This window comes from Aequorivita soesokkakensis, from assembly GCF_001641085.1.
Classification (GTDB): Bacteria; Bacteroidota; Bacteroidia; order Flavobacteriales; family Flavobacteriaceae; genus Aequorivita; species Aequorivita soesokkakensis.
On record NZ_LXIE01000048.1, the window covers coordinates 1 to 51,344 of the forward strand.

Annotated in this window: 52 protein-coding genes; 28 read left to right on the forward strand and 24 right to left on the reverse strand. The window is 37.9% G+C overall.

What is annotated here, in order from left to right:
• Positions 1 to 250: 250 nt before the first annotated feature.
• Genes A7A78_RS12715 through A7A78_RS12730 form a run of 4 tightly spaced genes read right to left on the reverse strand, consistent with a single transcriptional unit; the run spans position 251 to position 5,453 of the window.
• Complete coding sequence (locus A7A78_RS12715) at positions 251 to 1,204, reverse strand: AAA family ATPase (RefSeq protein WP_068762847.1); 954 nt, start codon at positions 1,202 to 1,204, stop codon at positions 251 to 253.
• Positions 1,205 to 1,217: 13 nt separating this feature from the next.
• Positions 1,218 to 2,687: a peptidylprolyl isomerase gene (locus A7A78_RS12720; protein ID WP_068762848.1), complete on the reverse strand. Its 1,470-nt coding sequence runs from the start codon at positions 2,685 to 2,687 to the stop codon at positions 1,218 to 1,220.
• Positions 2,644 to 3,471, reverse strand: coding sequence for a peptidyl-prolyl cis-trans isomerase (locus A7A78_RS12725; protein ID WP_242649280.1), 828 nt, complete (start codon positions 3,469 to 3,471; stop codon positions 2,644 to 2,646). The genes A7A78_RS12720 and A7A78_RS12725 overlap by 44 nt, the downstream gene beginning before the upstream one ends.
• A 26-nt stretch (positions 3,472 to 3,497) precedes the next feature.
• A complete protein-coding gene (locus A7A78_RS12730; protein WP_068762849.1) occupies positions 3,498 to 5,453 on the reverse strand; it encodes a peptidylprolyl isomerase in 1,956 nt (651 codons plus the stop codon).
• A gap of 241 nt (positions 5,454 to 5,694) precedes the next feature.
• Here A7A78_RS12730 and A7A78_RS12735 point away from each other — a divergent pair, with 241 nt between their 5' ends.
• From A7A78_RS12735 to A7A78_RS12755, 5 genes are all read left to right on the forward strand, one after another.
• Positions 5,695 to 5,937: a hypothetical protein gene (locus A7A78_RS12735; protein WP_068762850.1), complete on the forward strand. Its 243-nt coding sequence runs from the start codon at positions 5,695 to 5,697 to the stop codon at positions 5,935 to 5,937.
• On the forward strand, positions 5,934 to 6,377 hold the full coding sequence (locus A7A78_RS12740; RefSeq protein WP_068762851.1) for a DinB family protein: 444 nt from the start codon (positions 5,934 to 5,936) through the stop codon (positions 6,375 to 6,377). The genes A7A78_RS12735 and A7A78_RS12740 overlap by 4 nt, the downstream gene beginning before the upstream one ends.
• 68 nt (positions 6,378 to 6,445) lie before the next feature.
• The gene (locus A7A78_RS12745; RefSeq protein WP_068762852.1) at positions 6,446 to 6,958 is read left to right on the forward strand and encodes an OmpH/Skp family outer membrane protein; all 513 of its coding nucleotides are present in this window, start codon (positions 6,446 to 6,448) and stop codon (positions 6,956 to 6,958) included.
• Between the two features lie 107 nt (positions 6,959 to 7,065).
• Positions 7,066 to 7,596 carry a hypothetical protein gene (locus A7A78_RS12750; RefSeq protein ID WP_068762853.1) on the forward strand — a complete coding sequence of 177 codons (531 nt, stop codon included), beginning with the start codon at positions 7,066 to 7,068 and terminating at the stop codon, positions 7,594 to 7,596.
• Positions 7,589 to 8,002: a hypothetical protein gene (locus A7A78_RS12755; protein WP_131811150.1), complete on the forward strand. Its 414-nt coding sequence runs from the start codon at positions 7,589 to 7,591 to the stop codon at positions 8,000 to 8,002. The genes A7A78_RS12750 and A7A78_RS12755 overlap by 8 nt, the downstream gene beginning before the upstream one ends.
• Before the next feature lie 81 nt (positions 8,003 to 8,083).
• Here A7A78_RS12755 and guaB read toward each other — a convergent pair whose 3' ends face one another.
• The 5 genes from guaB to A7A78_RS12780 form a co-directional block, all read right to left on the reverse strand.
• A complete protein-coding gene (guaB, locus tag A7A78_RS12760; RefSeq protein WP_068762891.1) occupies positions 8,084 to 9,556 on the reverse strand; it encodes an IMP dehydrogenase in 1,473 nt (490 codons plus the stop codon).
• 74 nt (positions 9,557 to 9,630) lie between these two features.
• A complete protein-coding gene (locus tag A7A78_RS12765) occupies positions 9,631 to 10,077 on the reverse strand; it encodes a hypothetical protein (RefSeq protein ID WP_068762855.1) in 447 nt (148 codons plus the stop codon).
• A 23-nt stretch (positions 10,078 to 10,100) separates the two neighbouring features.
• Entirely contained in the window at positions 10,101 to 10,580 is a 480-nt protein-coding gene (locus A7A78_RS12770; protein WP_068762856.1) for a heme-binding domain-containing protein, read from the reverse strand.
• A complete protein-coding gene (locus A7A78_RS12775) occupies positions 10,580 to 12,121 on the reverse strand; it encodes a bifunctional metallophosphatase/5'-nucleotidase (RefSeq protein ID WP_094746148.1) in 1,542 nt (513 codons plus the stop codon). Before A7A78_RS12775 ends, A7A78_RS12770 begins: the two co-directional genes overlap by 1 nt.
• Positions 12,122 to 12,208: 87 nt before the next feature.
• Entirely contained in the window at positions 12,209 to 13,072 is an 864-nt protein-coding gene (locus tag A7A78_RS12780; RefSeq protein WP_068762857.1) for a hydroxymethylglutaryl-CoA lyase, read from the reverse strand.
• A gap of 264 nt (positions 13,073 to 13,336) precedes the next feature.
• On the opposite strand from A7A78_RS12780, the gene A7A78_RS15165 reads away from it, so the two are divergent.
• The 3 genes from A7A78_RS15165 to A7A78_RS12790 all read left to right on the forward strand — a co-directional run bounded on the left by A7A78_RS15165 (position 13,337) and on the right by A7A78_RS12790 (position 14,622).
• A complete protein-coding gene (locus tag A7A78_RS15165) occupies positions 13,337 to 13,489 on the forward strand; it encodes a hypothetical protein (protein ID WP_165593571.1) in 153 nt (50 codons plus the stop codon).
• 65 nt (positions 13,490 to 13,554) lie between these two features.
• On the forward strand, positions 13,555 to 13,815 hold the full coding sequence (locus A7A78_RS14915) for a hypothetical protein (protein ID WP_094746150.1): 261 nt from the start codon (positions 13,555 to 13,557) through the stop codon (positions 13,813 to 13,815).
• A 462-nt stretch (positions 13,816 to 14,277) separates the two neighbouring features.
• Positions 14,278 to 14,622 carry a hypothetical protein gene (locus A7A78_RS12790; protein WP_068762858.1) on the forward strand — a complete coding sequence of 115 codons (345 nt, stop codon included), beginning with the start codon at positions 14,278 to 14,280 and terminating at the stop codon, positions 14,620 to 14,622.
• 161 nt (positions 14,623 to 14,783) lie between these two features.
• Here A7A78_RS12790 and A7A78_RS12795 read toward each other — a convergent pair whose 3' ends face one another.
• Both A7A78_RS12795 and A7A78_RS12800 read right to left on the reverse strand, forming a co-directional pair.
• Positions 14,784 to 15,398, reverse strand: coding sequence for a LysE family translocator (locus tag A7A78_RS12795; protein WP_068762859.1), 615 nt, complete (start codon positions 15,396 to 15,398; stop codon positions 14,784 to 14,786).
• Positions 15,395 to 16,459 carry a quinone-dependent dihydroorotate dehydrogenase gene (locus A7A78_RS12800; RefSeq protein WP_068762860.1) on the reverse strand — a complete coding sequence of 355 codons (1,065 nt, stop codon included), beginning with the start codon at positions 16,457 to 16,459 and terminating at the stop codon, positions 15,395 to 15,397. Before A7A78_RS12800 ends, A7A78_RS12795 begins: the two co-directional genes overlap by 4 nt.
• A gap of 85 nt (positions 16,460 to 16,544) precedes the next feature.
• Here A7A78_RS12800 and pepT point away from each other — a divergent pair, with 85 nt between their 5' ends.
• The gene (gene pepT / locus A7A78_RS12805) at positions 16,545 to 17,807 is read left to right on the forward strand and encodes a peptidase T (RefSeq protein ID WP_068762861.1); all 1,263 of its coding nucleotides are present in this window, start codon (positions 16,545 to 16,547) and stop codon (positions 17,805 to 17,807) included.
• Positions 17,808 to 17,954: 147 nt separating this feature from the next.
• On the opposite strand, the gene yajC is transcribed toward pepT, so the two are convergent.
• The 4 genes from yajC to A7A78_RS12825 all read right to left on the reverse strand — a co-directional run bounded on the left by yajC (position 17,955) and on the right by A7A78_RS12825 (position 20,935).
• Positions 17,955 to 18,245, reverse strand: a complete 291-nt coding sequence (gene yajC, locus A7A78_RS12810) for a preprotein translocase subunit YajC (protein WP_068762862.1) — start codon at positions 18,243 to 18,245, stop codon at positions 17,955 to 17,957.
• Between the two features lie 22 nt (positions 18,246 to 18,267).
• Complete coding sequence (locus A7A78_RS12815) at positions 18,268 to 18,750, reverse strand: DUF1573 domain-containing protein (protein WP_068762863.1); 483 nt, start codon at positions 18,748 to 18,750, stop codon at positions 18,268 to 18,270.
• A gap of 54 nt (positions 18,751 to 18,804) precedes the next feature.
• Positions 18,805 to 19,749, reverse strand: a complete 945-nt coding sequence (nusB, locus tag A7A78_RS12820; RefSeq protein WP_068762893.1) for a transcription antitermination factor NusB — start codon at positions 19,747 to 19,749, stop codon at positions 18,805 to 18,807.
• 88 nt (positions 19,750 to 19,837) lie between these two features.
• Entirely contained in the window at positions 19,838 to 20,935 is a 1,098-nt protein-coding gene (locus A7A78_RS12825) for a Glu/Leu/Phe/Val family dehydrogenase (RefSeq protein WP_068762864.1), read from the reverse strand.
• Positions 20,936 to 21,051: 116 nt separating this feature from the next.
• Between A7A78_RS12825 and A7A78_RS12830 the strand changes: the two genes are divergently transcribed.
• From A7A78_RS12830 to A7A78_RS12855, 6 genes are all read left to right on the forward strand, one after another.
• Positions 21,052 to 22,806, forward strand: coding sequence for an ABC transporter ATP-binding protein (locus A7A78_RS12830; RefSeq protein WP_068762865.1), 1,755 nt, complete (start codon positions 21,052 to 21,054; stop codon positions 22,804 to 22,806).
• Positions 22,807 to 22,874: 68 nt separating this feature from the next.
• Positions 22,875 to 23,270 (forward strand): PUR family DNA/RNA-binding protein, encoded by a 396-nt coding sequence (locus tag A7A78_RS12835; RefSeq protein ID WP_068762866.1) that lies wholly within the window; start codon positions 22,875 to 22,877, stop codon positions 23,268 to 23,270.
• 128 nt (positions 23,271 to 23,398) lie between these two features.
• On the forward strand, positions 23,399 to 25,012 hold the full coding sequence (locus A7A78_RS12840) for a phytoene desaturase family protein (RefSeq protein ID WP_068762867.1): 1,614 nt from the start codon (positions 23,399 to 23,401) through the stop codon (positions 25,010 to 25,012).
• A gap of 173 nt (positions 25,013 to 25,185) precedes the next feature.
• Positions 25,186 to 26,802: a SulP family inorganic anion transporter gene (locus tag A7A78_RS12845; protein WP_068762868.1), complete on the forward strand. Its 1,617-nt coding sequence runs from the start codon at positions 25,186 to 25,188 to the stop codon at positions 26,800 to 26,802.
• 103 nt (positions 26,803 to 26,905) lie between these two features.
• Complete coding sequence (locus tag A7A78_RS12850) at positions 26,906 to 27,328, forward strand: transporter substrate-binding domain-containing protein (RefSeq protein WP_068762869.1); 423 nt, start codon at positions 26,906 to 26,908, stop codon at positions 27,326 to 27,328.
• Positions 27,325 to 28,287: a cation diffusion facilitator family transporter gene (locus A7A78_RS12855; RefSeq protein WP_068762870.1), complete on the forward strand. Its 963-nt coding sequence runs from the start codon at positions 27,325 to 27,327 to the stop codon at positions 28,285 to 28,287. The genes A7A78_RS12850 and A7A78_RS12855 overlap by 4 nt, the downstream gene beginning before the upstream one ends.
• A 12-nt stretch (positions 28,288 to 28,299) precedes the next feature.
• On the opposite strand, the gene A7A78_RS12860 is transcribed toward A7A78_RS12855, so the two are convergent.
• The 3 genes from A7A78_RS12860 to A7A78_RS12870 are packed head-to-tail and all read right to left on the reverse strand — an operon-like array spanning position 28,300 to position 29,490.
• Positions 28,300 to 28,806: a DUF6265 family protein gene (locus A7A78_RS12860; protein ID WP_068762871.1), complete on the reverse strand. Its 507-nt coding sequence runs from the start codon at positions 28,804 to 28,806 to the stop codon at positions 28,300 to 28,302.
• Positions 28,807 to 28,850: 44 nt separating this feature from the next.
• Entirely contained in the window at positions 28,851 to 29,189 is a 339-nt protein-coding gene (locus A7A78_RS12865) for a tRNA-binding protein (protein WP_068762872.1), read from the reverse strand.
• Positions 29,179 to 29,490, reverse strand: coding sequence for a phosphoribosylpyrophosphate synthetase (locus tag A7A78_RS12870; protein ID WP_068762873.1), 312 nt, complete (start codon positions 29,488 to 29,490; stop codon positions 29,179 to 29,181). Before A7A78_RS12870 ends, A7A78_RS12865 begins: the two co-directional genes overlap by 11 nt.
• A gap of 201 nt (positions 29,491 to 29,691) precedes the next feature.
• Between A7A78_RS12870 and A7A78_RS12875 the strand changes: the two genes are divergently transcribed.
• Complete coding sequence (locus A7A78_RS12875) at positions 29,692 to 30,246, forward strand: thioredoxin family protein (protein WP_068762874.1); 555 nt, start codon at positions 29,692 to 29,694, stop codon at positions 30,244 to 30,246.
• Between the two features lie 75 nt (positions 30,247 to 30,321).
• Here A7A78_RS12875 and A7A78_RS12880 read toward each other — a convergent pair whose 3' ends face one another.
• Together A7A78_RS12880 and A7A78_RS12885 are read right to left on the reverse strand one after the other, a co-directional pair.
• Positions 30,322 to 30,855 carry a YfiT family bacillithiol transferase gene (locus tag A7A78_RS12880; protein WP_068762875.1) on the reverse strand — a complete coding sequence of 178 codons (534 nt, stop codon included), beginning with the start codon at positions 30,853 to 30,855 and terminating at the stop codon, positions 30,322 to 30,324.
• A 106-nt stretch (positions 30,856 to 30,961) separates the two neighbouring features.
• Positions 30,962 to 31,894 (reverse strand): peptidylprolyl isomerase, encoded by a 933-nt coding sequence (locus A7A78_RS12885; RefSeq protein ID WP_068762876.1) that lies wholly within the window; start codon positions 31,892 to 31,894, stop codon positions 30,962 to 30,964.
• A 532-nt stretch (positions 31,895 to 32,426) separates the two neighbouring features.
• Here A7A78_RS12885 and A7A78_RS12890 point away from each other — a divergent pair.
• From A7A78_RS12890 to A7A78_RS12920, 7 genes are all read left to right on the forward strand, one after another.
• Entirely contained in the window at positions 32,427 to 33,227 is an 801-nt protein-coding gene (locus tag A7A78_RS12890) for an alpha/beta hydrolase (protein WP_068762877.1), read from the forward strand.
• A 245-nt stretch (positions 33,228 to 33,472) separates the two neighbouring features.
• Positions 33,473 to 35,050: a T9SS type A sorting domain-containing protein gene (locus A7A78_RS12895; RefSeq protein WP_068762878.1), complete on the forward strand. Its 1,578-nt coding sequence runs from the start codon at positions 33,473 to 33,475 to the stop codon at positions 35,048 to 35,050.
• Between the two features lie 168 nt (positions 35,051 to 35,218).
• The gene (locus tag A7A78_RS12900) at positions 35,219 to 35,710 is read left to right on the forward strand and encodes a hypothetical protein (protein WP_068762879.1); all 492 of its coding nucleotides are present in this window, start codon (positions 35,219 to 35,221) and stop codon (positions 35,708 to 35,710) included.
• Between the two features lie 211 nt (positions 35,711 to 35,921).
• Positions 35,922 to 36,818, forward strand: a complete 897-nt coding sequence (locus A7A78_RS12905; protein WP_068762880.1) for an ABC transporter ATP-binding protein — start codon at positions 35,922 to 35,924, stop codon at positions 36,816 to 36,818.
• 6 nt (positions 36,819 to 36,824) lie between these two features.
• Positions 36,825 to 37,661 carry an ABC transporter permease gene (locus tag A7A78_RS12910; protein WP_068762881.1) on the forward strand — a complete coding sequence of 279 codons (837 nt, stop codon included), beginning with the start codon at positions 36,825 to 36,827 and terminating at the stop codon, positions 37,659 to 37,661.
• Between the two features lie 60 nt (positions 37,662 to 37,721).
• A complete protein-coding gene (locus A7A78_RS12915) occupies positions 37,722 to 40,148 on the forward strand; it encodes a T9SS type B sorting domain-containing protein (protein WP_068762882.1) in 2,427 nt (808 codons plus the stop codon).
• A 25-nt stretch (positions 40,149 to 40,173) separates the two neighbouring features.
• Complete coding sequence (locus tag A7A78_RS12920; RefSeq protein WP_068762883.1) at positions 40,174 to 40,983, forward strand: hypothetical protein; 810 nt, start codon at positions 40,174 to 40,176, stop codon at positions 40,981 to 40,983.
• On the opposite strand, the gene A7A78_RS12925 is transcribed toward A7A78_RS12920, so the two are convergent.
• The 3 genes from A7A78_RS12925 to A7A78_RS12935 form a co-directional block, all read right to left on the reverse strand.
• The gene (locus A7A78_RS12925; protein WP_068762884.1) at positions 40,980 to 42,332 is read right to left on the reverse strand and encodes a flavin monoamine oxidase family protein; all 1,353 of its coding nucleotides are present in this window, start codon (positions 42,330 to 42,332) and stop codon (positions 40,980 to 40,982) included. The genes A7A78_RS12920 and A7A78_RS12925 overlap by 4 nt on opposite strands.
• Positions 42,333 to 42,437: 105 nt before the next feature.
• The gene (locus A7A78_RS12930; RefSeq protein ID WP_068762885.1) at positions 42,438 to 44,144 is read right to left on the reverse strand and encodes a DUF2207 domain-containing protein; all 1,707 of its coding nucleotides are present in this window, start codon (positions 44,142 to 44,144) and stop codon (positions 42,438 to 42,440) included.
• Positions 44,145 to 44,173: 29 nt separating this feature from the next.
• Positions 44,174 to 44,734: a LemA family protein gene (locus tag A7A78_RS12935; protein WP_094746151.1), complete on the reverse strand. Its 561-nt coding sequence runs from the start codon at positions 44,732 to 44,734 to the stop codon at positions 44,174 to 44,176.
• 209 nt (positions 44,735 to 44,943) lie between these two features.
• On the opposite strand from A7A78_RS12935, the gene A7A78_RS12940 reads away from it, so the two are divergent.
• The 4 genes from A7A78_RS12940 (at position 44,944) to A7A78_RS12955 (ending at position 47,993) form a co-directional block, all read left to right on the forward strand.
• On the forward strand, positions 44,944 to 46,071 hold the full coding sequence (locus A7A78_RS12940; RefSeq protein WP_165593572.1) for a putative porin: 1,128 nt from the start codon (positions 44,944 to 44,946) through the stop codon (positions 46,069 to 46,071).
• Between the two features lie 128 nt (positions 46,072 to 46,199).
• Complete coding sequence (locus A7A78_RS12945) at positions 46,200 to 46,820, forward strand: alpha-ketoglutarate-dependent dioxygenase AlkB family protein (RefSeq protein ID WP_423190705.1); 621 nt, start codon at positions 46,200 to 46,202, stop codon at positions 46,818 to 46,820.
• 39 nt (positions 46,821 to 46,859) lie between these two features.
• Positions 46,860 to 47,432: a dihydrofolate reductase family protein gene (locus A7A78_RS12950; RefSeq protein WP_068762887.1), complete on the forward strand. Its 573-nt coding sequence runs from the start codon at positions 46,860 to 46,862 to the stop codon at positions 47,430 to 47,432.
• Between the two features lie 9 nt (positions 47,433 to 47,441).
• Positions 47,442 to 47,993 (forward strand): dihydrofolate reductase family protein, encoded by a 552-nt coding sequence (locus tag A7A78_RS12955; RefSeq protein WP_068762888.1) that lies wholly within the window; start codon positions 47,442 to 47,444, stop codon positions 47,991 to 47,993.
• Between the two features lie 102 nt (positions 47,994 to 48,095).
• Here A7A78_RS12955 and A7A78_RS12960 read toward each other — a convergent pair whose 3' ends face one another.
• Complete coding sequence (locus A7A78_RS12960; RefSeq protein WP_068762889.1) at positions 48,096 to 49,967, reverse strand: B12-binding domain-containing radical SAM protein; 1,872 nt, start codon at positions 49,965 to 49,967, stop codon at positions 48,096 to 48,098.
• A 268-nt stretch (positions 49,968 to 50,235) separates the two neighbouring features.
• Between A7A78_RS12960 and A7A78_RS12965 the strand changes: the two genes are divergently transcribed.
• On the forward strand, positions 50,236 to 51,344 hold a 1,109-nt coding region (locus A7A78_RS12965; protein ID WP_165593573.1), incomplete at its 3' end, for an AAA family ATPase.

Sequence of the window (51,344 nt, forward strand, 5' to 3'; positions counted from 1 at the left end):
GAATATAATATTTTTTCAGAAAGAGTTAGTGGTTTTCCAGTGATTTCACGTGCTTTATCAACACGTTCGGCCATTTGGGAATAAACCTTTTTTATCATATCAATATCAAAAGCCATAGTTGTATTAATTCACTAAATAGTAATTTTTATTGATTATAATTGTCGAATCAATAAAATTAGATATGAAAATTTAAGAATTTCAGAATATTATAAAACAATATTTTTATAATATCTAAAGGGAAGAATCTGAATTAATACAGGCTTTTGATAATTTCTTCAATGCTCAAGCCTTCCGCTTCGGCTTTGTAGTTTTTTATCAATCGGTGTCTTAAAATTCCTATCGCAGCTTTTTGGACATCCTCAATATCTGGAGAGAATTTTCCGTGAAGGGCAGCATGCGATTTTGCGGCCAAAATTAAATTCTGAGAAGCTCGTGGTCCAGCGCCCCAATCAATATAGGTTTTTACGGTTTCGGTCGCAGTTGAACTATTTGGACGGGTCTTTCCAACCAAAGTAACGGCATATTCCACAACGTTGTCAGCTACAGGAATTCTTCGGATTAATTGTTGGAAATCGATAATTTCTTGCGCTGTAAAAAGCGCATTTACCTTTTGGATTTCGCCCGCAGTGGTCTGCTTCACCACTTCAACCTCTTCAGAAAAAGAAGGGTATTCAAGGTTGATGGCAAACATAAAACGGTCCAACTGTGCTTCGGGCAACGGATAGGTTCCCTCCTGTTCTATTGGGTTTTGGGTGGCCAATACGAAATAAGGCAAATCCAATTTATAGTGATGCCCCGCAACAGTTACGGCACGTTCCTGCATGGCTTCCAAAAGCGCGGCTTGGGTTTTTGGAGGCGTTCTGTTAATCTCGTCGGCAAGAATAATATTCGCGAATATAGGCCCCTTTATAAATTTAAATTCTCGATTTTGGTCAAGAATTTCAGAACCCAAAATATCGCTCGGCATCAAATCTGGAGTGAACTGGATTCTTTTGAATTTTAAGCCCAATGCTTCCGCAACGGTATTTACCAACAAGGTTTTCGCAAGTCCTGGAACACCAATTAACAAAGCATGGCCGCCCGAAAAAATGGCCAGCAACACCTGCTCCACCACTTCATCTTGACCTACAATAACTTTTTTAATTTCCTGCCGAAGGGCATTATATTTTGAAACCAGTTGCGTTACCGCTGCTACGTCTGACATATTTTTTTCGATATTATTTTTTCATCCAATTCCCTGCAAAATCGCAATCTTGGTAGTCTTGGTTGATGCTAATATACGTATCTTTTATTTTCTCATTTTGCCACTTGTTGATTACTTTAATTTGCTTTTCGCGAAGTGCCAACTGTTTAATGCGCTCGTAATCCTTAGAGTAATCGGCTTTATGCTCTGGGTATTTTTTGGTGACAGTAAGTATTTTAAGACTGCTTTTTCCGGTACGGTCTCTGTCTGTAAACACTTTTGAAACCTCGCCTTCTTCCAAATTATAAACCTGTGCGCTTAAGGCAGGATCCATTTTTGTAAGATCAAATTTGGTGTCAAAATTAACTGGGTTTATCAATTGACCGCCATTATTACGGGTTTCTTTATCATCAGAAAATTCACGGGCTGCCTCTGCAAAAGTTATTTCACCGGCATCTATCTTGGTTTTTAAATCGTCTATTTCCTTTTGTGCGGCATCAATAGATTGTTGTGAAACTTCTGGAAACATAAGAATATGCCGAACATCTACTTCTTGTCCGCGTATTTTTTCAACGTATAAAATATGGTATCCAAACTCGGTTTCGAATGGCTCGCTTATTTCACCTTCCAAAAGAGAAAAAGCTTGATCCTTAAATTCTTTTGCCCAAGGGGAATCTCTTTTAACACTGGTATAAAGCCCTCCTTTGGAATTTGAACCGGGATCTTTTGAATATAATACCGCCTTTGTGGCAAAACTTGCTCCGTTATCAATAATGTCTGCGCGAATTGCATTCAGTTTTGCTATAACTTCATCTCTTGCTTGTTGCGTAATTTCAGGGTCAATAACTATTTGTGCTACTTCAATTTCAGCACCAAAAACCGGTCTCTCCTCTTCTGGAATTGAAAAGAAAAAAGTACGCACTTCTTCAGGGGTAACTTCCACTTTTTCAATTACTTTTTGCTGCATTAAACTGGCGAGCTTAATGCTTTTGTTTGCTTCAAAAAGATCTTTTTTCAATTCTGCAATATTGTCTTTTCTGTAATAGGCAGCCACTTTTTCTGGAGTACCCAATTCGCTAATCATATACTCCAACTGTTGTTCTATAACTCCATTTATTTCTGAATCGGGAACAAAAAGGCTATCCTGCTTGGCCTGATGCGCATAAAGTTTGTCTTCCATCAACTTGCCCATTAGTTGGCAACGGGTAATTTCTTCAATAGACATTCCTTGCGACTGCATTTCAACATAAGCTTTGTCAATATCGCTATCCAAAATAACATATTCACCAACCACAGCACTTACGCCTTCAGCTTTATATCTTTTAAAAGGAACTGTATCCCGTTGCACTATTTGTTGCACAACAAGAGAATCATTACTTTTAACTACTCCAATACTGTCCGGCTCCAAAACAACCTGCGCTTGCAGAATGGCAGTAGAAAATAACAATACCAATAAAAATTTATTCATTTTTATAGATTTCAAAATTATTTGTTTCAATAGCATCTTTTGTAATATCTGTTTCTAGTTTTTTTATAAGCTCGAGCTTTCTTTTGTTCAGAATAATCTGTTTCAAAGTGGGCTTGACATAGGAAAGGGGCGCTGTATCATTGGGATTGAGCACATTTTCAATTTTCACCAAATATACTCCTAATGAATCTTGCAACTGTGAAAAATTAGATTTTTTTAACACTTGCTCGCTATTCTCCCTTAATACTGGTAACGTATGAAGCAAAACTTCTTTTTTAACCCAAACCGAATCGTTAAAATTTGAAGAAATGAACTGATAGTTTTGGCTGTTTAGTGATGTTCTGTCCTTTTCATTATAACGGTTCAATTTTTCCTTTACGGAAGCAAGACCATCATAGTTAACAGGAAGTTGAACGTATCTCAATTTAACCAACAGGTCTTTAAGCTTAAAGTTTTCCTTATTGGTTTCATAATAATTTTGATATTCTTGTTCGGTGATAACGCTATCCAGCTGTTTGCTTACAATTACATTTTTGTATGCCTCAGTTAAAAGATCATTTTGATATTCCTGAACCAGTTTATTGTATTGATCCAGTTTATCTGCGGTAAGGTTGATTTTTGCTTGGTCAATAAGCAATTGTTGGGTTGCCCAACGATTTATATAATTATTTACAATTAATGTACTGTCTTCGGGGGAAGTGTTTTCAGCTATTAATTTTTGAATGTCGTCTTTATATAAATAACTGTTGTTAACCCGCGCCACAGCTTCCTTTTTAGCTTCCGGTTTAAAATAATTACAGGAAACAAAAAAAATACTCAATAATAATATTTTAAAAATATTCAGAATCACTTAAGCTCTTTTTTCAAATGTTTCAACGCTTTTTTGTCAACCTCAACTTTATATTTTGAATGCAATTCCTGCATCCATTTTGCTTCAATATCGTTTTGGTAGTTGCTCAACACTTTTCCTTTAACTTCATCCAATGACTTTTCTCCTGGAGCCAATATCGCCTTAATGTTAACGACCTCAAAGGAATCATTGTTTGGATAAACCTTTGAAACACCTTCTTTTATTTCCAAACCTTCCGGAAGTTCACGTTGGTCAACTTCAAAAAGACCGGGCGTAATCAATACGTTTACTTTATCATCCGTATTTAGCGCCGTTTTAATTTCTTCTGCAGTTTTGCCTTCAGCAAGCATTTTTTGAATTTGTTGTGCCAGCATTTCTGAAGTAGCTGAATAAATTATAGCCTCAACGCGTTGTTTCCATTGATAGTCTTGTTTTGTTTTATTGTAATATTCCTGAAGCCCAATAGAATCGTTCTTTGCTTTTTGCCAAATATTTTTGTTCATCACATCAAATATTAAAAGGCCATCGCGATATTCAGTAAGTATGGCGGCATAATCTTCGTTTTCGTCCTCAAGGTGTTCCTTAAAGTAATCTTTCAGGTTTTCGGTTTCAAACTCGTCATATAGATCTACTAAAAGCGCTTCTTTCTGCTTGTAAGGTCTAGTTGTTTTTTGACGGCCGGCAATAAATTTTGCAAAATCTGTATAGCCCAACTTTTTGTCGCCAATGGTGAAAAGGGTTTTTTCCATATCATTAGGAATTGGATTCATTATCCATTTTCTTTTCAAAACATCATCAGTTACGTACGTATCAAAATAAGGCAAAAAGCTTTCCCCTTTTTTGAAGCCGTATTTTTCCTTTATTTTATTGTTAATTGCATTGGTAACAATTTTGGAGCGATCGCCTTCGGTCACTCTTTTCTCCAATGATTCCTTTTGTTGTTCAAAAGATTCCTCAGGCAGTTTTTCATCCAAACGAATGATGTGCCAGCCAAAATCGGTTTTTACTGGCTTGCTTATATCGCCAATGTTTTTTAGTTCATAAGCAGCATTCTCAAACTCAGGAGCGCGAAGATCGCCTTTGGTGAAAGCGTTCAGTTTCCCGCCTTTTACTGCTGAATTTTTATCGTCTGAAAATTGTTTCGCAAGGCTTTCAAAAGATTCGCCTTGTTTTAACATTGTGTAAAGTTCATTGATGCGTTCTTCAGGATTGAAAGTACGTGCGCCTTTTTTATCTGAAATCATAATGTGTGAAACAGCAATTTTTGGCATTTTGCTTCTTCGGTCATTCACTTTTAGAATATGATAGCCAAAAGTGGTGCGCACAATTTTTGAAATTTCGCCAACCTTAGTATTATAGGCAGCATTTTCAAAAGGATAAACCATATTGAACACTGTAAAATAACCTAGATTTCCGCCAGTTTCCTTAGCTCCCGGCTCTTCAGAATATGTTTTTGCCAATTGGGCAAAGTCTTCGCCCTTAACAGCCCTATCGCGAATAGATTTAATTTTGTTGTAAGCCGCCAAGGTATCCTGTGGCACTGATTCATAATCTACACGAATCAAAATATGTGAGGCGTTAATATCTTCCTTTCCACGCTCATAGGCTTCTTTTGCTAGCTCTTCTGTAACCTTATCTTCAAAAAGATAGTTTCGAGAAAGCTGGTCCCTATATTTTGAATATTCACTTTTATATGTACTTTCCTTATCCAAGCCCTGTGTTTCGGCTTCGGCTATTTTCAGTTTGTAATCAATAAAAAGTTGCAAATAGCCATCAATATCCTTTTGCGATTCATCTTGAACCAAATCTAGGTTCTTCAAATAGACGCGCTTAAATTCATTGGCATACACCGGTTTGCCATCAATGGTCATCAATACTTCTTTTTTGTTTTGGGAAAAAACAGTAGTGGCACTTAAAAATGCCAAAATAATTACGGAAAGAAAATTTTTCATTTTTAAAATATTTATTTTTTATAGAAGTAATACGCTAGCCCTAAAGCTTTGGCGAACAAAGGTGCAAAAATAACAAAAAGGTATGGTAACATACATCAGAAAAGCAAACGAATTTAATATAATTATAGTGTTTTCAGCTTTTTAAAATATTATCAAAATCCCGTACCTTGCGGTATGTTGCAAACAGAAGCAAATCAATTGTTTTTTTGCAGCTTTAAAATTTCCACACAACAAAATGTAAATGACTGAACGCGTAAAACTTATATGGGATTTCCGGGGGCCAAACGCCCAACCAATCGCTATTCACCACGCAAAACACCTCGCTGAATTTGCCGAATCTGAAAAGCTACAAAATACGCTTACCGGCAATGAAGAAATAACCCCAATGCACCACATTGCATTTTTGGTGGTAGAAAAAACTTTGATGCATTCCTTACGGGAAACGCTTAAACCTACACGCGGCCAAATTTTTGACGAACAATGAAAGCGTTCTTTATTGATAAATTTGAATACACAAAACATTGCAACCAATTGTTGATAGATGTGCTTTTAAAAAATCCTGAAAATTATAAAGAAAAAATCAGTCTTTTGGCGAGCCATACCTTGAACGCACACCATGTATGGAATCATAGAATTTTTGGAATAGCGCCGGCACTTTCAGTATGGCAACTCTTGGAACTTCAAGATTTAAAAAAAATAGACACCGAAAATTTTGAGCAAACCAAAGAATTACTTCAAACAAAGAACTTAAAAGAGTCTATAAAATACACAAACAGTAAAGGCCAAAATTTCACAAATACTACTGAAGAAATTTTTTTTCACATAATAAACCACAGTACCTATCATCGTGGCCAGCTCGTGAGCCAGTTAAAGATAGAAGGCGTGGAACCTATAGTGACAGATTATATTTTTTACAAACGGTAAAGCCATCGCCTGTTTATTTGCAATATTTATAGTAATATTGCGCTCTAAATACTTTAAAAACAAACACAATGAAATTTTTAAAAATTGCAATCTTTTTTATTGGAATTGCGACTTTTGCACAAAGCAAAGTTGGAGCTGTTGACGTTGAATATATCCTTTCCAAGATGCCGGAAATGACAACTGTTAAAACACAATTGGAAGCTTACGGAGGTCAGTTGGATGTAGATCTAAACAAAAAAATAGACGAATATAAAAAGCTGGCCGAAGAGTATAAAAAAGGCGAAGCTACCTTTACCGCCGAACAAAAAAAAGAAAAGCAAACGGCGCTTATAGATTTGGACAAAGACATTCAAAAGTTTCAACAAAATGGGGCGAAGCTTATGGAAATTAAACAAAATGAATACCTTCAGCCACTTTACAAAAAAATTGGTGAAGCATTGGATAAAGTGGCAAAGGCGCAGAACTACACACAAGTGATGCAGACAACTACAGATTTGGTTTATCTTGATCCAAATTATGACCTTACTGTTCCAATTCTAACTGAATTGGGTATTACCATCACAGCGGAAGAAGGTAAATAACTTAACTTTTTTATTATTAAAATTAAACGTGAAGTCTTTAAGCTTCACGTTTTTTATTTAGGTTAAATGAAAATAATTATATTTGAGTCACTTCAGAATTGTCTTTGATGAATCTTCTTAAAAATTTTGCAGAAAAAAATAATGGCACTTATAGGGAAGATAGCATTAAAGAAGCCTATTCGCCAATCGGCAAAATGATTTACCAGCCTAAAGGCGCATTTTTTATGATTGGCGAATCCAAAATTTCAGTCAATCTTAATGAAGTTGGCGGGGCAATTCCAACATCGGAACCTTTTAAAATAACCCTTCATTTACAAAACAAGAACACAAACATTTTAGAAATATACCCGGTTTCTTTTTGGGAAATATTATTTCAAAATGTTTTTCCTTCAAAGCGTGTAACAATAAAAGATTTCTACATTTTTAAAGGAAATGGAAAGCTGATTGATGAATTAAGTACTGCAATTCCTATTATTAGTAAACTCAATAAACAAAGAGTTTATATTCGTATTCCTAAAGAAAATACTTCAAAAATTATACTTACGCCCGTCAGGGGAATTGAAAATGAAACAGAATTTGAATTCTTTATATCAATTCTAAAAACTCTTGAAGAAAAAATATATTCCCATAATGACTGAAAACCTAATTGAATCAATTCACCAAAACCCTTCAGGCATTAAATCTGTGAAAATTAATATCCAAGATCGGGATTATGAAGTTACTTATCAATTGGAGCGGCGAATTCATATAAAAATTAGTCCCGCACAACATTTGATTGAAAAGCCAGACTTTTTCGAAATAACAAAACTGCCCTTTGCGAGTATCATTTTCCGTTCGCCACAATACAGTTTACGCGGAAAAAAAACAGCGCTAAGTGAAAATTTACTTTCCAACCAATATACACGAGCCTTACTTTATTTTCCAAATTCAAAGATTGTTTGTTGCAACAACCAAATTTCATATTCCGCAGAAATCAAGAAAAAAAACAGTGATCAACTGGAAATAATAATTAAATATTTCAGCTCTTTACTGGCAACCCTTTAATCAAAATCTGTATTACTTTCCACAAAAAAAAAGCACCAGATAAATCCAGTGCTTCTAAAAATATTTTTTTGCTTTAATTTTTTATCTACTATAATTCGGCGCTTCCTTTGTAATGGTGACATCATGCGGATGGCTCTCAGCAATACCGGAAAAAGTAATTTTCACAAACTTGCCGTTCTCTTTCAAAGTTGCAATATCTTTTGCGCCGCAATAACCCATTCCTGCTCTCAAGCCGCCAATAAATTGTGTCATGCTCTCTACCAAATCTCCTTTATATGGCACTCGGCCAACAATTCCTTCGGGAACCAGCTTTTTAATATCATCCTCTACATCCTGAAAATAGCGGTCCTTACTGCCTTGCTTCATAGCCTCCACAGAACCCATACCGCGATAGGATTTAAATTTTCTACCTTCATAAATAATGGTTTCTCCTGGTGATTCCTTCGTTCCCGCCAACAACGAACCGAGCATTACACAATCTGCTCCTGCTGCAATGGCTTTCGGAATATCACCTGTATAACGAATTCCTCCATCTGCAATCACCGGAACACCACTGCCTTTTATAGCCGCTGCAACTTCCAGCACGGCCGAAAACTGTGGAAAACCTACTCCTGCAACCACTCTTGTAGTACAAATTGAACCTGGTCCAATTCCAACTTTTACGGCATCTGCTCCAGCTTCAACCAAATATTTTGCGGCATCTGCAGTGGCTATATTCCCAACAATAACATCCAATTCTGGAAATTTATGTTTTACTTGCTTTAAAACCTCAACCACTCCTTTTGTATGTCCGTGGGCGGTGTCGATAATTACCGCATCAATCTGTGCATTCACCAAAGCTTCTGCCCTTTCCACAGCATCAGCAGTTACGCCAAGTGCGGCAGCAACGCGAAGTCTTCCGTATTTGTCCTTATTGGCAATGGGTTTTTGGGTGAGTTTAGTAATATCCCTAAACGTAATAAGGCCAAGAAGTTTTCCATCATCGCTAACTACGGGGAGTTTTTCAATTTTGTTCTGCTGAAGAATTATCTCCGCTTGTTTTAAGGAAGTTCCCTGAGCAACGGTCACTAAATTTTCTGAAGTCATAACTTCCTTTAGCGGACGTTTCAAATCTTTCTCAAAACGAAGGTCTCGATTGGTAACTATTCCAACCAATTTTCCTGCATCATCAGTTATCGGTATTCCACCAATACTGTATTCGCGCATTGTTTTTTGGGCATCGCCAACCGTGTTTTCCCGTTTTAAAGTTACCGGGTCAATGATCATCCCGCTTTCGGCGCGTTTCACTTTCCGTACCTCAGCAGCTTGGTCTTCAATGCTCATATTTTTATGAAGCACCCCGATGCCACCCTCGCGGGCAATGGCAATGGCCATAGCACTTTCAGTAACGGTATCCATTGCTGCGGAAACAATAGGTACATTCAATGTAATGTTTCGGGAAAATTTGGTAGCGATGGAAACTTCGCGCGGTAAAACCTCAGAATAAGCGGGTACTAAAAGTACATCGTCATAAGTAAGGCCTTCTCCAAGAATTTTGTTATCGTGTGCGGTCATTGCAATTAAATTAACTTTCAAGAGCGAAAGTGGTTATGGATTAATTGCGTGCAAATGTAAGTTAAATTAAGTAATTAATTTAAATTTCTTTTTGTAAATCCGTAAGGAATATACAAAGGCCCATCATCATAAAAACTTATGTACAGTAAGATTGGTTCTTTCAAGCCTTCATAAGTAACTTCATAAATATCCACCAAAGCACTTCCCATCATACCGTTTTCACTTTTGTAAGGACAGCAACTTCCACGACGATGGAAAGTAAGTTCTTCCCCATTGGGTCCTGCTAAAGATGCAATATATCTTCTTTGATTCTGAACACTTTTCTCACCTACCATAACGGGATTCTCTCCGGTAAGTGCATATTTTTTATTGGGCGCGGGTTTAGTTATATCCAAAAACGGCTCATGGCTGGAGGAGCTTTCAGTAGGGTTTGTGGAAGAACTTAAAACCACGGGTTGTTTGGCACCGCAAGAAGTTAAAAAACTAATAGAAATTAATGCAATAAAGAAATATTTCATCATAAACAGATTTTTAGAGGTTACACTTATTTTGAAGAAACCTCCAATTGGTGTTTATACTGAAGTCTGGCCAAACCAGCCCATTGAAGCAATAGTTTTTTATCGTTTTCCGAAAGATTGCCGTGAATAATTGTATATGATTGTAAGGGCATTTCGTCTTTCTCTACCATTTCAACCAATTCTTCCAGTTTGTGTTCTTTCTTTTTAATGGAATAGCTGCTCCAATCTGATACATTGAAATGTTTTTTTCCGTGCTCAATATGATCTGCCAACCAAAGTGAGAAAGGCGCTACTTCAGAATACCATGAATATTGGGTTTGATTGCTGTGGCAATCGTAGCAATTTTGTTTTAAAATTGTGGCTACTTCAGCAGAGGGTTTAGTTTCAGCCTCAAAAGTGGCCACACTTTTATACCCTTCACTATTTTTTTCAGGACGAATAAATTGAATTGCTATTAAAGCAATCAGCGCCAGAACAAGAACGATTTTTATAATTTTTTTCACCATTATTTTTTTAACGAATTTAAATAAAAAATGATTGCTTTTCGAATATCTGCGGCAGTTTCGGTTTCTTTTGGTGTGTAAATTTCCACAATGTCTTTATTTTCAGGAGTTAAAAAAGGGATATCCAATCCTTTAAGCAGAAAGTCACTTATGGCGATCGTGTATGTTTTCTTTTCAGAAATTGGTTTTCCTTGGATTAACCAGTCCCCATTTGACGCTTCAGAAATATTATCGCGCTGCAAATAAGCGCCCGTGCCCTTTTTTTCTTGTCCGTAATCTAATATCTCCTTTAAAAGATTCCCTTTCAAATCTACCTTTAGCACACTTCCGCCAAAAGGCAAAACACGAAAAACATCTTTAGGCGTAATGGGGCCCGAAAGCATATCGTCCACTCTGATGGATCCGCCGTTTACTATTGCGGCATCCACTTTATTCTGATAGGAAAAAGCCATGGATTTGGTAATAATTTCACCAAGATTGGTCTGTATACTTCGGCTAGCGCTGTCCGTTCCGTCCAAAGGGATGGATGGATTGTAAATCACCTCATTCGGATTATCCACAACTTCCTTCAACTTCTCATCCAGCATATCGTTCCATTTTGAAACGATTCTTTCCACCTTGGCGTTTGAGGGTGTTTTTTCATCCACAAAAACAAGTTGTGAGTGAAGGTTATAATATTTCGTTTTTGGATTGAAAAGAATGGTATGCACATACACACTCTTGGCATTGGCGTCTGCTTTTGCAATCGTGGTTTTACCAACGTTAACTAACATTGCATTGTGTTCGTGACCGCCCATAATTAAAGGAATGGACTGCATAAGGCGCGCCAATTCCCTATCTTCTTCAATACTTACATGGGTAAGGCCGAACACCAAATCAGTCTTTTCGGTAGCTAATTTATAAGCTCTAAATGCTTCTTTATAAATATCGCCATAATAAACATACTCTTTAGGGTTCGAAGGCAGGGTCACGCTAACTACGCCAAATTTCATTTCGTTGCCGTTTGGATCAATGGCTTTGAAAGTTGCGAAATCTGAAATCGGCACTTTTGTAAATTCAAGCTTGGTTGAAAAAGGTTCTATTCCGTCTTCGGTTACATGGCGCACGTTTGCCGACGTCCATTTAAAAGTTGATTCGTCCAGTCTTTTTTGCAAATCTTCTTCGCTTAAATCCAACTCATGGTTTCCGAAAGTCACCAAATCAAAATCCATAGCGTTCATAACATCCACCATTTGTTTTCCGTTCAATCGTTCGCCATCAACTTTTAAAGTGCCCAGCAGCGAAGGATTCAAAAAATCTCCGGCCATAAACAGATAGGTATTCGGAAACTGCTTTTTAATAGAATCCCGAATATGGGCTACTCGCGCCATTCCACCGTATTCACCGCCGTTTAGCGGAGCAATTTCATATACATCGTTTACCTGTACAAATTTTAAAGTAACGAGTCCATTGCCTTTAATTACACCTTCAGTGTTTGGTTCTAAAATTGAACAGCTACTAACAAATAAACCCAGCCCAATAAGAAATAGTAAAATTCTTTTCATCTTTATTTAATATTTTAATAAAAAGGAAAATGGAATGCCCAAAATATTTATTTTCCTAATTTAAAAATTATTACAAGGCATTTCATCTTAATGATATTTAGTGAAAATCTTTGTTGCTTCGTTGTGCGCGCTTTCAAAAGACATTGGGTTAATGTTGCTCGAAACCTTTTCAGCCGTAAAATAGCTGAGCATTTTTTCGGTGGGCATATTCCCCGTCAATTCGTCTTTTGCCATCGGGCAACCTCCAAAACCTTGAATGGCTCCATCAAATCTTCGGCAACCGGCTTTAAAGGCGGCATCCACTTTTTCGTGCCAAGCATTTGGAGTGGTGTGCAAATGCGCACCAAATTCTATGTGGGGATATTTGGGTATTAAATTACTAAATAAATATGAAATAATATCTGGCGTTGAAGAGCCTACGGTATCACTCAACGAAAGAATCCGTACGCCCATAGCCGAAAGTTTCTCTGTCCACTCGCCCACGATCTCAACATTCCACGGGTCGCCATAAGGATTTCCGAAGCCCATAGAGAGATAGGCAACCACTTCTTTATTGTTTTTATGGGCAAGATTTAATATATCTTCAAGTATAACCAACGATTCAGCAATGGTCTTGTGCGTGTTCCGCATTTGGAAGTTTTCCGAAATGGAAAAAGGATATCCCAAATAATCAATTTCTGCATGTTTCACGGCATCTTCCGCGCCGCGAAGGTTTGCTATTATAGCGAGCAACTTACTTTGTGTAGCTGAAAGGTCCAATTTTGAAAGCACTTCTGCCGTGTCCTGCATTTGGGGGATTGCCTTTGGTGAAACAAAACTTCCAAAATCAATGGTATCAAAACCACAGCGCAAAAGTGATTGAATATACTTCACTTTTTGCTCTGTGGGAATCCAGGCTTTGATGCCTTGCATGGCATCGCGCGGACATTCTATAATTTTTACTTGCTGCATTGCTTCAAAGATAGCAATTCCTGCGAAGGCAGGAATCTTTCGATTTTAAAAAACGCTAAATTAGAAATACAAAAATATTTGAAGGGGGTTTTCTTTTTAGCACTCGCCCCAAAACCCCAAAAACAACAATCCAATTTTTTCAAGAGTAAGAGATGTGTGCAAAAAAAAGGGGGAAATCCCCCAGCAAAAACAGGGTTTTTCCTCTTGACTTGTATTTGAAAAGTTCTGAAATTAGTGATAGTATTAATTTTAAATTTTTTAATTATGCCATTTACAAATTTAAACAACACGCACTTAACAGGAGAGGAACAGGCAACCATAACAGAAGCCATTAACACCTTGAGGACCCTAACCCAGCCCATTGCAGTAAACCTGACCCCAGAAGAGCGCCAACGTTACGGCAGCTTAACGAGCTAAACAAAGGCATCGTTAACAAAGCAAAAAGCTTTAACAACGCCCAGCCCGCACTTAGCAGCCCAGACGTGGACTGGACAGAGTTTAATGATGACTATACCATGCGCGCTTTTATAGAAAACAGCCTGCAGTCCCTCTACGGTATTATTAAAGACCTAGAAAGCAGCAAGATTCTTTTTGATTTTGACAATTATACCGCTGCCAATGCAGATTATGCCTACACTATGTATAAATTGAAAAGTGGCGAAACTGGTTACCAAACAAAATATGACGAAATGAAACAGTTTTATTCCCGAACCACTGGGCCAGAAACCCCATCAGAAACATAAACAAACACTTATTTATTTGCTTGCTAAGAGCCTTGCCGCCTATTTTTTTTGGTTGCAAGGCTTTTTTAGTGTGCAGAAACCATCCCGTTAGGGTTCAAGATATATACGTTAGGGTTGGTAAACCTATATTTTAGGGTCTAGGACCCGAACGTTGGGGTTGGCGGACGTATATTTTAGGGTTCAGGACCCTAACGTTGGGGTTGGTGAACGTATATTTTAGGGTTCAGGACCCTAACGTTGGGGTGGTGGACGTATATTTTAGGGTTCAGGACCAGAACGTTGGGGTTGGTGGACGTATATTTTAGGGTTCAGGATCCTAACGTTGGGGTGGTGGACGTATATTTTAGGGTTCAGGACCCTAACGTTGGGGTGGTGGACGTATATGGAAGGGTAATTTTGTATATTAGCAGGGACATGTGAAATAAACTGCATGTTGATATATACTAGTTGTACTGCATTTGAATGAAACAAATTCTAATTATAATTTTTATCTTTTTTATAATTACATCTTGCAAAAGAGATTTAATTAAGGACGGAATTCTGATGGCGGAAAGAGAAGCTCCAATCGGATTTAACCACTTACGTGTTTTCCGAGATAGCACTTTCGAATTTGAATATAAAAGTTTTCCAAATAGCAAATTGCATACTGGAAAAATCAGAATAAAAAATGATACAATTATTTTCAAATATGATGATTCAATCCCAGCTTTCGGTGATAAAGCAATTATTGACGGAAAAAAATTAATTTACACAAATGGAAATTATAACGAAATACTCGAAATTTGGCTTGACAGTATATCGGACTAAAAAAACGCTTTACAACAATGTATAACCGCAATTACGGCGGATTCGACTACGTCCGAATCCACTCGGAATTGCTAACGTCAGTTATAAACCGAAAATTAATTAACTTTAAAACCGTAACTGACGGTTATACGAGACCGTTCTTCAAAAAAAAGAGCATCTTTTTAAGGAACCAAAATAAAAATAGCTATCCCCACAAAAACAACTATCTGCAACCACTTTAAAACAGTTCCCATACTTTTCCATTTCAAAAGCAAAGTTGAAATTTGACCCGCTGCCAAAGCGATACTGCTAAAAGTTAGAAAGGAAATTACCATAAAAGTTATTCCCAAAATATAAAACTGGGCAACTGTATTCCCTTCTTTATCCCAAAGAAAACCAGGGAAAAACGCCAAAAAGAAAATCATCACTTTTGGGTTTACCAAATTCATGATAACGCCAGTTTTAAAAAGTTGTGCGTATGATTTTTTTGGCGCATTTTCAGCCAACGCAATATGCTCGTCACTGTTATAAACTTTATAAGCCAAATAAAGCAAATAGCAAGCTCCCAAAACTTTTATACCGTAGAAAATTTCTTCCGAGGCGGTAATAATTGCAGAAACGCCAAAAGCTAAAAGCGTGGTGTGAACAATGCAACCGCTAATCAATCCAGCAGTTGTGGCGATGCCGCTTTTGGTACCATTTACCAAAGATTGAGTAAGCACATAAATATTGTCCGGTCCCGGAGAAATGGCTAAAGCAAGAGTTGCAATTGAAAATGAAATTAGGGTTTCAATCATTTTCGCTTTAAAATCGCTTTGTTTATTTGCTTAATCAAAATTGGACCTTCATAAATAAAACCTGTGTAAAGCTGCACCAAACTTGCGCCAGCATCAAGTTTTTCCAAAGCATCTTCTGCGGAATGGATTCCGCCAACGCCAATTATTGGAAACGCCTTATTGCTTTTTTCAGAAAGAAATCGAATAACTTCCGTAGCTCTTTTGTTTAAAGGTTTTCCGCTTAAACCGCCCATTTCCTTTTTGTTTTCGGAAGAAATCCCTTCACGGGAAATGGTCGTGTTTGTTGCAATAACGCCGTCTATTTTTGTGGTGGCAACAATTTCTATAATATCTATAAGTTGTTCATCTGTTAAATCGGGTGCAATTTTTAGAAGTATCGGTTTGCGTTTTTCTTTTGAGTTATTTCTGTCTTGCAGCGTTTGTAACAAATCGGTCAACGGCTTCTTTTCCTGCAATGCGCGTAGATTTGGCGTGTTTGGTGAACTTACGTTTACCACAAAATAATCCACATACTCAAAAAGCGCTTCAAAACAGATTAAGTAATCATTTACTGCTTCTTCGTTGGGCGTGACTTTGTTTTTGCCAATATTTCCGCCTATTAAAACGTGTGTTGTCTCCCCGAGCCTTTCGACTTCGCTCAAGACAGGCTTCGTCGAGGGGTTTTTCTTCAACCTTTCAACAGCCTCTTCTACTCCCCCATTATTAAACCCCATTCGGTTTATAATTGCGGAATCTTCCTTTAAACGAAATAAACGCGGTTTGTCGTTTCCGGGTTGGGGTTTTGGGGTTACGGTTCCTATTTCAATAAAACCGAAGCCGAAGTTTGAAAGCTCTTTGTAAAGTTTTGCATCTTTATCAAAACCAGCGGCAAGTCCCACGGGATTTGGAAACTTCAATCCAAAAAGCTCGCGTTCCAGTTTAGGGTTTTCAACTTTATAAATGCTTCTGAAAATACTTCCAAAGCCAATTTTATGGAAAAACCGAATCAATGAAAATGTGAAATAATGTATTTTCTCAGGGTCGAAACTGAAAAATAGTGGACGAATGATGGTTTTGTACATAGTTGAAAAATGTGGTACAAAAATACACTAATCTATGTATTTGTTATTTTGAATATGCTTTATTTTGCAGTGTAAAAGAAAAGCTATGATTGAAAAACAACACATTATTGAACGCTTTAAAAGCTATGTAACAATTGACACTGAAAGTGATCCAAACAGTGACAGTACGCCAAGCACCAAAAAACAATGGGATCTCGCCAATAAACTGGCCGAGGAACTGAAACAGATAGGAATGGAAGACGTGAGCATTGATGAGAATGCTTACATTATGGCAACTTTGCCTTCTAACGTTTCGCATCCCGTTCCGGTTATCGGGTTTGTTTCCCACTTTGATACTTCGCCAGATTTTACTGGCGCAAATGTGAAACCACAAATTATTGAAAATTATAACGGAAAAGATATAGTGCTGAATAAAGAACAGGATATCGTTCTTTCTCCAGATTATTTTGAGGATTTATTGCTTTACAAAGGCCAGACGTTAATTACAACAGACGGAACAACGCTTTTGGGTGCAGATGATAAAGCGGGAATTACAGAAATTGTTTCGGCTATGGAATACTTAATCAACCATCCAGAAATTAAACACGGAAAAATTCGTGTAGGTTTTACGCCCGATGAAGAAATTGGCCGTGGCGCACATAAATTTGATGTGGAAAAATTCGGTGCTGATTGGGCTTACACTATGGACGGTAGCCAAGTTGGCGAACTGGAATATGAAAACTTTAACGCAGCTGGTGCGGTGGTTACCGTAAAAGGGAAAATTGTTCATCCAGGGTATGCAAAGGGAAAAATGGTGAACAGTATGTATATCGCTACAGACTATATTAACTCGCTTCCAAGACTTGAAACCCCAGAACATACTGAAGGCCGCGAGGGATTTTTTCACCTTCACGGCATCAAAGGAACTGTTGATGAAACCAAAATTCAATACATTATCCGTGATCACGATAGAAAGCATTTTGAAGCACGAAAGGAGATGATCCAAAAATTAGCAGACGAGCTAAATGAGCAATTTGAAATGGAGGTCGTTACAGTTGAAATAAAAGACCAGTATTTCAATATGCGTGAAAAGATTGAACCTGTAATGCATATTGTGAAAATTGCAAAACAAGCAATGGAGCAAGCAGGTATTGAGCCTTTAATAAAACCTATTCGCGGTGGTACAGATGGCTCACAGTTAAGTTTTATGGGTCTTCCCTGCCCAAACATCTTTGCAGGAGGGCACAATTTTCACGGAAGGTATGAGTACGTTCCTGTGGAAAGTATGATAAAGGCTGTTGAAGTTATTGTAAATATTGCACAAATTACAGCGCAAGATCTTTCAAAATTTAAAAAAGAAGAGGAATAAAGAAAATCAAATTTCAAATCACAAATCACAAATTACAAAACCGATAACTGATAACTGATAACTGATAACTGATAACTGATAAAAAAGAAACTCCCTCAACTATATAAAAATAGTGAGGGAGTTTTTATTTAAAAAAGGAACAATTTACTATTTTTTCTCTATTAGAGGAGCATTCAACTTTGCAGTTTTTTCCATAGAAATAGCCGATCTTTCAAACTTTATTTTTCCGGCACCACATTCAATAATACAGGTTCCGTCATCATTAAGTTCAAGTAACCTACCATGGATGCCTCCCATAGTTATCACTTTGTCGCCTTTTTTAAGTTGGCTGGCAAACTGTTTTTCCTGTTTGGCTTTTTTCATTTGTGGACGTATCAAGAAAAGATACATTACCAAAAACAAAAGGATAATAGGTAAAAAATCGGTTATATTTTGCATAGCAATTTATTAATCAAAAATATTATGTAGTTGGAACTTTCACTGGAGAACCAGCAGCACCAGCTTTAGGAGTTACGAAAGCTTTAATAGTTAAAGTTTCGGTTCCTGCTTTAGTGTTTGTTGTAAGTGTTACTGTTTTGCTTACTTGGTTTTGGCCACTTCCGTTGAATTTTACCAATAATTGACCGTCAGCACCTGGTGCAACTGGTTCTTTGGTATATTCTGGAATAGTACAACCACAGCTACTTTTTGCGTTTACGATCATCAAAGGAGCCTCACCTGTATTTTTGAATTTAAAAATGTGTTCAACTGGAGTACCTTGATCGATAGTTCCGAAATCAAACTGGTTTTCTTCAAAAGTAATTACAGGAAATTTACCCGATTCCGCATCACGAGCTTCAGCAGTGGCAACGTTTTCTTCATTAACTTTTTCTGCAGCATTGTCTTTACAAGAAGAAAAGGCAAAAACAGATAGTACAGCTACTATTAAAATTGATTTTTTCATGATAATTAAAATTTTTAAGTTTTTAGCACGCCAAAAGTAGGTATTTTTTTGCTTTTATTGAAGCCCACGCCCAATTTTATTCAATTTGCCTTCTTCTGTAAATTCCTTCACTATTTTGTCTAAAATACCGTTGACGAAGATGCTACTTTTTGGGGTTGAATATTCTTTAGAAACTTCCAAATATTCATTGATGGTAGCCCTAACGGGAATTGATGGAAAATACAAAAACTCCGCAATGCCCATTTTCAGAATTATCATATCCACATCGGCAATTCGGTCTTGGTCCCAGTTTGGGGTTTTGCCTTCTATCTGTGCATTTAGCTTGTCTTCATTCAAAATTACTTTTCTGAAAAGTTGCAGCGCATATTCACGATCTTCTTCATTCTTATAAAGATTAGGAACCAAAAGTGTAGAAGCATTTTTCTCTGAAAGCTTGCCAAGCATTTTTACTATTGCAGTGTTCACAATTGGAAAATCATCAACCCAAGTCAATCGCTTATCTTCCAAATAGTCATATAGTTTTTCATTGGGCGCGATCACTTCCTTAAAAACCTTGGCCACAAAATCTTGGTCTTCTTTAAATGTGGTTTCTTTTTTAGATAGGTAGGTTTCGTACCATTCCAATTGGCGCAATTCTTTTAAAATTATATTTACATACTCGCCGTCCAGTGACCAGTAATTGAGTTTTTTCTTTTCAATTACGTCTGTAAAAGCAGTGTTGTTGGCAATAAGCCGTATTAATTTGTTATCAACAAATATCCGACTCGGGTTTTTTTCTGAAACGGTGGCAAGATGCTTTTTTTGGGAAATTAAAAGATAATTATCAGCTTGTTCCTGAAGGGAAACCAATAATTGCAAAAGCAACAAATAAAGATCCAGCATTTGGTCTATGCTGTGTAGCAAAAATTTTTCTTGCGAATCTATATTCGGGTTTTCACTTTGATTGTAAGCGTAAACGGATTGCAAAACTTTTACTCGGATATGTCTTCTTGTAAGCATATATTTTTTTGAAAGAACTGGTTTAAAGAAACAACGCACAAGAATTTTCCTGTGCGTTGCAAAGATAGTGTTTTAAGAAAAAGGAAATCTATTTTTCGTTTTTTCTTGCATCAATTCTAGCCTGGGCAATGTTAAAGGCTGCTTGATGGGTTGTAATATTATTTATTTCAGCGTTCTTTAAAATCTCAAGGGTTGTATTGTATATGTTTTCTGTTTTACGCATTATTTCCTTTCGATCATAATTTTCAAGTTCTGCATAAACATTGATAATTCCACCTGCATTTATCAAGAAATCCGGTGCATACACAATGCCCTTTTCACGAAGCATTTTTCCATGCTTTTGCTCTTCGGCCAACTGATTGTTTGCTGCACCTGCAATAATTTTTGTGTTCAACTGATTTATGGTGAAATCATTTACGGTTGCACCCAAAGCACACGGGGCATAAATGTCCATTTTCTCTGCATAAAGGTTGTTTCCGCCGTAAATTTCAACGCTGTATTTGTCGCGTACTTCTTCCAAACGTTCTTGGTTGATGTCTGAAATATATACCTTGGCTCCTTCATTGCTCAAGTTTTCAACCAAAGCTTCGCCCACGTTTCCAATTCCCTGCACATAAACCACTTTATCTTCAAGTACATCGCTTCCAAAAGTGTATTTTGCCGCAGCTTTCATTCCCATAAAAACGCCATAAGCGGTAACTGGCGAAGGATTTCCAGCACCTCCTTTAGATTCTGAAATTCCAGTTACATACGGAGTTACGGTTCTCACCAAATCCATATCAGAAGTTGCCATTCCCACATCTTCGGCTGTAATATATTTTCCACCTAAGGAATTTACAAACTCACCAAACTTCAACATCAATTCTGGTGTTTTTTGTGTTTTTGCATCACCGATCAAAACTGCTTTTCCACCACCAAGATTTAAACCGGTGATAGCGCTTTTATAGGTCATTCCTCGCGAAAGACGCAGCACGTCGTTCAATGCTTCCCATTCGCTGGTGTAATTCCACATTCTGGTGCCGCCCAAAGCTGGTCCCAAAACCGTATTGTGAATACCAATTATTGCTTTTAAACCAGTATCTTTGTCGTTACAAAAAACAATCTGTTCGTGATTGTCAAAAGAAAGTTGCCCAAAAACTGGGTCCATTTTATGAAGTTCGTTTGTTTTAATTACCTCAGTCACCATAATATTTTATTTTTGTGTATCTTCTAAAAAGGCGGTGCAAAAGTAATTGTTTGTTGTTGATTTCACAAAACATCGGCTGTTAAATTAAGAATATAAAAAATTGCCCTTTTTATAAAATGAAAGAATTAAAATATCTCAATAAATATTTAATTAAATATAGAGGACGACTGCTACTGGGTGTTGTCATAACCATTATTGCAACGGCTTTTAAATTAGCGGTGCCAATGAAAGTGGGCGATTCCATCACGATTGTGGATCAATACATTCAAGGTGAAGTTAATGACCTGGCTTCTGTAAAGCATCAACTTCTTATAAACGTTCTTTTATTACTTGGTGCAACTTTGCTTTCGGCTATTTTCACCTTTATAATGCGGCAGACCTTTATTGTGGTTTCCCGTTATGTGGAATACGACCTTAAAAACGAAATTTTTCAGCATTACGAAAAGCTTTCATTAGGCTTCTACAAACAAAACAGAACAGGCGATTTGATGAACCGCATAAGTGAAGATGTCTCTAAAGTACGCATGTATATTGGCCCGGCATTAATGTACAGCACTACCACAATCACGCTTTTTATTGTAGCAATTTCATATATGTTCTACAAAGCTCCAATACTAACTTTATACGCTATTGCACCTTTACCTCTACTTTCCTTTATAATTTATAAAGTAAGTATCATTATTAATCACCGAAGTACGATTGTGCAGCAATATCTTTCAAAACTCACCACTTTTACCCAGGAAAGTTTCAGCGGAATTGCAGTGATAAAAGCCTATGGAATTGAGCCGCGGACCAATGCAAACTTTGAGGAACTCGCCGAAGGAAGCAAGGTGAAAAATATAGATTTGGCAAAAGTTCAAGCGCTGTTTTTTCCATTGATGATGCTTTTAATTGGCATCAGTAATATTCTCGTGATATATGTTGGTGGAACAAAATACATCAGCGGCCAAATTGAATTTGGAACCATCGTTGAATTTTTGATTTATGTGAATATGCTAACCTGGCCGGTAGCTGTTGTGGGTTGGGTTACCTCAATGGTGCAACAGGCCGAAGCTTCGCAAAAACGTATAAACGAATTTTTGGAAACCGAGCCTACCATCCAAAATTTGGTGGAAGAAAGTACGCCGGTGGAAGGAAATATTGAATTCAACAAGCTCACATTTACCTATCCTGATACAGGAATCACAGCACTGAAAGATGTTTCTTTCACTATAAAACCTGGCGAAACATTGGCGATTGTCGGCAATACAGGTTCGGGAAAATCCACTATTCTGGAATTGATAGGAAGGCTGTATGATGTTGAAGAAGGAATGCTAAAAATTGACAGCACACCAATTAGAAAAGTAAACCTTACCGATTTGCGGGATAGTATTGGCTATGTGCCGCAAGATGCTTTTTTGTTTAGTGACTCGCTTAGAAATAACATTCGCTTTGGAAAGGAAAACGCTACCGAAGAAGAAGTAATTGAAGCCGCCAAAAACGCAGCCGTTCACCAAAACATTATTGGTTTCACTAAAGGGTACGATACTATTTTGGGGGAACGTGGAATCACTTTGAGCGGCGGACAGAAACAGCGCGTTTCTATTGCCCGTGCAATTATTAAAGATCCTCAAATTTTATTGTTTGACGATTGTCTTTCAGCCGTGGATACAGAAACTGAAGAAGAAATACTTCAAAACCTGCATAAAATTTCGGCAAACAAAACCACGATTATTGTGAGTCACCGCATTTCTTCAGCTAAAAATGCCAACAAAATCATTGTCTTGGAAGAAGGAAAAATAATCCAACAAGGAACACACAACGAGCTGGTAAATTCTGATGGCTACTATAAGGAATTATACGCAAAACAGCTTTTGGAAAAAGAAATGTAAATTTTACTTTGGCTGATTTGGTTTTTTTTTGGATTTTTGGCTAAACATAAGCAAAAAACCAAAAAATTATGAGCGACCAATATACGATGGAGCAAGAGGAAATTTTTTCAAAAGTAATGCGCGCCGGAAGACGTACTTATTTTTTTGATGTAAGGTCCACAAAAGCAGGGGATTTTTATCTAACCATTACCGAAAGCAAAAAATTTACAAACGATGATGGTTCCTACCATTATAAAAAACACAAAATCTACCTTTACAAAGAAGATTTCAGTGAGTTTAAGGATACCTTGGATGAAATGATAAACTACGTAATTGATGAAAAAGGCGAAGAAGTAATAAGCGAACGCCACCAAAAAGATTACAAAAAAGAAACTGATGACGTTTCCACAACTGCTGAAAAGATTTCAGAAAATGGGCAGCCAGACACCAGCAGCTTTACTGATATTGAATTTGACGATATTTAAATTTCATAAGTTATAAAACAAAACCGGCACGGTAAAAATCGCTGCCGGTTTTTTTATTTTCTGAATTAACGGAAGCTGAAATACTTTACTTATTTTTCAGAACCGAAAAAAACTTCTGAAAACACTTTATGGTTAACAAATACTACCAACCCTATAATCCCAATCTGGATTTTTCAGGATTGGACCATATTGTTGTTGGCAGCGGAATAGGCGGATTGACCGTCGCCACTTGGCTCGCAAAGAGTGGGAAAAAAGTTGCAATCTTTGAACGTCATTATGTTCCCGGTGGCTTTACGCATAGCTTTAAAAGAAAAGATGGTTTTCAATGGGACGTTGGCGTTCATTATGTGGGGAATATGGCAGAAGACTCTTCGCTTCGAGGTTTTTTCGATTTTTTGACAGATGGAAAACTGAAATGGGAATCCATGGGCGAAGTATACGATGTTGCACATATTGACGGCACAGAATATAAATTTAAAGCTGGAAAAGAAAACTTCAGAAAACAACTCATAAATTATTTTCCCGACGAAGAAAAAGCGATTGATGCCTATTTGGAACTCATTGCCAAAACTAACAAACGCGCAAGTATTTTCTTTTTTGAAAAGATTTTTGAACCTTGGTTCAGCAAGTCAGTTGGTTGGATTTTTAGAAAACGATATTCCAAGTTTTCACAAAGAACCACTTGGGAGGTTTTAAGTGAACTCACAAAAAACCAACGGTTGATTGCCGTGTTATGTGCCCAATGCGGCAATTACGGCCTTTCCCCAAAAAATAGCAGTTTTGGAGCGCACGCAATGGTTATCGGGCATTTTTTGGAAGGCGGCTACTACCCTATTGGCGGTGCAGACCAGATCTGCGAAAAAACCCTTGCGGTATTTACGGCACACGGCGGTAAAATTTTTATTAATGCAGATGTTACCGAAATCGTTACCAAAAACAATCGTGTTCAAGGAATTAACCTTGGCGAAAAATTCATTCCGTGCAAAAGTGTGATAAGCAACATTGGAGTGAACAATACCTTTAATTATCTCCTTTCGGAAGAAGACAGGAAAGTATGCAATTTCAGTCTAAAAAATGTGCAGCCCGCCAGTGCCCATATTTGTCTATATCTCGGATTAAATAAATCCAGCGAAGCTCTAAATCTTCCGAAGCACAATCTATGGTATTACAAACACGAAGGCATTGATAAAATATTTGACGAAGCCACTCTGGAAAATGCTCCCGAAAATTTTGCATATATCTCCTTCCCTTCCGCAAAAGATCCAAACTGGGAAACCAAAAACCCAGGCACGGCAACAATACAAGCCATTTCCGTGGGAAATATGGATTGGTTTGAAGAATTTAAAGATTCCTATTGGATGAAGCGTGGCGATGAATATTTAAAACTCAAAAAGAATTTTGAAGCCGAAATGCTAAAAATTCTATACAAATTTTTTCCGCAGATTGAGGGAACCATTGTGGCTTCCGAGGTTTCAACCCCGCTCTCTACAGAAAATTTCACAAATTATAAAAACGGCGAAATCTACGGTTTGGCACATTCCGCGGAACGATTCACGCTTCCTTTTTTACGCCCGAAAACAAAAATAAAAGGGCTTTTTTTAACTGGGCAGGATATAACATTGGTCGGTGTGGCAGGCGCCATGCTTTCAGGTTTGCTTTGTGCCACGGCCATTTTGAAATTCAATTCGTGGAAAATTTTTAAGGAAGTGAAGAGATCAAAAAATTCAGAATTTGGGTTTTGAGATTTGGAATTTGGAATTTGGGATTTGGAATTTGGGATTTGGGATTTGGGATTTGGGATTTGGGATTTGGGATTTTAAATAATTCCATTTTAATCTTAAGTCTTGTATCTTTCAGCGAAGCGGTCTTTAGTCTATTTTCAAAACCTTATATTTGCCGCCTTTAAAAAATAAAAATGCTCGCAAAATATTTATTATCCTTTACCCAAAACCCAAAAAACGATATTCTTTCAGGACTTACCGTAGCCTTGGCTTTGGTGCCTGAAGCCGTTGCCTTCGCTTTTGTTGCAGGAATTGACCCTTTGGTTGGTTTGTACGGAGCCTTTATAATGGGGGTTGTTACCGCCCTTTTCGGTGGACGTCCTGGAATGATTTCTGGCGCAACGGGCGCAATGGCCGTGGTGATGGTACATTTAATTCAAAAAGGGAATGAGGTTGGATTGACTATGGTTGATCCAGTTCAAAATCTCGGGCTGCAATGGCTTTTTATTACACTTTTATTTGTGGGTGCTATTCAGATTCTTGCAGGTGTTTTCAAATTGGGAAAATTTGTTAGACTTATTCCACACCCAGTAATGATGGGCTTTGTGAACGGTTTGGCAATCGTGATTTTCCTTTCGCAATTAGGCCTTTTTAAAGAAAGTCGCGGCACAGTTCCGCAATGGTTAACCGGCCCAGATTTATGGGTTATGTTGGCGTTGGTTGGATTGACAATGGGAATTATGTTCGGCTTGCCAAAGCTTACCAAAAAACTTCCCGCAGCATTGATAGCAATTATTGTTGTGGCTTGCATAACAATTTTCGGAGGTATTGATGTGAGCACCGTTGGCTCCTTTATTCGTGACGGTGGCGGTAGTGGTTTAAAAGGTTCACTTCCACATTTTCAAACACAGATATTTGGGTTTTTAGAAACATTAAACGGACATTGGGATTTAATACTTTCAACAGCATTTTTATTGGCTGCCGTAGGTTTAATTGAATCTTTAATGACGTTAAACCTAATAGACGAAATGACCGAAACCCGTGGAAGCGGAAATCGGGAATGTGTTGCCCAAGGTGGTGCAAATATTTTGAATGGGTTTTTCGGCGGAATGGGCGGTTGTGCTATGATCGGGCAATCCATTATCAACGTAAGTTCGGGCGGACGTGGCAGACTTTCGGGAGCTACGGCAGCAATTGCACTTTTATGTTTTGTGCTTTTCGGCGCTCCCTTGATTGAACAAATCCCCATCGCAGCTTTGGTGGGTGTTATGTTTATGGTGGTTATAGGCACTTTTGCGTGGAGCAGCTTTAGGATTCTCAATAAAATTCCAGTGGCAGATGCAATCGTTTTGATTACAGTTTCCGCAGTTACTGTTTGGCAGGATTTGGCCATTGCGGTTTTTGTGGGTGTAATTATGAGTGCCCTTGTTTTTGCATGGAAAAGCGCCACGATGATTCGCGCCCGAAAACGAATTAAGGAAGACGGTACGAAAGTTTATGAAATTTGGGGGCCGTTATTTTTTGGATCTACTTCAGCATTCAATACAAAATTTGATATTTCAACCGATCCAGATTCTATTGAAATAGACTTTATTGAGTCTAAAATTTCTGACCATTCTGGCGTGGAAGCTGTGCGAAATATAGCCAATAAATACATCGATGGCGGGAAGAACGTAAAACTAACGCACCTCAGCCCAGACTGTAAAGCACTTCTTTTAAAATGGAATCCAGAGTTTGAAACCATTATTGAAGATTCGGTGGAAGATCCCCGGTATTATGTGGTTACCGATACTTTGGATGCCGAAGCATAATTAGCTCCCAAAAAATCCTTTATAAAAAAAGTTCATTTCTGCATTTTAGCAAAAATTTATAATAGCCTTTTTAAGGTTCTTTATAAATTTATAAGAAAATAGTATGCGGAATTTTAAACATTTCGGGATGTTACTGCTGCTCGTATTATTTTTCGGCGCCTGCAACATCCCCAAAGACCCAAACAATTCATACGAAAACGCAAAAATATCTTCATTGCGCGTGGGTATTGTTTCAAAAACAGATTCCACCACAACTTCTTTCGAAAAAAAACTTGTAGCGAATTTTGCAGAACAAGAAAAGATGCAAACCCAATTCACCACAGACAATGAAACGGAATTGGTAAAAAAACTCGAAAATTACCAATTGGATATTGTTCTGGGCGGTTTCGAAAAAAAATCAAATTGGAAAACCAAAGTTGGAATGACCAAACCCTATGATGACAATCACGTTCTGTTTATACCTCGGGGCGAAAACCGCTTGCTTTATCAGCTTGAAAAATTCCTTGATAAAAACCAAAAACCATGAGAGCAGAAGCCTTTGAACTTCCAGAACATTTAAAGGAAAAACTATCGAAAGCCAAAAAACTGGAATGGATTACCATACTATATTTGGTAACGGTTGTTGTAATTATGTATTTGGTTATGGGTTCTTCCCAAGCAATGAAAACCGCTTGGCTGGAAGATGCGCTGAGTATGGTTCCGGCAATTTCATTTTTGATAGCTTCCCGCATTTACAACAAAAAGCCTACCCGAAAATTTCAATATGGCTTTCACCGTGTATTCAGCATTGCATTTTTAACGGGAAGCGTTGCCCTCTTTGGAATGGGACTTTTTCTTTTAGTAGATTCCGCTATAACGCTGATAAAGGCAGAACACGCCACTATTGGGACCATGGTGTTGTTTGGGAAACAAATTTGGATGGGTTGGATTATGATTGCAGCATTAATATATAGTTCACTGCCAGCAATGTATTTGGGTTATAAGAAATTGCCGCTCGCAAAAAAGCTTCACAATAAAATTCTTTATACCGATGCCAATGCACAAAAAGCCGATTATATGACCGGATTCGCCGCAATGGTTGGAATTCTGGGACTCGGTATGGGCTGGTGGTGGGCAGATGCCAGCGCGGCACTGTTTATTTCCTTTTCCGTTTTGAAGGATGGCTATACCAATTTAAAAGATGCAGTAGAAGATTTAATGGACAGAAAGCCGCTACATATTGAAGATGACAAACCCGACGAATTGGTGGAAAAAGTTGAAAGTTTTGTAAAATCCTGGGATTGGGTGAAAAATGCCAAGGCACGGTTTCGGGAAGAGGGACAGGTATATTTTGGCGATGTACAGGTCATTGTGAAATCAGGCACAGGCGTTTCCAAATCAATTGAAATAGGATTGGAAAAACTTCACGAATTTCATTGGAAGATTTATGATGTAACCATAATGCCCGTTAATGAAATTAAAGATTATTCTGAAAAGCAATCTTAAATTTCAAAACTTCTATTGTCTCGAAAAGTGAAAATCAATCTTTCTCAATTCTCCATCTACCTGGCCTTCAATCCACGCGTGGAGTGAATCTTTGGCAGGATTTGAATAAGTAATGCGTTGTGGAAAATCGTGGTTTTTATTTTCAAAGGTAAACTGTCCATTTTCCGAAGAAATCATTTTGAATGAAACTGGTTTTGAATCTTTTTGATTTGCTGTTGCCACAGTAAGCACCAAGTCTTCTCCTTTTTTCTCCAATGCCATAGTTTCCGCAAAAACAACTTTCCCATCCACTTCAACAAAGCTATAAGCCGTTAAAGTGCTGGCATTTTCTGCAGACCAGGTTTCTTGTGAATACTCCGCGGCGTTTTGGTTAACCCAAGTTCCCAAAAGCCACTGCAATTCCTCTATTTTTTCAGAACTTTTGGCAACAATTTCTGTTTCGGATTTTTCTGCTTCTGAACTGTTTTTACAGGAGTTTAGTAATAGCGGAAACACTAAAAACAACAAATACTTTTTCATAGGTTTAGGTTTTGTTCGGTGAAGGTATTGAAAAAAGCTTTTAGCTATAGAATTCTTAAGCCATTCTGAACTTCTTTTCCTGGCTGTAAAAGCGTTACGTTTTTCCCTTCCACAGCGCCCAATACAAGACATTCGCTCATAAAATTGGCAATCTGTTTCTTCGGGAAATTCACCACGGCAATTACTTGTTTCCCTATTAATTCCTCTTTTGAATACAGGGAAGTAATCTGCGCCGATGTTTTCCTTTTCCCAAGTTCGCTTCCAAAATCTACTAAAAGTTGATACGAAGGATTTCGAGCTTCGGGAAAATCGTTAGCTTCAATAATGGTTCCCACGCGCATTTCAACCTTTTCAAAATCGGCCCAAGAAAGATTATTCGTCATGATGAATGGTAAGTTTTTTAATCATTTCAGGGGAAATCTCGCCTTGGTCTGCGCCGTAAACATCAACGAGCAAACCTTTCTTTCCATCGTGGGTTTCAATCAAATAAAGAATTGTATTATCCCCAGGATCGGTCATTCCTTCGAAACGATAGAATTTAACAACGTCCAATTCGCCTGCCTTCCATTGCTTTTTAAGGTTTTTGGATTCTATGCCTTCGCCCACTAGATTAAAATCTTCTGTAAAACCGTGATTTTGCAAATCTTCAATGGCCACGGATAGTGATGAATATGAGTTTTTCATAAGTTTAATTTTAGATTTTAAAGTTAATGGAGATATTTTGCAACGGCAAAGTTTTATAAATTCTTTAATAGAAAAGTTTAAAAGTTGAGGAGTTTAAGAGTTTAGAAGCGAATAACCCATTAACTTAATAACTCAATAACTTAGTGATTCAAAAATCGTAACTTTAAACCATAGTTTACAACCAATATAGAAAAGAAGAAAATGGCAAGAACAGAATCTAAAATGCTTCCCTTGGGAACCAAAGCGCCAGATTTTACATTGATCAACGCTATAACGGCAAAACCGGTTTCACTAAAAGACGTTCGTGGCGAAAAAGGTACGGTGGTTATGTTTATCTGCAATCACTGCCCTTTTGTGAAACACGTAAACGAAGAAATTGTGCGCCTCTGCAATGATTATCGGGTTACAGGTTTTGGGTTTGTTGCTATTAGCAGTAACGATGTAATCAATTATCCAGACGATTCACCTGCCGAAATGTGGCGGACAGCTCAAAAGCATAGTTACCCATTTCCTTATTTATACGATGAAACCCAAGAAGTGGCAAAAGCATACGATGCTGCTTGCACTCCGGATTTCTACCTTTTTGATGATGCATTGAAACTTGTTTATAGAGGTCAATTAGACAATTCCCGTCCCGGAAATGGCATTCCCGTAAACGGTCGCGACCTTCGCGAAGCATTGGACAATATCCTTAATAACAATCCGCAACGGAAGGATCAAAAACCGAGTATTGGGTGTAATATTAAGTGGAAATAGCCCCCTAACCCCCGAAGGGGGAATTTCATACGCTTCGCTAATAAGCTCCTCCCCTTTGGGGAGGCTGGGAGGGGCTTACCACCCTTCCCTTTTCAGCAGGTTTTCTATATGTGCGTAATGATGGTTGCTGTGCCAAGCGTAGCTGCCAACGGTTTCTGCAAGGGTATAATTGCGATTGCGAGCTGGATGGTGAAATTCTTTTAGCAATTGCTCCTGTGACAATCCCTTTACCAAATAAACCCATTTTGCGTGCAAAGCGCTTATTGCGGCCAAAGACAAGTCAATTGGCGCATTTTTGGCATCAGCGGTTTCTGCCCAAGCCTTTTCATCATAGACTTTTATGGTCGGCAATGCTTCAGTCAATGCCCATTTAAAACGGTTATAGGCATTGTGATGGCTGTCATAAACGTGATGGATTGTTTGACGAACCGTCCAACCTTCAGGCCTATAAGGGGTATTTAACTGATCATTGGAAAGCTTGCTCACTAAATTTTCAAATCGGCTTGGAAAATGTTCCAAAATAGAAATCCAAGCTTCCAGTTTTTCAGCAGTGATGTTTGAAGGGCAATCGAACTTACCGATTGGGTATTTAAGTTTTTCAATTTCCATTAGTGAATTGGTGAATTAGTGAATATGTGAGTCTGTGAATTAGTGAATTCGGGATTATTGATTTGAATTAACAAAGCCCTAATCCCTCATCGCTAATTCCTAATACCTATTTAACATCCATCAATTCCACATCAAAAATCAAGGATGCGTTTGGAGGAATAACCCCGCCAGCTCCGCGCTCGCCATAACCTAAATGTGAAGGGATTACAAAACGGGCCTTATCGCCTACTTGTAATAATTGAATGCCTTCATCCCAACCAGAGATTACCTGCCCAACGCCCAATTGAAAGTCGATTGGCTGTTTTCTTTTGTATGATGAATCAAACTCGGTTCCATCAGTCAGCGCACCTTTGTAATGTACTGAAACAGTTTTTCCTTTTTCAGCTTTTTTCCCGCTTCCTTTTTGGATTATTTTGTAAAGAAGTCCGCTATCCGTTCTATCAAAACCTTCTGAAACTTTCTTTAGTTCAGCTTCCTCTTTTGCTTTTTTTGCGGCAATGCGCTGTTCTCTTTCACCTGTAAAACTTCTAAAAGCCTCAACAGCGTTCCATTTTTTAGCTTCCTCACCTACACGGATTATTTCAACTTTCTGCATTGTATCGCCTTGTGCAACGCTATCAACAACATCTTGTCCTTCTACTACATTTCCAAATACGGTGTGTTTATCGTCCAACCAAGGGGTTGCAACGTGGGTGATAAAAAATTGGCTCCCATTGCTTGATGGGCCAGAGTTTGCCATTGAAAGAACGCCCGGCGTGTCGTGGCGAAGGTCTTGATGGAACTCATCCTCAAAATCGTAACCCGGTCCGCCAGAACCTGTTCCTTTTGGATCGCCGCCCTGAATCATAAAATCTGGGATTACACGGTGAAATTTCAAACCGTCATAATAGGGTGTTCCCTGTGGTTTTGCTGAATTTTCCAAGTTCCCTTCAGCCAAGGCCACAAAGTTTCCAACCGTTCCCGGGGTTTTATCGTGCGTAAGTTTTATAAGAATTTCTCCTTTTTCTGTCGTTATTTTTGCGTAAATACCGTCTTGCATTTTTTGTTTTTTTAAATTGAAACGCAAAGGTAAGGAAATAGGAAGAAAGAATTACTAGCGACTAGCGATGAGGAATGAGCGATTAGGGTTCTACATACATGCGTTAGGGTTTTTTTATACTCCGTTAGGGTTCTATATACATACATTAGGGTTGTGGGACCTATCCGTTAGGGTTCTACATACATACGTTAGGGTTGTGGGACGTATCCGTTAGGGTTCTATATACATCCGTTAGGGTTGTGGGACGTATCCGTTAGGGTTGTGGGACGTATCCGTTAGGGTTGTGGGACGTATCCGTTAGGGTTCTGAACCCTAACACATGGTTTTAAGACCCAAACGCATGGTTAAAAGACCCAAACGGGAAGGATTGAATGGTATCTAGCGGGGTTTAGGAATTATATGAGAGGTTACTGAACGTATATAGAAGGGTTTGGAAAGGGTAAATTTGTATATTTGGAATTAAAGATACATTGGGTATAAATGCAATATTGCATTTATTCACATGTTGGCAACAATTTGAACAGAACACAAAATGAGAAACTATCTTTTACTTTTTGTATTTATTGGATTAATAAAAACATCCATCGGATTTTCTCAAGATGTGAATATCAAAATTGGAGTTAAAGACAGTATTCAATCAAAAATACTAAATGAGAACAGACAACTAATTATAAATATTCCAAGGGATTACGAAACTTCAACTAAAACCTATCCAGTACTCTATGTTTTAGACGGAAATGTAAGCGGTCTTTTGGATGCGATTGAAGCAACTCACGAGCTTGGAGCAGAATTTATAATAGTAGCTATTCCAAATACTGACCGTGACAGAGATATGATGCCAATAAGTACACCTACATACACAGTTGAGAATCCTGAAGCCAAAAAATTTCTCTCATTCATAGGAGATGAACTAATCCCTTATATCGAAAAAAACTATCGCTCAAATGATAAAAGGACAATTCGTGGCAGGTCTTTAAGCGGATTATTTGTAATGTATGCTTTTTTGGAAAAACCAGAATTGTTCGATAACTATATTGGAAATAGTGCAGGTTGGTATGCAGATATGAATTACTATTTTGGGCCTTTAACTGATAAGGCTTTCAAAAATAAAGACCAATTTATTGGTAAAACATTGTTCATTGCCAACTCATTAAATGACCCTTTTGACCCAAAAAAAGAAGTTCATAATGGAATACTCGAATTTTCAAATAAAGTGAAATCTGAATTAGGAGAGAGACTATCATACAAGTACGTAACTTATGACAATTATGGACACGTTCCTTTCCCGAGTTTTTATGACGGACTAAAATTCGTTTTGACAAATGAGAAATAAAAAACTGTTGCCAACAATGGCTATAAGTAATTGCTTGTTCTCGCCTACTTCTGAAAATCCTCGCGGATTTTCAGTTTGGTGTGTACTTGCAAAGTTAACCGCTAAACCACGCAACTACTCATAGCCGAGACCGTTACCATACATTTCAATACTCTTCAACATTATTGAATTTTGATGACTTTTATCATTTTTTCAAAATGAATTAAATAATACTTTTACACATATAACATTAAATAAATGGAAATATGAAAAATCTATTATTTATTATAATTACAGTTTTTAGCTATTGTTTATCATTCTCTCAAAACGTAGAATGGGAAAATATCTATCCTAATTATTTAACACTGGGCAAAGCATTAACCGTTGATTCTGATAACGACATTATTTCTGTCGCTAACGGTCTAAATGTTGGAGCTTATAACGAATATTTATATGTTCAAAAACATTCACCTCAAGGAAATCTCATTTGGAAAGATTCAATTAGCACTAGCGTTAGTAATAACTATCATTCAGCAACTTGGGTAGGAACTGACAACAATAAAGATATTTTTATAGTAGGATATAGGTTTACACTTTCAAACCAAAATGAAATACCTAATGCTATAAAAGTAATTAAATACTCTTCAAACGGTACATTGTTACAAAATACAACTATAACAGGTATCTTCAATAGAGATGGCAACACGAACCTTGGTCGCAGAAACGAATCTGTTTTAGATGAAAACGGAAATCTTTATATAGCAACTGCAGGAGCTACTGACACACAATCAGGTGCTGGTTTTGTGCTACTTAAATTTGATAATGATGCTAATTTGTTGTGGGAACGTTTACATAATTTTTCTAATGTCCACGGATTAAGAGGAATGGACTACAATAATGGTAAAGTAGTTCTGGTAGGAACAACAACAGTTACTGGTACTGATAACAAAGTTGCAGTTTGGGACCAAAACGGAAATTTTGTTTGGGCTTCCACCAATACTATTCCTAATCAAACTTGGGCAACTGATGTTTTGCTTGATGATTCAGGTAACACCTACACTTTATGCCAAAATTTTGGTTCAGCTTATAATGTCATTGAACTCACCAAATATAATCCATCTGGTACAGTTTTATATTCTGAACCTTTTGATATACAAGTAGCTGCAACTTCTGGCAGAATGGCTTTACTTCCTAATGGAAATATTGTTATTACAGGTACAAATTGGACAACTTCAGGAACAGGAAAATTACTTGTTGCTCAAGTTTCTACTGCGGATGCATCCATAATTAATAGCAGTTTAAATGATTTACCACAAATCAATAATTGGGTTTATGACATTAAAGCAACATCCAACGGAAATTACTATGTGGCTGGCAGAAGTGACAACAATGGTGGTTCACCAAGTTCAATGTTCCTGTATGCTTTTTCAGATTTAAATGGCTATGAATGGAACACTCTATACGAAACGCAGGGAACAAAACCGATGTCTGTAAAGACAGATATAGACGAAAACATTTATGTTCAAATTGAAAACACAAATACTGTTGTTAAATTTGGTAATAGTATTACACTTTCAATAACTGACAATTTACAAAATGAGAAGTTGAAAATTTATCCAAATCCAGTAACTTCTTGGGCAATTTTAGAATTCATCCATAAAGATATTACCAATGTAATTATATACGACGAATTAGGAAAAGTTGTTTACGAAGTTCCTAAAAATGAATTAAATCATACTATTAATAGAATAACACTTGATTTATCTGATTTTCAAAGTGGATTATATTTTTGCAAAATAGTAAATGGTAAGAACGTTCATACAGTTAAACTTATTAAAGAATAATCTTATTTGATAAGAATCAACGTATGGTAACACCGTGTATAATTAATGGCTAGTTCTCGCCTGCTTACGAAAATCCTTGCGGATTTTCTATTCGGTTTGTATTTGCTAAATTAGCGGCTTAAACACGCCACTAATCATACACAAACCGTTGTGCATAATGTGAAAACGATGATAAAGAAAATTCATTTAAGTTTAATTTTATTTGAAACGCTTGCTCTTTTTTTCTTAATCAATGGGATTCAAAGGTTGTATTTGGCCTCTCAAAGAGAAAAATTTAACGCAATTATGAGTGATGATCTGGATAAATATTATTCATTAACATCCTTAAAAGCAAGTGATTTTTTTATAGTTCGTGGATATTGGACTTTTGGAGCTTTTATTCTTGGAATTTTAATCATTGGAATAATAAACTGGAAAAACAAAATCAATATTATAAATTCAATTTTGACTTTTGTAATTGTACTTTTACTCTTTCCGACAGGTGTTTTTGTGAAAGGAATATTAAATAATTATCTGAATTATTTTTCTGGATTATTTAGTGAAAATTATAGCATTTCATTTTTAATTGGTGGAAGCATTCTATCATTAATTGGATTAATTATTTTGTGGAGAATTACTCACGCAAAAGAAAACACTATGCACAACAAAGAACTGAGTTAAAAAACAACTTAAGCAGTATATAAATCATCTATTGTCATCTTAACGTTTTCCAAACGACCCGTCAATCTTCACTCTTCGCTTTTCACTTTTCGCTTTTCGCTTTTCACTTTTCACTTTTCGCTTTTCGCTTTTCGCTTTTCGCTTTTCGCTAAAATGTAACAAAACGCTAACCCATTCGTCATACAACTAACAACCATCCAAAAACAATTCCGTGGAAAACATTCTCACCATAAATAATCTAACCAAGAAATTTGGCGCGCTAACTGCCGTGGATAATCTTTCCTTTTCAATTGAAAAAGGCAATGTTTACGGTATCCTCGGCCCAAATGGTAGCGGTAAAAGCACCACGCTGGGCATCGTCCTGAATGTGGTAAACAAAACCGCTGGCGACTTTAAATGGTTTGATGGCAACATCGATACGCACAACGCTTTAAAAAAGGTGGGCGCCATCATTGAACGCCCCAACTTTTACCCCTATATGACCGCCGTGCAAAACCTGCAATTGGTCTGTAAAATAAAGGAAGTTTCGGAAGAAAAGATTTCAGAAAAGCTGGAGCTCGTAGGGCTTTTGGATAGAAAGGACAGCAAGTTCAGCACCTTTTCCTTGGGAATGAAACAACGTTTGGCAATCGCTTCAGCTTTGTTGAATGATCCTGAAATACTGATTCTTGATGAGCCTACCAATGGTTTGGACCCGCAGGGAATCCACCAAATTCGGGAAATCATTAAAGTAATCGCCTCCCAGGGAACTACCATTTTATTGGCTTCGCATTTATTGGACGAGGTTGAAAAAGTCTGTACGCACGTAGTAATTCTTCGGAAAGGCGTAAGTCTTTATTCCGGCAGCGTGGACGGGATGAACGCCAGCCACGGTTTTCTTACTATGCAAAGCAACAATATGGAAAAGTTGCAAAATGCTTTGGAAGGAAATCCCGCTTTTGGCACCGTAAAGCGCGAGGGCGATTATTTAATTGCATACCTCAACAACCCGATGGACGCTTCGGAAGTGAACAAACTGCTTTTTGAAAAGGGCATCACCCTTAGCCACCTTGTGAAACGCAAGGAAAGCCTTGAAGAACAATTCCTTGAACTTACCAAACAAAACTAACCACCGATGCTACGATTATTAAATATAGAACTTCAGAAACTGCGCTATAACCGTGCTGCCAAGGTTATTTCGATAATCTATTTTGTGCTTATTACCTTCATTGCATTGATTTCTTCCATCGAGTTCAACTTTGGGGATTTCCACTTTCGGGTTGCCGATCAGGGAATTTTCAACTTTCCGTATATCTGGCATTTCAACACTTATGTGGCGGCCATCTTGAAATTGTTTTTAGCCATCGTAATTGTTTCTATGATGAGCAACGAGTACAGTTATAGAACCTTAAAACAAAACTTGATTGACGGCCTCAGCAAAAAGGAATTTGTACTTTCAAAGTTTTTGACCGTTCTATTGTTCTCGGTCATTTCCACGGTTTTTATTTTTTTGGTTTCTTTGATTCTCGGGCTGGCATTTTCAGATTATAATGAAATAGGCATCATTTTTAGCGATATGGAATACATAGGCGCTTATTTCATAAAACTTGTCGCCTTCTTCTCTTTCTGCCTTTTTCTTGGGGTTTTGGTGAAACGTTCTGCCTTTGCATTAGGTTTTTTGATTATATGGCAAATTGTGGAATGGTTGGGCTATGGCTTGATGAAATGGCAATTTTTCAAAGACACGGAAATTGCTGATAATGTTGCGCAATTCTTCCCTTTGAATGCAATGGCAAACCTTATAAAAGAACCACTTAGCCGTTTGGGCGCAATTCAGTCTGCTGCAAATCAATTGGGGGAAAATTTTACAAAAGATTATCAGGTTACGTGGCTGAATGTTATGATAGTTCTTGTCTGGACTTCCCTTTTTATCTACTGGTCCTATGCCATTCTAAAGAAAAGAGACTTGTAAAAAAGGAATCGTCCCGTTGATTTTTTGCCTATATTTAGCAAGCAATCAACCCTTATTTTTTTGAAGCGTTTCCTTTTTATACTTTGCTTTTTAATTTCCACAGTTGTCTTTCCGCAAGACATTGAGCTGTTTAAACAGTTTAATGGGCATTACGATTACACTGCTTTCGGAAATACTTTAAACATAGAGGAAAACGGCCAGGGCGGACAATGTTTTATTCTCACCAGTAGCAGTGCCGATTTTCAATTGCAGCCCAACCAAGAAGTGGTTGCTGCTTATTTGTATTGGGCCGGTTCTGGCCCGGGAGATTTCGAGGTTACTTTTAACCAAATTCCAATCAACGCGGAACGCACTTTCAACGTTACCTATAATAGTGGCGGACAGGACTATATCTATTTTTCAGCCTTTGCGGATGTTACCCAGCAAATTCAAACCACGGGAAATGGCCTTTATACACTTTCAGATTTAGACCTTACACTTGTAATTCCCGCATATTGCAGTCCGCCGGGCTCGGGCACCAACTTTGGCGGTTGGGCGGTAACGGTAGTTTATGAAGATGCCAGCCTGCCAAGCAATCAAGTGAATGTTTTTGACGGCTTGGAAAGTGTTTCCCAAAGTAACCAAACCTTAAACATAACCCTTGATAATTTGATGGTCCTTGACACCCAAGGTGCCAAAATAGGTTTCCTAGCTTGGGAAGGAGACCGGGGTTTGGCCATAAACGAAACCCTTCGCATTAACGGAAACATTCTAAGCAATCCACCGCTAAACCCTGCAGATAATGCCTTTAACGGCACCAACAGTTTTACGGGCAGCGATGTGCTTTACAATATGGATATTGATGTTTATCCCATTTCAAATTATATAAGTCCGGGTGATACTTCAGCTACAATCCAACTTACCAGCGGACAGGATTTTGTGATGGTGAATAATATAATTACGGTTTTAAATACCGAATTGCCCGATGCTACCATTACCATGGATAACATAATTGGTGGAACGGAATGTGGCAATCGGGAGCTTACAATAGATTATACCGTTTACAATTTGAATAGCACCGATGTTTTGCCTGCGGGAACCCCAATTGCTTTTTATGCAGATGAAACCTTAGTTGCTCAAAGTTCTACCGTGGCAATAATTCCTATTGACGGACAGGAAAGCGGAACTATCACTTTTACGGTTCCCAATGCTGTTGAAGCGGATTTTATTCTGAAAGCAGTGGTTGATGATACCGGAAATGGGACTGGAATTGTTGATGAAATTAACGAAGACAACAACGAAGACGAAACCGCAATACATTTGCTTTTAAATCCTGAAATTACTGGACTTCACAATCTGGAAACCTGCGATGTTATTGACGAGGAATTTTTTGACCTAACAGAAGCCACTTCACAAATAGACCCAATTTATGAATTGAGCTTTCACTTTTCAGAAGCAGATGCGCAGAACAACGAAAACCCAATTCCAAATCCTGAAAACTTCCAAAATACCGAAAACCCACAAACTATTTACATCCGCGTTTCAAACCCAGATTGTTTTCTAATTGACAGTTTTACGGTGGAAGTCCTGCCCTGCCCTTTGCCGGATGCGACCATTGAACTGCCAGAAATTTCAGCCTGCCGCGACCGTGTTTTATTACTTCCGTTTACGGTTTATAATTTGGAAGCTACAGCATCTTTGCCTGCAAATACCTCGATAGCTTTTTATTCGGATGGCGTCCTTTTGGGTCTTTCGCAAACGCAACAAACAATTCCAATTAACGGAAGTGAAAATGGCGAAATCGAACTCCTTTTACCCGAAAGTTTGCCCGATACATTTACCATCACTGCAGTTGTGGATGACGACGGCAATGGCAACGGCGCGGTGGAAGAACTTCGGGAGGACAATAACAGTTTTATGCAAACAATTTCTTTTGAAAGCATTCCTCCTATCCCAAATCTGCCAAATCTTTTGGAGTGCGACACAGGTTTTGACACGGCAATTTTTGATTTGACTGTTCAAGATGAATTAATTCGAACAGGCGTTGACGATGTAGTTCAATATTTCACTACTCCCGAAGATGCTTTGCAGAACACAAACCCTATCAGCAATCCATCAGAATATCAAAACGCCACTGACCCGCAAACCATTTATGTGCGTTTGGAAAACGAAATTTGTTTTGTCACCGCTTCCTTTTTATTGACCACGGAAAACTGTGCGCCTTTTATTCCGCAAGGTTTTTCGCCAAACAGTGATGGAATAAATGATGAATTTGAAATAAGCAATCTGCTAAACATTTACGAAAACTTTGAACTGAATATCTATTCCCGTGAAGGCAACCTAATACACACTTCCCATAATGCAGACGGTTTTTGGAATGGCGTGGCTACAAAAGGACTTCTTTTTACAGGAAACATTGTTCCGGTTGGTACCTATTATTATGTTTTGGTTTTAAATGACCCTAAATATCCTGAACCGTTTATTGGCTGGGTTTATGTGAATTATTGACAATTAAAAAAAACATCCTTTGCAAATGAAACCAAAAACCTGCAACTGCCAAAACCCGCCAATTCTTTCCTCAAATTTTACTAAAAAATTTATAGGAACAGATACCACAAATGGCCGTTTTGGAGAAGTTTCTATTGAAAGCTGCAAACAATGCAATGCTAAATGGCTTCACTATTTTGTGGAATATGAATCTTTTTCCCAATCAGCTAGATGGTACAGAGGTCTAATTTCTGAAGAAGCGGTTCCAAATATAATTCCTACAAACGCCATTGCTTATTTAAAATCCTTGGAGTGGCATCTCTTTGGTGGAAGTTATTTCAATTCCACCGGCGAACGAGGCAGTGGGAATATTTCAGTTGATTTATATAAACAATATATTTTGGGAAGCTTAAACGAAAACGAAATATTAATCAGCGAATTTGAAAACATTCAGAAAATTGGCATTCTAAATGTTGACACTTTAAATATTGATTGGCAACCCACACAGATATTAAATAATAATGGCTTTTCTGGTTTCAGTCAAAAAATTGGGGAACAACGTTTCACTTTTTTCAGACACAAAAACAAACTAAATATCTTAGCAGAAACACAACTTATTGAAATTGATGCCGAAACTGAATCACATTTAAAACGTGTTGGTACTGAATTGGTTTTTTCAATAAGTAAAAACGGCACTGTTCTTTTTGAACAAAGGCACAAGCAAATAGAATCAATCGTTCCCATAAAAGATGATCCAACTCCTTTTGTTGAAGCGGAAGATTTTGACCTAAGGATTTTAATCCATAATGTACTGACTGAAAATGGTCGGCGCGATAGAATGTTTAATACTGATTAAACCTTCTCTGCTGCCTCTTCCCCAGTATTTATAGCACCTTCCATAAAGCCTTGCCAATCGGCGATATGTTCCCCAGCAAAGTGGGTATTCAGAAACGATTCCTGTAAAATGGGTCGCACTCTAAACCACTGGTCTTTGCCATACATTGCATAAGCTCCCTTGGAATAACTGTCCGTGCCCCAATAATAATTCACTTGGTTGTTTAACTTGCTTCTCACATCCCCAAAATGCGGGTTTAGGGTTTCAGCAATCATCTTAGCATTCCAAGCGTCGCTTTGGTTTGCAATTACCGCAGCCTTTTCCCCGATGCTGTATGAAATAAGCACCCCTTTATCCGACTTCTGGTTTTTGGTAGCGTGGTAAAAGTAATGTGGACTTTGATCGGTAATCATATCGAAGCTTTCATCTTTCCAAAAGCGGTCGTTAAAGAGCATCGCGTGTTTGTTGATTCGTGCGTATTGCAATTCGTTAATGGCGCTCACCTTTTCTGTGGGCAGGCCTGGTTGCCAGTCTATTTTGTTCATCGCAAAGGTTGGGATGGTGCAGATAATTTTATCGGCTTCGAACATAGTTCCGTTGTCGCAATACACCTTTACTTTATCGTCTTGAACAATTTTGCTAACAGTGTGCTTCAGCAGAATTTTATCCTTGCCTATTTTTTCCGAAAGGCGTTCCGCAAGCATGCCATTTCCACCTTTTATTTTAAGATCCATCTCATTCTTTTCGCTACTTTCGGCATATTCCGCCAAAGCCGCAAAAGATGAAACCTGACGGATACTTTCCCCAAAATCAGTACTGTCCAAAAGTTCGCGAATATCCAAATCACGACCTTCACAACCGTTTTGAACCAGATAACGCCACCAATCCATTTTGTCCATAATAAGCTTGTCCTTTTCGGTAAGATTGCCGTAATCTTCCAGCATCTTTGTCATAGTGTTGTTCCAATTATCGCTGTAATCCCACTTCCCCGCTGGGGAATATTCCCCTTTGTAAATCATATGGGTATCAAACTGATTATTTTTCAGTTCCAAGTTCAGTTCGCCACAAAGCTCCTGTATTCGGGTATGTGAATTTCCTACCCATTCGCCACCGAGTTCTATCACTAAATCGTTATCTATTTTGTGTGAAAACACACGGCCGCCAATGCGCGGGCGACTTTCCAAAACTATGCAGTCAATGTTTCGCTGTTTCAGTTTATAGGCAGCCGCGAGACCGGCAAAACCTGCGCCAATAATGATTACTGATTTTGCTTTGGGAGTGAAAACATTTGCAAAAGAAGGCGTTGGCAATAAAACGGTACCGGCAGTAGCCACAGATACCTGCTGGATGAATTTTCTACGGGTCGTCATAACGGTTGGTTGTTAGTTGTTTAATTATATATTTTGAAAATAGAAATCTTTCCAAAAGTATTTTCAAATCCGTTATTCCCTATCACATACTTTAATTTGCGAATATCACCAGCTTCCACCACCGCCACCGCCAAAACCGCCCCCAGAGGAACCTCCGCCACCAGAACTTGACGGTGAACTGACCATAGTTGACTGTGCCGAGGATATTGAATCTGAAAATGAATTTGAAAAATTATGCATTGTAAACACGCCCGCAGAAGAGGTGTACCAACTTGGAGGCTGCAAATTGAGGGCTTCAAACTTCTTCGCCCATTGGGAAAAAAGACCAAACGCAAGGGCGTAGCCCATAGTGGTTTCAAAATAGGATGGGCTATCCTGCAAAAGCATTCTCAATTTGTTTTCCTCTGCTATTTTTATGAAATTTTTAAACCCTTTCAACTCTGAAAAAGCTTCATTGCCTTTGGAATTTTTCTTCACCATATAAATGCTCATAAACAATAGAAAAATAGCAACGGCAATCACAACCAATGCTGCCCAAAGTCCCCAAGTTGAAATAAATATAAAAAATAATACAAACGCTAAAATCAAAATGCCGATTATGGTTATCGTCTGCATTTTTTTGGCTTGGGCATCGTAATAAATCTGGGCCTGCTCTTTCAGTTTCGTTTTGGCACTCGCCATTTTAGTATAAAAAGAATCTTTCAAACTACTTATTAAAACTTCTTTTTCACCTGTTCCAGAATAGCTTCCGAAGAGACCGTTAAAGATTTCTTCTTCGTAATCTGGCGCGCCTACAGGCAATGGTCTTAATCGAGTGAGTTTTGTATCGTCCTTCCCAAACCAACCTTCTTTGGGGATTTGTTCCATCTTAATAATGCCGCGTGATCCCCAATAAGGTATCAACGAGATAAGGTCTGGCGTGTCCGCATTATCGTCAATTAAAAACCCTGCCATTGCCGGATCCATCCCGCTTGGAGGAAAATAACTGGTAGTGGCCACTACCCTATCATCTTTTCCGTATTTGTTCCAAACCCAATAAAAAGCAAGCAACATCGCTCCAAGAATCAGCGTCCATCCGTAATCTGCCCAAAAAGGCCACCAAGGTTTAATCTCCTTTACGGAACCTGGGGGAAGATTGATCAAAACCGTTACGCTTTGCCCAGGAACAGATAAAAAGTTCGGTAAACTTTTGGCGGTATAAACGCCATCATAATAAGTTACATCAAAATCGTTGCTGGGAGTGTTTACACCTGTATTACCTGAGTAAACGTAAATAGCACCTAAATCGCTACTCATCCCCTCGGGAAGGTGAACGCTGAAATCGAGTTGTTTAAACACGGCATACCAACCATCGGGTTTAATATTCCAATAAAAGCGAATATGGGATTCTTCAAAAAGAAAGGCATTGTAAACCCTATATTTTATTTGATAATGTTGTGGGCCAATAACGGTTACATCCTTATCTCCTATCTTTATTTGCAGGCTATTGCTAAGCTTTTGCACAAAATCCAGATCTGCTTCATATTTGTGGGAGGGCACATCAATATTTCTAATTTTGATTCTACGATTTTCGTGCTTGCCTTGTTCGTTAAGCAAGTCGTATTTCACTTGAATATTTCTGTAAATACCGTGCTTGTATTCCGTAAAGTTTAGGTCATAGTTTTCAACCACATCAAAATAACCCTCTTCACTGATATAAATATCAAGCTGGCTGTGGTTTACGTCAAAGCCTTGGGCAAACCCGGTTAGAGAAAACAGTACTACAAATAGAAGCAGTACCAGTTTTTTTTTGAATTGCAAATAGATCAACATTATTGTGGTTGTCGGTTGTCAGTTGTGGGTTAATTAAAACTCACCTTTACATTTTCACGTTCGGCAACTTCTGCCTCAAAATAATCGAAATGTTGGTAACCAAACATTCCCGTAAACAATACGCCCGGCATACTTTCGCCATAAGTATTGTTCTCGCGCACCGTTCCGTTGTAATAACGACGGCTGCGTTCAAGGTTTTCCTCTATCTCGTTAAGTTTTTGCTGAAGATCCAAAAAGCCTGCATTCGCTTTTAAATCTGGATATGCCTCGCCCAAAGCGAAAATACTTCGCAAGGTTTGTTGCAAGTGGTTTTCAGCTTTAATCTGTCCGTTTATATCGTCTGAAGGCACTGCCATTGCAGCATTACGGGCGTTGATAACACTTTCCAAAGTAGTTTTTTCGTGCGCAGCATAGCCTTTTACGGTTTCCACAAGGTTTGGAATTAAATCGTAACGGCGTTTCAGCGCAACGTCTATATTGCTCCATGCATCTTTCACCATATTTTTGTTTTTCACAAAACGGTTAAAGACTACTACCAACAAAAGAACAATCACTACTACAACACCTATAAGAAGTAATATAATACTCATAATTAAATATTTAAAGAGTTACGGTTTTATTGATTGTTTACAAATAACACCTGTTAGCCGTAAAGAGGAGGACACAATCAATTCATTCTGAACATCTAAGATACTATCTTTTATTAATAATGCAACTATCTTTAAAATTTTGAAGCTAAATAATTTTCACCTACATTTAATTTCAAAATGATCAACAACCAACCAATTTTTTTTCAATTTTGAATAAAACTACCTGCCTCCTGCTTTTGCTGTTGTTTCCTCTTTTCTTAACAGCCCAAAATGACAGCATTCAAAAGAAACTTAAATTCACAGCCGATTTTAGATTTAGAGTAGAACAAGACTGGAACTCCCAAAAACCCGATGGCTCCCAACGCGATGACCGAACCCGTTTGCGCTACCGGGCCCGAATTGGTGCAACCTATGATTTTAAGGATTGGGTATCCTTCGGGATGCGAATCCGTACGGGGCAAGCCAACAAACAGCAGGATCCGCAACTTACCATAGGCGATCAATTTAGCAGCGTGCCCATTGCTTTTGAAAAGATTTATGCCAACTTCAACTATAATTGGTTAAGCGCATGGATTGGAAAAAACACGTTCCCTTTTGAAAAGCAGAACGAGCTTTTTTGGAGCGACAATGTATTTCCCGAAGGCGTTGCCCTTTCTGGGAAATTCAGTTTTGAAAACGAATTTGTGCAATCCCTAAAAGTGAATACGGGGCATTTTATTTTCGCCACAAGTGGCACTTCTCTGGGAAATGACAGCTATTTTGAAGGAATACAGCTGGTTTCTTCACATTGGCAAAACAGAGTGAAGTTTTTCCCTGCTTTTTATTATTTCAAAAATATGCCGGACATCCCCGATGGGGGCGATACTTTTAACATTGACTATTCCGTAGTCCATCTTGGCACCAATGTGGTACTTCTTAAAAACCCAAAAGTCACCGCGGGTTTTGACTATTACCAAAACATGCAGGATTACCACGGTAATGATTCCATTCCGAAGTTTTTACAGGATCAAAAAACGGGCTATGTTGCCAATGCAGGTATCGGGACACTAAACAAAAAAGGCGACTGGAAAGTGCAGTTGACCTACACCTATTTGGAACGTTTTGCAGCAGTGGATTACCTAGCCCAAAACGATTGGGCACGTTGGGATTATTCATCGCAAGGCTCTCCGGACGGAAGGCTTACAAACTTTAAAGGACTTGAAATTATGGCCGGCTATGCCCTTGCGGAAAATATGGATTTAAAAGTGCGCTTCTTTACAGTGGAACAATTGTTAGCTTATGGGACTACCAAGGAAAATGGAAACCGCATACGGCTTGATTTTAATATAGGGTTTTAATACTTTTGAAAGCTTTCCTCCGTGAACTTCTGTGAAACCTCTGTGTAACTCTGTGTTACAGCTATAACACAGAGTTGCGCGGAGAAAAAAGAGTTTCACAGAGAAAAGTACTAAAATTCATATTTCCAATGTCGCAAATAAACATGTTTAATGTTGAATTTAATTCTAAAAAAAACCTTCTTCCAAAAGACGGCATGGTGAATTATTTCGGAAGAGTGTTTTCTGAAGAAGAAGCCAACCGTTATTATGAAAATCTCCTAAATAAAATCGATTGGAAAAATGACGAAGCCATAATCTATGGCAAAAAGATAATCACCAAAAGGAAAGTAGCTTGGTATGGCGATAAAGAATTTGAATATACCTATTCCAAAATCACAAAAAAGGCAAGCCTTTGGACGCCTGAACTTTTAGAGCTAAAAAGAACCGTGGAAGAAAAAAGCAGTGAAACTTTTAATAGTTGCCTGCTAAATCTTTACCATTCCGGCGAAGAAGGCATGGCGTGGCACAGCGATGCAGAAAAGGATCTTAAAAAAAACGGCGCAATTGCCTCGATAAGTTTTGGGGCGGCACGCAAATTTGCCTTTAAGCACAAGCAAACAAAGGAAACCATCTCCCTAAACTTGGAACACGGCAGCCTTTTGATTATGAAAGGCACAACACAAACGCATTGGCTTCACAGGCTCCCGCCAACCACTAAAGTGAATACACCAAGGGTTAATTTAACTTTTAGAACAATTGTGAAAAAGTAGAAAATAAAGAATAACGCAAATCACCAAAAGCAGAGTTATATGAGAAAAATAATTTCCTTCATGCACATCTCCCTGGACGGTTTTGTAGCAGGACCAAATGGAGAAATGGATTGGATTAAAATTGATGACGAACTCTTTGATCACGTAGAAAAACGTATAAACAAAGGCGACACCGCCTTATACGGACGCGTAACCTTTGATATGATGGAAAATTACTGGCCCACAGCAGCAGAAAAACCCAATGCAAGCAAGCACGACATTAACCATTCCAAATGGTATAAAGACGTTCACAAAATTGTTTTGTCCAAAACCCTGGCAGATGCAGATTTTGCTAACACAAAAATTATAAGTGAAAATCTAAAGGACAGTATAAATGAAATAAGGCAGGGAACGGGTGAAGACATTTTGCTTTTTGGTAGCCCATCAGCAACACATTCCCTTATGGGGCACAATTTAATTGACGGCTATTGGCTATTTGTTAACCCCGTTATATTAGGAACGGGAATTCCCTTGTTTAAGGAAATGAAAGAAAAAACAAAACTAAAATTAATATCTACCCAACAATTTACTTCTGGCGTTACTGAACTGAATTATATAGTGGATAGACAATAAAAATCTAATATGAGAAAAGTAATTGCTGCAATCAATATGACAATGGATGGGAATTTCGACCATACGGCCGGAATACCTGATGAGGAAACACATCAACATTATACAGAACTACTGGACCAAGGTGGCGTAATTCTATATGGAAGAACAACCTACCAACTTATGAAGTTTTGGCAAACACTTTTAGAAAATCCATCTGGTGAAAAATCAATGGACGACTTTGCCGTGGCTATTAATAAGATTCCCAAAATTGTTTTTTCACGCACACTCAAAAACGCCGAATGGAACAGCGCAAGGGTAGCAAATCAAAATCTTGAAAAAGAAGTATTAAATCTAAAACAACAAGCAGGGAAAGATATTTTAGTTGGCAGTCGGAGTTTAATTATACAACTAATGGAACTTAATCTAATTGACGAATTCCAACTATGTGTTCATCCTGTTATTGCAGGAAGTGGTTTGCAGTTATTTGAAAACTTAAACAAAAGAAAAATATTTAAACTCACAAAGACGAAAACATTTAGTGGTGGTGCAGTAATACTTTATTATGAACCAATAAAGGCATAACAGACAAGATTTAAGAACCACGACACAACACAGAACCAAATCCCAATGAGGTCACACTGAACGCAGACAAAGTGTTAACAACTAACGGCTAAAAGCCAAGAGCTAAGCCCCAACAGCCTCCAATAAAAAACTTTCAATCAGATCCGCAGGATGCCTAGTAGTAACCACCGGAAATTCAAACCAGTTTTGCAAGGGCACATCAAACCCAGTCCCATTCAAATAATTGTGCAAGGCAAGATTCAATCCATTCGTATATTTGGGATGATCGGCGCCTTGTGGATCTTCGTGCCATAAATCGTTTTGGGCGAAACCTTCAAACTCAGGGCCAGTAACAATGATTCCAAAATCCTGCGGGTTTTTGCCAATCGGACTGTGAACAGTAGTAGTAAACTGATGCCAATAAGCACTCTGAATACAATTCCGTTCAAACAACTGCCGCACCACCTCTAGCGAATCAATAGTTTCCTGTTCCGTTTCGGTGGGAAAGCCGTACATAAGATAGGCGTGCACCATAATATTGTTTTCGGAAAAGTTATGCGTAACACGGGTTACTTGGGCAATATCAACCCCTTTCTTCATTTTCGCCAATAATCGGTCCGAAGCAACTTCCAAACCGCCTGTTACCGCTATGCACCCAGATTTCGCCATCACTTCGCAAAGCTCAAAACTAAAAGTCTTTTCAAAACGGATGTTCGTCCACCAAGTAATTTTCACATTCCGTGCTATCAAGGCATTCGCTAAAGCCCGCAACATTTTTGGCGGCGCAGCTTCATCCACAAAATGAAAGCCCGTAATGCCCGTATCCTTTACTATCTTTTCAATCTTATCCACCAAATCCTCAGCAGTGGTGTTTTGGTAATTGCCAATATAATCCAAGCTCACATCACAAAACGAACACTGTTTCCAATAACAGCCGTGCGAAATGGTCATTTTGTTCCAGCGCGCATCCGTCCACATGCGGTGCATCGGGTTTACAACATCCAAAAAGGAAACATATTTCTGAAAAGGCAAGCCGGAATAATCGGGTGCGGGCAATTTGCTATGGTGATAAATGGTGTTCGGAAGTTTATCCATATAAACAACGGCATCGTTTTCCAGCACATACGTTCGTTCCAAACCCGTTATGCCAACTTTCCCTTCCAGATACCGAACTATTTTCAACAAAGGCCCTTCCCCATCGTCCAACGAAATAAAATCCACAAATTCAAAAATCCGTGGATCGGTAAGCGAACGCAGTTCCGTATTGCAATAGCCGCCGCCAAAGGCAACGTGAACGTCTGGAAAAAACTGTTTCGTAAACTGTGCACACCGCAAGGCAGCAAAGAGATTCCCGGGAAAAGGAATGGTAAAGCAAACCAAAAGTGGCTGCTCTTCTTTAATTTTTTCAATTAAAATATCCAGCATCTTCTCTTCAATAAGCGTGGGAGGATAACTTAAAAATTCATCCAGCTCATTAAAGCTACTTGCAGAAGTGCCAATTTGCTCGGCATATTTCGTAAAGGCAAAAAACTCATCTACATTGGCCTGTATAAAATCGCCTATCTCCTCAATAAACAGCGTGCCGTAATGCTTTCCCTTATCAATAATGCCAATGTCGCCAGCCGCCCATTTAATCTCCTTGTTTACCTTAGCCAATCGATGCCCTACCGGTAAAAACCCAGGCTCCAAGATTTTATGCGCTGTTGCTATATCCTGCTTTTGAAGAAAGGCAATAACCACATCCACCCGCGCAATATACAGCGACTTCATTTTGCGGACTTCTGGATAATCATAATGCTTTAAATCCTGCGCTTCCTGAAACATTTCGCGAAGAAAATCGCCCGTAAAAATGGCGGTAAAAAGCTCTATACTTAAATCGCATTGATGCACAGCAATGTCGTGAGCCTCCAAAAAACCCTTTAAATATGCCGATGCCGGATAGGCAGTATTTAGCTGTGTAAACGGGGGCGTTATAAAAAGAATTTTGGACTGCATGCTGCAAAGGTAGGGTTCTTTGAAATAGTTTGGTTAAAACAGCCTTTGATAATTGTTCATTGCTAATTGATCATTGTTAATTGTAAATTCCTATATTTGGTATTCTCCCCTCGTTCACCGAAGCTTTATGCGTAGGTGAACCACATTAATTTGCTCCTTTACGGTTTTCTGTAATGGAGATATATTACTTTGAATTATATATGGAAATAAACATATGCAAATCTGTGAGATAAACACAACAGACATTTTTTGCTGAAATAAAAAAAGAATGGAAATTAAAAGACTTAAAATTGAGAAACTTTATGGATATATTGATAAAGATATAAAGTTTAACCCTGACTTAACACTTTTGGTAGGAATTAATGGAGCAGGTAAAACAAGTATACTTAATGTCATTAATTGGATTGTAAGACCCTCTTTGCCTTACTTATGCGTAACTGAGTTTAAATCAATAACGCTTTGGTTTTCTTCAAACAATAAGGAGTATGAAGTTAACTGTAAACACAATAAAACAACTTTTCATTACAAATTAAAATCTGATGAAAAGGTATTTAACCCGCTCATAGTTCAACTCAAACATCATCCAAAGAACATTCAGAATGATGAGACATTAAGAAATAATTTAATTGAAGGTTATAAAAGATTAAGTCCAGACGAAAAAGAAAAAGAAACATGGGAATTAATTGCAACATTACCTTCACCAACAATAATAGGATTAGATAGAAACTTATATACTGAAGAATCTGAAGACTCAATTTACTTTGATGAAGGTGCAAAAATTATGTTGAAAAGGAAAAAATCTGAATCTTTAAAATCTCCAGTTGACAGAGTTAAAGAAATAATAAATGTTGAATATAGGAAGCGAAAAAACAAGGTGTTAAATCTCACTAATACATTGAAAAACCATCTTATGATCTCAGCTTTTGACGGAAGTATTACATTAGAAGGCTTAGCTTCTGGGACAAGATATAAATTAAATATTAGTCAAATTGAAAAAGCTGAAAGCAGAGTAAAGGAGTACTTTCAAAATTTTGAAAAGGACACTCTAACAGAAAAAGAAAAAAATACAATCACCAGCTATTTTAAAGAACTTAAAAACATAACTCTTAAATACACTGAAGACCAAAAAAATGATAATGTCAAATTGTTATATGCCTTGAATGCACACCAATTCATAAAAATTAGAAATCTACTAAAAGAATTTGAAAAATTTGAGGCACAGTCTATAAAAACCATGTCTGAAGTTCAGACTTATTTGGACACACTAAATTATTTTTTTAAAGATTCTGCAAAAGAAATTCTCTTTAAAGAAGATACTTCTGAGATTACTTTTAATAATTTAGACAAGAATGGTAAACCAATTACTAAATATAAGGA

What these genes read in the sequence shown, in the direction of transcription:
- A7A78_RS12715 (WP_068762847.1), bottom strand. Translation starts at nt 1,204, where the DNA reads ATGTCAGACGTAGCAGCGGTAACGCAACTGGTTTCAAAATATAATGCC.
- A7A78_RS12720 (WP_068762848.1), bottom strand. Translation starts at nt 2,687, where the DNA reads ATGCTATTGAAACAAATAATTTTGAAATCTATAAAAATGAATAAATTT.
- A7A78_RS12730 (WP_068762849.1), bottom strand. Translation starts at nt 5,453, where the DNA reads ATGAAAAATTTTCTTTCCGTAATTATTTTGGCATTTTTAAGTGCCACT.
- A7A78_RS12735 (WP_068762850.1), top strand. Translation starts at nt 5,695, where the DNA reads ATGACTGAACGCGTAAAACTTATATGGGATTTCCGGGGGCCAAACGCC.
- A7A78_RS12740 (WP_068762851.1), top strand. Translation starts at nt 5,934, where the DNA reads ATGAAAGCGTTCTTTATTGATAAATTTGAATACACAAAACATTGCAAC.
- A7A78_RS12745 (WP_068762852.1), top strand. Translation starts at nt 6,446, where the DNA reads ATGAAATTTTTAAAAATTGCAATCTTTTTTATTGGAATTGCGACTTTT.
- A7A78_RS12750 (WP_068762853.1), top strand. Translation starts at nt 7,066, where the DNA reads ATGAATCTTCTTAAAAATTTTGCAGAAAAAAATAATGGCACTTATAGG.
- A7A78_RS12755 (WP_131811150.1), top strand. Translation starts at nt 7,589, where the DNA reads ATGACTGAAAACCTAATTGAATCAATTCACCAAAACCCTTCAGGCATT.
- guaB (WP_068762891.1), bottom strand. Translation starts at nt 9,556, where the DNA reads ATGACCGCACACGATAACAAAATTCTTGGAGAAGGCCTTACTTATGAC.
- A7A78_RS12765 (WP_068762855.1), bottom strand. Translation starts at nt 10,077, where the DNA reads ATGATGAAATATTTCTTTATTGCATTAATTTCTATTAGTTTTTTAACT.
- A7A78_RS12770 (WP_068762856.1), bottom strand. Translation starts at nt 10,580, where the DNA reads ATGGTGAAAAAAATTATAAAAATCGTTCTTGTTCTGGCGCTGATTGCT.
- A7A78_RS12775 (WP_094746148.1), bottom strand. Translation starts at nt 12,121, where the DNA reads ATGAAAAGAATTTTACTATTTCTTATTGGGCTGGGTTTATTTGTTAGT.
- A7A78_RS12780 (WP_068762857.1), bottom strand. Translation starts at nt 13,072, where the DNA reads ATGCAGCAAGTAAAAATTATAGAATGTCCGCGCGATGCCATGCAAGGC.
- A7A78_RS15165 (WP_165593571.1), top strand. Translation starts at nt 13,337, where the DNA reads ATGCCATTTACAAATTTAAACAACACGCACTTAACAGGAGAGGAACAG.
- A7A78_RS12790 (WP_068762858.1), top strand. Translation starts at nt 14,278, where the DNA reads ATGAAACAAATTCTAATTATAATTTTTATCTTTTTTATAATTACATCT.
- A7A78_RS12795 (WP_068762859.1), bottom strand. Translation starts at nt 15,398, where the DNA reads ATGATTGAAACCCTAATTTCATTTTCAATTGCAACTCTTGCTTTAGCC.
- A7A78_RS12800 (WP_068762860.1), bottom strand. Translation starts at nt 16,459, where the DNA reads ATGTACAAAACCATCATTCGTCCACTATTTTTCAGTTTCGACCCTGAG.
- pepT (WP_068762861.1), top strand. Translation starts at nt 16,545, where the DNA reads ATGATTGAAAAACAACACATTATTGAACGCTTTAAAAGCTATGTAACA.
- yajC (WP_068762862.1), bottom strand. Translation starts at nt 18,245, where the DNA reads ATGCAAAATATAACCGATTTTTTACCTATTATCCTTTTGTTTTTGGTA.
- A7A78_RS12815 (WP_068762863.1), bottom strand. Translation starts at nt 18,750, where the DNA reads ATGAAAAAATCAATTTTAATAGTAGCTGTACTATCTGTTTTTGCCTTT.
- nusB (WP_068762893.1), bottom strand. Translation starts at nt 19,749, where the DNA reads ATGCTTACAAGAAGACATATCCGAGTAAAAGTTTTGCAATCCGTTTAC.
- A7A78_RS12825 (WP_068762864.1), bottom strand. Translation starts at nt 20,935, where the DNA reads ATGGTGACTGAGGTAATTAAAACAAACGAACTTCATAAAATGGACCCA.
- A7A78_RS12830 (WP_068762865.1), top strand. Translation starts at nt 21,052, where the DNA reads ATGAAAGAATTAAAATATCTCAATAAATATTTAATTAAATATAGAGGA.
- A7A78_RS12835 (WP_068762866.1), top strand. Translation starts at nt 22,875, where the DNA reads ATGAGCGACCAATATACGATGGAGCAAGAGGAAATTTTTTCAAAAGTA.
- A7A78_RS12840 (WP_068762867.1), top strand. Translation starts at nt 23,399, where the DNA reads ATGGTTAACAAATACTACCAACCCTATAATCCCAATCTGGATTTTTCA.
- A7A78_RS12845 (WP_068762868.1), top strand. Translation starts at nt 25,186, where the DNA reads ATGCTCGCAAAATATTTATTATCCTTTACCCAAAACCCAAAAAACGAT.
- A7A78_RS12850 (WP_068762869.1), top strand. Translation starts at nt 26,906, where the DNA reads ATGCGGAATTTTAAACATTTCGGGATGTTACTGCTGCTCGTATTATTT.
- A7A78_RS12855 (WP_068762870.1), top strand. Translation starts at nt 27,325, where the DNA reads ATGAGAGCAGAAGCCTTTGAACTTCCAGAACATTTAAAGGAAAAACTA.
- A7A78_RS12860 (WP_068762871.1), bottom strand. Translation starts at nt 28,806, where the DNA reads ATGAAAAAGTATTTGTTGTTTTTAGTGTTTCCGCTATTACTAAACTCC.
- A7A78_RS12865 (WP_068762872.1), bottom strand. Translation starts at nt 29,189, where the DNA reads ATGACGAATAATCTTTCTTGGGCCGATTTTGAAAAGGTTGAAATGCGC.
- A7A78_RS12870 (WP_068762873.1), bottom strand. Translation starts at nt 29,490, where the DNA reads ATGAAAAACTCATATTCATCACTATCCGTGGCCATTGAAGATTTGCAA.
- A7A78_RS12875 (WP_068762874.1), top strand. Translation starts at nt 29,692, where the DNA reads ATGGCAAGAACAGAATCTAAAATGCTTCCCTTGGGAACCAAAGCGCCA.
- A7A78_RS12880 (WP_068762875.1), bottom strand. Translation starts at nt 30,855, where the DNA reads ATGGAAATTGAAAAACTTAAATACCCAATCGGTAAGTTCGATTGCCCT.
- A7A78_RS12885 (WP_068762876.1), bottom strand. Translation starts at nt 31,894, where the DNA reads ATGCAAGACGGTATTTACGCAAAAATAACGACAGAAAAAGGAGAAATT.
- A7A78_RS12890 (WP_068762877.1), top strand. Translation starts at nt 32,427, where the DNA reads ATGAGAAACTATCTTTTACTTTTTGTATTTATTGGATTAATAAAAACA.
- A7A78_RS12895 (WP_068762878.1), top strand. Translation starts at nt 33,473, where the DNA reads ATGAAAAATCTATTATTTATTATAATTACAGTTTTTAGCTATTGTTTA.
- A7A78_RS12900 (WP_068762879.1), top strand. Translation starts at nt 35,219, where the DNA reads ATGATAAAGAAAATTCATTTAAGTTTAATTTTATTTGAAACGCTTGCT.
- A7A78_RS12910 (WP_068762881.1), top strand. Translation starts at nt 36,825, where the DNA reads ATGCTACGATTATTAAATATAGAACTTCAGAAACTGCGCTATAACCGT.
- A7A78_RS12920 (WP_068762883.1), top strand. Translation starts at nt 40,174, where the DNA reads ATGAAACCAAAAACCTGCAACTGCCAAAACCCGCCAATTCTTTCCTCA.
- A7A78_RS12925 (WP_068762884.1), bottom strand. Translation starts at nt 42,332, where the DNA reads ATGACGACCCGTAGAAAATTCATCCAGCAGGTATCTGTGGCTACTGCC.
- A7A78_RS12930 (WP_068762885.1), bottom strand. Translation starts at nt 44,144, where the DNA reads ATGTTGATCTATTTGCAATTCAAAAAAAAACTGGTACTGCTTCTATTT.
- A7A78_RS12935 (WP_094746151.1), bottom strand. Translation starts at nt 44,734, where the DNA reads ATGAGTATTATATTACTTCTTATAGGTGTTGTAGTAGTGATTGTTCTT.
- A7A78_RS12945 (WP_423190705.1), top strand. Translation starts at nt 46,200, where the DNA reads ATGTCGCAAATAAACATGTTTAATGTTGAATTTAATTCTAAAAAAAAC.
- A7A78_RS12950 (WP_068762887.1), top strand. Translation starts at nt 46,860, where the DNA reads ATGAGAAAAATAATTTCCTTCATGCACATCTCCCTGGACGGTTTTGTA.
- A7A78_RS12955 (WP_068762888.1), top strand. Translation starts at nt 47,442, where the DNA reads ATGAGAAAAGTAATTGCTGCAATCAATATGACAATGGATGGGAATTTC.
- A7A78_RS12960 (WP_068762889.1), bottom strand. Translation starts at nt 49,967, where the DNA reads ATGCAGTCCAAAATTCTTTTTATAACGCCCCCGTTTACACAGCTAAAT.